General features: G+C 48.2%; 53 protein-coding genes. 13 read left to right on the top strand and 40 right to left on the bottom strand.

Translation table 11 applies throughout. The features are described from left to right. Nucleotides 1–202 precede the first annotated feature (202 nt). Complete coding sequence (locus AC4E8B_RS07490) at nucleotides 203–766, top strand: DUF2777 domain-containing protein (RefSeq protein WP_490219560.1); 564 nt, start codon at nucleotides 203–205, stop codon at nucleotides 764–766. A gap of 957 nt (nucleotides 767–1723) precedes the next feature. On the opposite strand, the gene AC4E8B_RS07485 is transcribed toward AC4E8B_RS07490, so the two are convergent. From AC4E8B_RS07485 to AC4E8B_RS07430, 12 genes are all read right to left on the bottom strand, one after another. After that, nucleotides 1724–2818: an ABC transporter permease gene (locus tag AC4E8B_RS07485; protein WP_490217955.1), complete on the bottom strand. Its 1095-nt coding sequence runs from the start codon at nucleotides 2816–2818 to the stop codon at nucleotides 1724–1726. After that, nucleotides 2815–4065, bottom strand: a complete 1251-nt coding sequence (locus tag AC4E8B_RS07480; protein ID WP_490217954.1) for an ABC transporter permease — start codon at nucleotides 4063–4065, stop codon at nucleotides 2815–2817. The genes AC4E8B_RS07485 and AC4E8B_RS07480 overlap by 4 nt, the downstream gene beginning before the upstream one ends. A gap of 23 nt (nucleotides 4066–4088) precedes the next feature. Further along, a complete protein-coding gene (locus AC4E8B_RS07475) occupies nucleotides 4089–5021 on the bottom strand; it encodes an ABC transporter ATP-binding protein (protein WP_490217953.1) in 933 nt (310 codons plus the stop codon). Nucleotides 5022–5271: 250 nt separating this feature from the next. Beyond that, nucleotides 5272–5904, bottom strand: coding sequence for a response regulator transcription factor (locus AC4E8B_RS07470; RefSeq protein ID WP_490217952.1), 633 nt, complete (start codon nucleotides 5902–5904; stop codon nucleotides 5272–5274). Next, nucleotides 5901–7007, bottom strand: coding sequence for a sensor histidine kinase (locus AC4E8B_RS07465; RefSeq protein WP_490217951.1), 1107 nt, complete (start codon nucleotides 7005–7007; stop codon nucleotides 5901–5903). The genes AC4E8B_RS07470 and AC4E8B_RS07465 overlap by 4 nt, the downstream gene beginning before the upstream one ends. Nucleotides 7008–7083: 76 nt before the next feature. Further along, on the bottom strand, nucleotides 7084–7260 hold the full coding sequence (locus AC4E8B_RS07460; protein WP_490217950.1) for a hypothetical protein: 177 nt from the start codon (nucleotides 7258–7260) through the stop codon (nucleotides 7084–7086). Between the two features lie 37 nt (nucleotides 7261–7297). Then, nucleotides 7298–10222 (bottom strand): bifunctional diguanylate cyclase/phosphodiesterase, encoded by a 2925-nt coding sequence (locus AC4E8B_RS07455; protein WP_490217949.1) that lies wholly within the window; start codon nucleotides 10220–10222, stop codon nucleotides 7298–7300. A gap of 203 nt (nucleotides 10223–10425) precedes the next feature. Continuing rightward, entirely contained in the window at nucleotides 10426–10782 is a 357-nt protein-coding gene (locus AC4E8B_RS07450; protein ID WP_490217948.1) for a YisL family protein, read from the bottom strand. 131 nt (nucleotides 10783–10913) lie between these two features. Then, entirely contained in the window at nucleotides 10914–11822 is a 909-nt protein-coding gene (locus AC4E8B_RS07445) for a fumarylacetoacetate hydrolase family protein (RefSeq protein ID WP_490217947.1), read from the bottom strand. Nucleotides 11823–11934: 112 nt separating this feature from the next. Beyond that, a complete protein-coding gene (locus AC4E8B_RS07440) occupies nucleotides 11935–12444 on the bottom strand; it encodes a DNA topology modulation protein (RefSeq protein WP_490217946.1) in 510 nt (169 codons plus the stop codon). After that, on the bottom strand, nucleotides 12441–13628 hold the full coding sequence (locus AC4E8B_RS07435; protein WP_490217945.1) for a DUF418 domain-containing protein: 1188 nt from the start codon (nucleotides 13626–13628) through the stop codon (nucleotides 12441–12443). The genes AC4E8B_RS07440 and AC4E8B_RS07435 overlap by 4 nt, the downstream gene beginning before the upstream one ends. Before the next feature lie 115 nt (nucleotides 13629–13743). After that, nucleotides 13744–15336, bottom strand: a complete 1593-nt coding sequence (locus tag AC4E8B_RS07430; RefSeq protein WP_490217944.1) for a long-chain-fatty-acid--CoA ligase — start codon at nucleotides 15334–15336, stop codon at nucleotides 13744–13746. Nucleotides 15337–15503: 167 nt separating this feature from the next. On the opposite strand from AC4E8B_RS07430, the gene AC4E8B_RS07425 reads away from it, so the two are divergent. From AC4E8B_RS07425 to AC4E8B_RS07400, 6 genes are read left to right on the top strand one after another with little or no spacing between them, the layout of a single operon-like run. Next, nucleotides 15504–15725, top strand: coding sequence for a spore germination protein (locus AC4E8B_RS07425; RefSeq protein WP_490217943.1), 222 nt, complete (start codon nucleotides 15504–15506; stop codon nucleotides 15723–15725). A 15-nt stretch (nucleotides 15726–15740) separates the two neighbouring features. After that, a complete protein-coding gene (locus tag AC4E8B_RS07420) occupies nucleotides 15741–15974 on the top strand; it encodes a spore germination protein GerPB (RefSeq protein ID WP_490217942.1) in 234 nt (77 codons plus the stop codon). 38 nt (nucleotides 15975–16012) lie between these two features. Next, a complete protein-coding gene (gene gerPC, locus AC4E8B_RS07415; protein WP_490217941.1) occupies nucleotides 16013–16630 on the top strand; it encodes a spore germination protein GerPC in 618 nt (205 codons plus the stop codon). Beyond that, complete coding sequence (locus tag AC4E8B_RS07410) at nucleotides 16627–16803, top strand: hypothetical protein (protein WP_009794019.1); 177 nt, start codon at nucleotides 16627–16629, stop codon at nucleotides 16801–16803. Before gerPC ends, AC4E8B_RS07410 begins: the two co-directional genes overlap by 4 nt. A gap of 4 nt (nucleotides 16804–16807) precedes the next feature. Further along, the gene (locus AC4E8B_RS07405) at nucleotides 16808–17185 is read left to right on the top strand and encodes a spore germination protein GerPE (RefSeq protein WP_490217940.1); all 378 of its coding nucleotides are present in this window, start codon (nucleotides 16808–16810) and stop codon (nucleotides 17183–17185) included. A 45-nt stretch (nucleotides 17186–17230) separates the two neighbouring features. Next, nucleotides 17231–17449, top strand: coding sequence for a spore germination protein (locus tag AC4E8B_RS07400; protein WP_009794017.1), 219 nt, complete (start codon nucleotides 17231–17233; stop codon nucleotides 17447–17449). A gap of 44 nt (nucleotides 17450–17493) precedes the next feature. On the opposite strand, the gene hlpB is transcribed toward AC4E8B_RS07400, so the two are convergent. From hlpB to addB, 3 genes are all read right to left on the bottom strand, one after another. Continuing rightward, nucleotides 17494–17796, bottom strand: a complete 303-nt coding sequence (hlpB, locus tag AC4E8B_RS07395) for an HNH nuclease-like protein HlpB (RefSeq protein WP_490217939.1) — start codon at nucleotides 17794–17796, stop codon at nucleotides 17494–17496. A gap of 80 nt (nucleotides 17797–17876) precedes the next feature. Continuing rightward, the gene (addA, locus tag AC4E8B_RS07390) at nucleotides 17877–21641 is read right to left on the bottom strand and encodes a helicase-exonuclease AddAB subunit AddA (protein ID WP_490217938.1); all 3765 of its coding nucleotides are present in this window, start codon (nucleotides 21639–21641) and stop codon (nucleotides 17877–17879) included. Then, the gene (addB, locus tag AC4E8B_RS07385; protein WP_490217937.1) at nucleotides 21634–25125 is read right to left on the bottom strand and encodes a helicase-exonuclease AddAB subunit AddB; all 3492 of its coding nucleotides are present in this window, start codon (nucleotides 25123–25125) and stop codon (nucleotides 21634–21636) included. The genes addA and addB overlap by 8 nt, the downstream gene beginning before the upstream one ends. Nucleotides 25126–25521: 396 nt before the next feature. Here addB and AC4E8B_RS07380 point away from each other — a divergent pair, with 396 nt between their 5' ends. Continuing rightward, nucleotides 25522–26649: an MFS transporter gene (locus tag AC4E8B_RS07380; protein ID WP_490217936.1), complete on the top strand. Its 1128-nt coding sequence runs from the start codon at nucleotides 25522–25524 to the stop codon at nucleotides 26647–26649. A 113-nt stretch (nucleotides 26650–26762) separates the two neighbouring features. On the opposite strand, the gene AC4E8B_RS07375 is transcribed toward AC4E8B_RS07380, so the two are convergent. Both AC4E8B_RS07375 and AC4E8B_RS07370 read right to left on the bottom strand, forming a co-directional pair. Beyond that, nucleotides 26763–27311 (bottom strand): GNAT family N-acetyltransferase, encoded by a 549-nt coding sequence (locus AC4E8B_RS07375; protein ID WP_490217935.1) that lies wholly within the window; start codon nucleotides 27309–27311, stop codon nucleotides 26763–26765. A gap of 72 nt (nucleotides 27312–27383) precedes the next feature. Then, nucleotides 27384–28892, bottom strand: a complete 1509-nt coding sequence (locus AC4E8B_RS07370; RefSeq protein ID WP_490217934.1) for a class I adenylate-forming enzyme family protein — start codon at nucleotides 28890–28892, stop codon at nucleotides 27384–27386. A 138-nt stretch (nucleotides 28893–29030) separates the two neighbouring features. On the opposite strand from AC4E8B_RS07370, the gene AC4E8B_RS07365 reads away from it, so the two are divergent. After that, nucleotides 29031–29591 (top strand): cysteine hydrolase family protein, encoded by a 561-nt coding sequence (locus AC4E8B_RS07365; protein WP_490219558.1) that lies wholly within the window; start codon nucleotides 29031–29033, stop codon nucleotides 29589–29591. A gap of 629 nt (nucleotides 29592–30220) precedes the next feature. Here the strand turns inward: AC4E8B_RS07365 and AC4E8B_RS07360 are convergent. The 10 genes from AC4E8B_RS07360 to AC4E8B_RS07315 form a co-directional block, all read right to left on the bottom strand. Beyond that, nucleotides 30221–31393 carry a thiolase family protein gene (locus tag AC4E8B_RS07360; RefSeq protein ID WP_490217933.1) on the bottom strand — a complete coding sequence of 391 codons (1173 nt, stop codon included), beginning with the start codon at nucleotides 31391–31393 and terminating at the stop codon, nucleotides 30221–30223. A 26-nt stretch (nucleotides 31394–31419) separates the two neighbouring features. Beyond that, nucleotides 31420–32160, bottom strand: coding sequence for a 3-oxoacyl-ACP reductase FabG (fabG, locus tag AC4E8B_RS07355; RefSeq protein ID WP_490217932.1), 741 nt, complete (start codon nucleotides 32158–32160; stop codon nucleotides 31420–31422). Further along, nucleotides 32157–33092 carry an intracellular short-chain-length polyhydroxyalkanoate depolymerase gene (gene phaZ / locus AC4E8B_RS07350; protein ID WP_490217931.1) on the bottom strand — a complete coding sequence of 312 codons (936 nt, stop codon included), beginning with the start codon at nucleotides 33090–33092 and terminating at the stop codon, nucleotides 32157–32159. The genes fabG and phaZ overlap by 4 nt, the downstream gene beginning before the upstream one ends. Then, a complete protein-coding gene (locus tag AC4E8B_RS07345) occupies nucleotides 33071–34072 on the bottom strand; it encodes a 3-oxoacyl-ACP synthase (RefSeq protein ID WP_490217930.1) in 1002 nt (333 codons plus the stop codon). The genes phaZ and AC4E8B_RS07345 overlap by 22 nt, the downstream gene beginning before the upstream one ends. Before the next feature lie 28 nt (nucleotides 34073–34100). Then, on the bottom strand, nucleotides 34101–34292 hold the full coding sequence (locus tag AC4E8B_RS07340; RefSeq protein WP_490217929.1) for a hypothetical protein: 192 nt from the start codon (nucleotides 34290–34292) through the stop codon (nucleotides 34101–34103). Nucleotides 34293–34302: 10 nt separating this feature from the next. Continuing rightward, nucleotides 34303–35301, bottom strand: a complete 999-nt coding sequence (locus AC4E8B_RS07335; RefSeq protein WP_490217928.1) for a branched-chain amino acid ABC transporter permease — start codon at nucleotides 35299–35301, stop codon at nucleotides 34303–34305. After that, nucleotides 35298–36167, bottom strand: a complete 870-nt coding sequence (locus AC4E8B_RS07330; protein WP_490219556.1) for a branched-chain amino acid ABC transporter permease — start codon at nucleotides 36165–36167, stop codon at nucleotides 35298–35300. Before AC4E8B_RS07330 ends, AC4E8B_RS07335 begins: the two co-directional genes overlap by 4 nt. A gap of 15 nt (nucleotides 36168–36182) precedes the next feature. Next, nucleotides 36183–36890, bottom strand: a complete 708-nt coding sequence (locus tag AC4E8B_RS07325; protein ID WP_490217927.1) for an ABC transporter ATP-binding protein — start codon at nucleotides 36888–36890, stop codon at nucleotides 36183–36185. Then, nucleotides 36874–37641, bottom strand: a complete 768-nt coding sequence (locus AC4E8B_RS07320) for an ABC transporter ATP-binding protein (protein ID WP_490217926.1) — start codon at nucleotides 37639–37641, stop codon at nucleotides 36874–36876. The genes AC4E8B_RS07325 and AC4E8B_RS07320 overlap by 17 nt, the downstream gene beginning before the upstream one ends. Before the next feature lie 146 nt (nucleotides 37642–37787). Next, entirely contained in the window at nucleotides 37788–39005 is a 1218-nt protein-coding gene (locus tag AC4E8B_RS07315) for a substrate-binding domain-containing protein (RefSeq protein ID WP_490217925.1), read from the bottom strand. A gap of 230 nt (nucleotides 39006–39235) precedes the next feature. On the opposite strand from AC4E8B_RS07315, the gene AC4E8B_RS07310 reads away from it, so the two are divergent. Continuing rightward, nucleotides 39236–39553: a hypothetical protein gene (locus AC4E8B_RS07310; RefSeq protein ID WP_490217924.1), complete on the top strand. Its 318-nt coding sequence runs from the start codon at nucleotides 39236–39238 to the stop codon at nucleotides 39551–39553. Between the two features lie 432 nt (nucleotides 39554–39985). On the opposite strand, the gene AC4E8B_RS07305 is transcribed toward AC4E8B_RS07310, so the two are convergent. The 6 genes from AC4E8B_RS07305 to AC4E8B_RS07280 all read right to left on the bottom strand — a co-directional run bounded on the left by AC4E8B_RS07305 (nucleotide 39986) and on the right by AC4E8B_RS07280 (nucleotide 49369). Continuing rightward, complete coding sequence (locus tag AC4E8B_RS07305; protein WP_490217923.1) at nucleotides 39986–41398, bottom strand: phage lytic cycle repressor MrpR family protein; 1413 nt, start codon at nucleotides 41396–41398, stop codon at nucleotides 39986–39988. A 158-nt stretch (nucleotides 41399–41556) separates the two neighbouring features. After that, nucleotides 41557–44790: an AfsR/SARP family transcriptional regulator gene (locus AC4E8B_RS07300; RefSeq protein ID WP_490217922.1), complete on the bottom strand. Its 3234-nt coding sequence runs from the start codon at nucleotides 44788–44790 to the stop codon at nucleotides 41557–41559. An 82-nt stretch (nucleotides 44791–44872) separates the two neighbouring features. Beyond that, complete coding sequence (lepB, locus tag AC4E8B_RS07295; RefSeq protein WP_490217921.1) at nucleotides 44873–45427, bottom strand: signal peptidase I; 555 nt, start codon at nucleotides 45425–45427, stop codon at nucleotides 44873–44875. Nucleotides 45428–45448: 21 nt separating this feature from the next. After that, on the bottom strand, nucleotides 45449–46063 hold the full coding sequence (locus AC4E8B_RS07290) for a TVP38/TMEM64 family protein (protein ID WP_490217920.1): 615 nt from the start codon (nucleotides 46061–46063) through the stop codon (nucleotides 45449–45451). 85 nt (nucleotides 46064–46148) lie between these two features. Beyond that, nucleotides 46149–47090, bottom strand: coding sequence for an LCP family protein (locus tag AC4E8B_RS07285; RefSeq protein WP_490217919.1), 942 nt, complete (start codon nucleotides 47088–47090; stop codon nucleotides 46149–46151). A gap of 287 nt (nucleotides 47091–47377) precedes the next feature. Next, nucleotides 47378–49369 (bottom strand): S9 family peptidase, encoded by a 1992-nt coding sequence (locus AC4E8B_RS07280; RefSeq protein ID WP_490217918.1) that lies wholly within the window; start codon nucleotides 49367–49369, stop codon nucleotides 47378–47380. Nucleotides 49370–49601: 232 nt separating this feature from the next. Here AC4E8B_RS07280 and AC4E8B_RS07275 point away from each other — a divergent pair, with 232 nt between their 5' ends. Further along, a complete protein-coding gene (locus tag AC4E8B_RS07275) occupies nucleotides 49602–50009 on the top strand; it encodes a YhjD family protein (protein WP_490217917.1) in 408 nt (135 codons plus the stop codon). A 23-nt stretch (nucleotides 50010–50032) separates the two neighbouring features. Here the strand turns inward: AC4E8B_RS07275 and AC4E8B_RS07270 are convergent, their stop codons facing one another. Then, on the bottom strand, nucleotides 50033–50599 hold the full coding sequence (locus tag AC4E8B_RS07270) for a competence protein ComK (RefSeq protein WP_490219554.1): 567 nt from the start codon (nucleotides 50597–50599) through the stop codon (nucleotides 50033–50035). A gap of 192 nt (nucleotides 50600–50791) precedes the next feature. Here AC4E8B_RS07270 and AC4E8B_RS07265 point away from each other — a divergent pair, with 192 nt between their 5' ends. Next, nucleotides 50792–51028 (top strand): IDEAL domain-containing protein, encoded by a 237-nt coding sequence (locus AC4E8B_RS07265; RefSeq protein WP_490217916.1) that lies wholly within the window; start codon nucleotides 50792–50794, stop codon nucleotides 51026–51028. Nucleotides 51029–51548: 520 nt separating this feature from the next. Here AC4E8B_RS07265 and AC4E8B_RS07260 read toward each other — a convergent pair. The 4 genes from AC4E8B_RS07260 to AC4E8B_RS07245 form a co-directional block, all read right to left on the bottom strand. Further along, nucleotides 51549–52478, bottom strand: coding sequence for a hypothetical protein (locus AC4E8B_RS07260; RefSeq protein ID WP_490217915.1), 930 nt, complete (start codon nucleotides 52476–52478; stop codon nucleotides 51549–51551). 114 nt (nucleotides 52479–52592) lie between these two features. Beyond that, nucleotides 52593–53876 carry a M48 family metallopeptidase gene (locus tag AC4E8B_RS07255; RefSeq protein ID WP_490217914.1) on the bottom strand — a complete coding sequence of 428 codons (1284 nt, stop codon included), beginning with the start codon at nucleotides 53874–53876 and terminating at the stop codon, nucleotides 52593–52595. 221 nt (nucleotides 53877–54097) lie between these two features. After that, nucleotides 54098–54403, bottom strand: coding sequence for an AzlD domain-containing protein (locus tag AC4E8B_RS07250; protein WP_490217913.1), 306 nt, complete (start codon nucleotides 54401–54403; stop codon nucleotides 54098–54100). Next, nucleotides 54396–55124, bottom strand: coding sequence for an AzlC family ABC transporter permease (locus tag AC4E8B_RS07245; RefSeq protein WP_490217912.1), 729 nt, complete (start codon nucleotides 55122–55124; stop codon nucleotides 54396–54398). Before AC4E8B_RS07245 ends, AC4E8B_RS07250 begins: the two co-directional genes overlap by 8 nt. Before the next feature lie 119 nt (nucleotides 55125–55243). Between AC4E8B_RS07245 and AC4E8B_RS07240 the strand changes: the two genes are divergently transcribed. Further along, nucleotides 55244–55795 (top strand): helix-turn-helix domain-containing protein, encoded by a 552-nt coding sequence (locus AC4E8B_RS07240; RefSeq protein WP_490217911.1) that lies wholly within the window; start codon nucleotides 55244–55246, stop codon nucleotides 55793–55795. Nucleotides 55796–55839: 44 nt separating this feature from the next. Here the strand turns inward: AC4E8B_RS07240 and AC4E8B_RS07235 are convergent, their stop codons facing one another. Together AC4E8B_RS07235 and AC4E8B_RS07230 are read right to left on the bottom strand one after the other, a co-directional pair. Beyond that, complete coding sequence (locus tag AC4E8B_RS07235) at nucleotides 55840–56634, bottom strand: ABC transporter ATP-binding protein (RefSeq protein WP_490217910.1); 795 nt, start codon at nucleotides 56632–56634, stop codon at nucleotides 55840–55842. Continuing rightward, nucleotides 56609–57637, bottom strand: a complete 1029-nt coding sequence (locus tag AC4E8B_RS07230) for an ABC transporter permease (protein WP_490217909.1) — start codon at nucleotides 57635–57637, stop codon at nucleotides 56609–56611. Before AC4E8B_RS07230 ends, AC4E8B_RS07235 begins: the two co-directional genes overlap by 26 nt. Nucleotides 57638–57671 lie beyond the last annotated feature (34 nt).

Genomic DNA, 57671 nt, shown 5'->3' with positions numbered 1-57671 from the left:
GAACATTCTTATTGACCTATTGGAATCAATAAACTATTCAAGTATACCGATTGGCTGTTCTTTCACCCGCGATATTTTCATTCGCCAGAGCCCCTGCCAGTACCAAAGCCAGCGATTTTCATTCTTCGGAAGAGCTTAGCGGTTATAAATTCCTGACTTTATGTCTAAAAAGGAAGTTGAAGGAATCATATGGAGGTACAAGATGAACAGACAGCAGCGAACCAAACTCTATGAGTTCCAAACCCGGGCATTCACGCTTGGCACAGTCGAATGCATCAACGAGCAGTGGGTTTTTTTCGATGAAGAAACAGAAGAAGCCTCAATATTGGATGAATTCCTCCATCAGGAAATTGAAGTATTGCGATATAAGCGGTGGAAAAAAGGTGTCTTATTTGAAAATGGGCGGATCGGGCTTGCAGATGAAGTCATCTCGCTGAAAAATCAGGACAGCATCCGGATGAAAAAACATCTCACCTTCTCTCTGGAAAGATTGCTGGATGAAGTAAATGATGATGCCTTTTATCAATTTGTCACCACCTTGAATTCACTCCAATTCTCCATCTTCGACTGTATTTACTGCTATAACCACTTAAACTTCCTGAATGACAGCGAGCGGAAAAACGGAGTCAACTTCATCGTATTTGATAACCAGGACTGCATCTGCAACGTCCAGCATCATTTCTGCTATTACGAAAAAAAGAGCGACCGGTTCGAATTCACACTCAACACAGGAAAAAGGCTTGTTATTGAAAAGATTACTCCATAGAAAAGCGGAGGGCGCTTGCTCAGCCCCGACAAGCATAAGACGAGCAGAGCGGAAGGTTGTTCTTTAACCTTCTGATCTGATTGGCTTATGACTCGAGGGGCTAGCGACCGGAGCTGGACAAATAGAAAGGCGGAGGCGACTGTTCAGGTGCGACAAGCATAAGGCGCTTTGGAATTGAAGGCGTTCTTGGCCTTCGGTTCCAAAGTGACTTATGACTCGAGCACCTAGGAGCCGGAGCTGGACAAATAGAAAAGCGGAGGGCGCTTGCTCAGCCCCGACAAGCATAAGACGAACAGAGCGAAAGGTTTGTTCTTTAACCTTTTGATCTGTTTGGCTTATGACTCGAGGGGCTAGCGCCCGGAGCTGGACAAATAGAAATGACTCGAGGCTCTAGCCGCTGGAGCTGGACAAATAGAAATGCGGAGGCGACTGTTCAATAGAGGAACGCAGGCTAAGAACGCCACGTCCTGTGGCAACGCCTGCATGACCCGCATCCTGCGGGTCTCAAGCATAAGTCGAGCGGGACGAAAGGTCGTTCTTTGACCTTTTGGCCTGATGGCTTATGACTCGAGCACCTAGGAGCCAAATTTGGAAGTGGCAGGTTGAAAAATAAGCGGAGAAATTCCCCCAATTTTCAAAAAACCTCTAAAAATAGCTTAAATAGACGGAGAAATTCCGACTATCGACTCAAAAAACAATAAAATGGGCAACTTCGCTCCGTTTACCCGGAAATTTTCCGCTTATTTATACCCATCCGTGCCATAATCAGCAGTCTAACCGGAAAATCTCCGCTTATTATAAGGCATACTGGCCACTCCAATAAGGATAATACTTCATTTTTTCAAAACCCTCCTTCACTATCCTGCCGCGTCTTATGACAGCGTCTATCAAAAAAGGACCCAAAAAAGTAAAGGCATGGATTTGAATCATCCATGCCTCTCCTATCTTTTCTTCCTCTCATACATGCCGCTTCTCAATCAGCCGTATCCCAAGCCCCATGAGAATTACGCCCATCAATAGGAGGATCGCTACTGGATAAAGCATATCCATGATTGAGTTGCCGGACACTACGGCTCCCTTCAGCATCTCCATTCCATAAGTAATGGGTATGAAGCGCGAAACGCCAACAAGCAGCTCCGAGCTGACAATTTCGATCGGCCAGTATGCCCCGCCAAGCATCGCAAAGCTGACGCTGATCAAAGGAATGATGCTGTTGAATTGGCTCACAGTCTTCACAAGCCCCGTCAGGAAAATGGAAAGTGCCACTATGGAAAACAAATAAGGAATCACCGCAATCAGCACCGTCCCGAACCTTCCATTAAAATCAATTCCTGCACCGAATTTAAAGACAAGAAATACAAAAACAATTTGAATGTATCCAATCAAAAAGCTCCAAAGCAGATTCGCCAGGTACATTTCTGCTTTAGACGTCGGCGATAAGATGAACCGGTCCCACAGCCCGGACTGCTTATCACGCAAAATCTCGGCAACAGTAAACGCCACGGTATAGATCGAAAAGAATAAAGTGAAGCCGAATAAGGACTGCAGCGGCTGGCTGTATTCAGCAGCATCTTTCTGATTGAACGAGGAGAGCCCCAGCTGGAAGGCGGGTTCTTTTTCAGCCTCCTGAAGGGCCTTTTCAGCCGCGGCCGGGTCTCCCGCAAGCTGGACAATCTGCTGTTTCTGCACAGATTTCATATAATAGCGTCCGATATACTGATTCAGCAGCTGCAGATTTTGCGATGCCCCGGCATGATAGATTGTATAGGAATCCTCCCCAAGCTCAACAGCAGCCTCCACATTCCCTTCTGCCACCTTCTTCTTTGCATCGTCTTCAGTCTGCAGGACGAAAGAGAAAGTATCTCCATTGTTCAGCTCATCTATGATTTCCTCATTGCTTCCATTCGCCGGAGAATACATTGGAATTTCTATTTTTACAAAAGCGGACTGCCCAGTAAGATAGGCAAATGCCATACAGATGATGGTTGAGGCAATCAAAGAGCCCGGATTCCTCAAAGTAAGAAGGATTTTCCCCCAAAGCATCCCAATCATGCCGCCTCCCCCTTTCTAGGCTGCAACAGCAGTGCAGTGATTAATAATATGGCAGAAAATACAGCAAGAGACCAGAGCTGGCCGGCCGTTTCTCCAAGCGGATAGCCTTGAAGGATTTTCAAGTAAGCTGATATTCCCGCACCCCCCGGGGAATAAGATCCAAAACTTTCAAAAATGCCGCCCAGCTGGGAAACAGGAAAAAAGCTGCCGCCCACAAAAGCAAGTACAGGGACAAGAAAATTGCCAAACACGCGGCCAGCCCTCTCTGAGCTGCTTCGATAGTTTACTGCAGAAAGCAGGCTGGCAAAGCTTCCAATCATAATGGAAATGACGCCTGTGATGATCAGGTAGTCCATGATATCAGGATATGAAACATCGAAGATAAGTGCCGACAGGCCAAAAAGTATATTCAGCTGCAAAAAGCAAACGATGGCCGCCGCAGAAAAGATGCCTGAAAAGAAAATAAAGTTTGGAACATTTGCAAGAAGGATCCTGTTATACAAATGCTCTTCCTTCTGGGTATAAGCAAAACTGGCTGCCGTGGTTGCCACATAGAAAACAAACATCATACTCATGCCAATGGCATAATAGCTGACAGAGCTGATTTCGTTCACTTTGCTGACCGATTCAATTGCGCCAAGTTCATCGATGCCAGCCTCCTTGATGTCACCGGCAGAAATTCCAAGCGCCTGCATTCCCTGCCATAAAGAAATCTGTTCTTGAAAACTGGCGAGAAAATCACGTATCACGCCGGCCCTGAGCGCATCTGAATCATTCATCTTCAATTCAAGTTCAGGAGCCTCACCTTTCTTCATTAAGCTGTGCCGGTAATAATCAGTTGTAAAGCCTGATGGAATCGTCAGCACCGCGCTGTATTCCTCCTGGCGCTTTGAATCCAGATTTTCTGAGATATAATCCACTTCGATGCTCCGGCTGAATTCTTCATCGCCGAAAACTTCCTCAATCAATATGGCCGCAGGATTGAACTTATTCACTGCATCAGCGGCTTCTTCCTTAGCTTCATCGGGTATAGGGAAATTCTCTATCATTGCGGCTGCTTCTGCAGCACCAGCTTCATAATCATCCTGCACCCATACAGCAAGCTTGATATCAAGATCCGGCATATCATCGCCGTTCAGCGCCCCAAGCGCATTCCCCAGGATGCAGATCAATACAAAGGGCATCAGGAGAAGGATGACCAGTTCACGCGGCTTGCGCCAAAAAAGCAGGAGATCTTTTTTTATCATTTGAAAGAGCATATCGTTCCCCCTTAATCCCTGAGCTGCCGTCCGGTCAGATGCAGGAATACATCTTCAAGGGTAGGCAGTTCTATATTGACAGCCGTTACAATTGTGCCGGTTTGCTCTGCTGAACGGAATATATCCTTCAGCAGATGGACCTCTTTAGGAACAATGATGGTCGCTGTCTGCTCTTGTACAGACAGCTGCCTGATACCTGCATGCTCCTCCAGCAGGCGGATAAATTCCCCTCTCATCAGGTCAACCTTTATATTGATTGCCTGTTCAGCGGACAGGATGCTTTTGATTTCATCTTTTGTCCCGGAAGCGATGATTTCCCCATGGTCCATGATGTAAATCCTGTCGCAGAGATATTCCACCTCTTCCATATAATGGCTCGTATACAGGACTGTCATATTCTTTTCCCTGTTCAGACGTTTCACAGTATCAAGAATGTAATTCCTGGACTGAGGATCGATGCCTACTGTAGGTTCATCCATGATGACCAATTCCGGTTCATGCAGGAGCGCGGCACCGATATTCAGGCGCCGCTTCATGCCTCCTGAGAATGTTTTCACCAAATCCTTTTCCCGGTCCTCAAGGCCGATCATTTCCAGTACTTCTTCTGTTTTTTGTTTTAGCCGCTGCTTGGGCAATCGGTGGATCCTCCCAAAAAATTCGAGATTCTCCCTTGCCGTCAATTCATTGTAAAGAGCGATTTCCTGCGGGACGACACCAAGGATATTCCTGAGTCCAGACGGCTTCTGAAGGATGCTTTCATTCTTGACCCTTACATCCCCGCTCGTCGGCGCCGTAAGAGATGAAATCATCGATATGGTAGTCGACTTCCCCGCCCCATTAGGGCCAAGTAGTCCTACAGTCTCTCCTTTTTCCAAATATAAATTAACACCATTCACTGCGGTCTTATTTTTAAATTTTTTTATAAGCTCTACAGCCTCCAGCATTCCATCTCCTCCTTATTACCTTAAATATACAGCTTCAAGGGAAAGCCGCACTACTGTCTTCCGTCATTAAAACACGCCCCATGATGTGACCTCCGTCACTTTTCAAGGAGATTTCCGGTAAACAGGCATGGAAAAGGGGCTATCTTTATAGCCCCTGGGTTTTTCACATATTGTAAAAATGTTACAGGCAGACTGGAGACCGCCCCGCCATGCCAGTCCATACCTGCTTCTATAAAATCATCTGCCAATCTTAGAGAATATCATTCTTGACTGCAAAAATCGCAAGCTGTGTCCGGTCCCGCAAATCCAGCTTCTGCAGAATCTGGGTCAAGTGGTTTTTTACTGTTCCCACTGACAGATACAGCTCTTTGGCAATTTCCTTATTTGTTTTTCCATGCCCGATGAGCCTGGCTATATCCCGTTCCCTGGGAGTAAGCGGAACTTCCGCCTCTTCGTGGAATGAATGGTCCAGAAGCTTCGGCATGACTTTTGCGGCAACCTGCTCATGGATGCTGATGCCGCCTTCCAGGCAGCTCCTGATCGATTGCAGCAGGCGGGGACCGTCAGAGGTTTTCAGCAGGAACCCATTAGTCCCCTCCTTCAATGTCTGCAGTGCATATTCTTCATCATTGAAAGTAGTCAAAATCAGTATCTTTACGGCTGGCCACCTTTTTCTGATCATCCTGGTCGCTTCTATGCCATTCATGACAGGCATCTGGATATCCATCAGGATGATATCTGCACCATATGACTCCATCTTTTCAATTGCTTCCTGTCCGTTTTCAGCTTCAGCTGCTACAGAAAAGGCACCATCTTGTTCAATGATCATCCGCAGCCCCTGCCTGACAATCATCTGGTCTTCTACAATCAATACCCTGTTCACTTAATATCCCCCTTTACAGGAATGGACCCCTGGATGATAAATTGGCTTCCATCCGAAAAGATCTGGACAGACCCTCCTGCTTCATGGACCCTTTCCCTGATGCTCTTAAGGCCGAAGCTTTCGCGGATGGGGCCATTGCTGTGAAAGCTATTCCTGATTTCAAAGGATACGCCCCCGACAGAGGAGACTCCAAGGACCACATCGACTTCTCTTGAATGGCTGTATTTAAGGCAGTTCGTCAATGCTTCCTGCATGATCCGGTATAAAGCTATACTATGTATATTAGGCAGAGCCAGGCTCAAGACCCCCTGTTTGGTTGTAAAGCGGATTCTGAGGCTGCTTTCGCTTTCAAGCTTCCTCAACAGCTGGATGATGGCAGGGATTCCTTCAATCGCCTCTGATTTAAGGGCCCGCACTGCCCTCCTTGTTTCCTCCAGGCATTCTTCCACTGTCTGCTTCATTCGGGCAATGCTGCTGTTATGCTCCTTAAGCAGCATGCTCTGCATTTCCATTCCGAGCGCTGTCAGCTTATGGCCGACAGAGTCATGGATATCCCGTGCTATCCTTGTCCTTTCCTCGGCCCTGGCTGCCCCTTCATTCTTAAGAGCCTGCCGCTTGGCCTTCCGGTATTCTTCAAGCACCTGATCATAAAGCTCCCTTAGCTCCTCAAGTCTGCAGCGCGCCGAATTCAGGCCGATGCAGGCGGCATATCCCAGGCTTAGTGCGGCAATTGCCAGCATGACCGCAATGACGGATGGCCTGAGTACAATCATGGTCAAGGCCGCCAATACCGCCGTTCCCCCCAGCAGGCTGTAAAAAGCAGCCGGACGAATTGACTGGGCAGCTTCGTACAAGTAAAAAAGCGCAGCCAGCAGCAGAAAAGGCCATGCCTGACTGTCCGAGTATAAGGCAATCAGAGGGAGATTGAGCACCAGCAGGGAAAAAAGGAATAGCTTCCTTTTAGTGACGGCTAGCAGAAAAAAAGCTGCAAACGATAAGGAACAGCTGAAGAGATAAATAGGACGCACTGTGTTTTCGGTGAAAGCAAACAATCCGGCCCATATGATCGCCATAATCAGGAATCGTGTATAAAAAGGTATCATCCGGTCCTCCTTCAAACTCAGAGCATAAGCCAGGACGGCGGTTCAGATCAGCGGAACCGCCATCCCAAAAAGGATGTCAAAACTTGTCGGAGTTATCCTTCGGAGCTTCCTCGTCTTCTCTCTTTTTTATAGCTTCAAGCACTTCTTGCTGAGTTAAAACCGGATGGCTGCTATGCTTTCCAAATGCCTGGACAGCATAAGAGATCGCAATCAGCACAACAACAAGAATAATCAAGATCCAGGCTCCTGACATATTTCTCCCCCCTAAAAGGTCCAGTTCTTACAATGGCTTATGGCAGATTCAAAGCAGCTTTTTTGCCAAGCTCCTTTTCGAACTGTTCAGCACCAAGCGGCCTGTGTATAAAGTACCCCTGGGCAAAATGGCATTTCAAGTCTTTCAGCAGGCGCATTTGCTCTGCGGTTTCCACTCCTTCGGCCACCACTTTTACATGCAGGCCGAGCCCCATGGTGATGATTGCATTCACAATGGCAATATCAGGGGAACCGGAGCGGAGATTATCTATGAAAGAACGGTCGATCTTCAAGGCGTCTATCGGCAGATGCTTCAAATAGCTCAATGAAGAATAGCCTGTCCCAAAATCGTCAATGGCGACCCTTATGCCTTTCCTCTGCAGCTCCTGTATCACAAGGATGCTGTTCTCCATATTCCGGAGCATCGAGCTCTCTGTCAGCTCCAGCACTAAATACTGCGGTTCGAGCATTGTTTCCTGCAGTACATCGAGGACTTTATCCACAAAACCCGGCTGCTGGAACTGGTGTACAGATACATTAACAGACACCGACAAGCTCCCGAGCCCCTTCACATGCCATTCTTTCGTCTGTCTGCAGGCAGTTTGCAGCACCCAATGTCCTATATCATTGATCAGACCGGTTTCTTCAGCCAGCGGGATGAAATCACCCGGCGATACCAGCCCAAGCTTCGGATGATTCCAGCGGATCAGCGCCTCGCTTCCATAAATTGAGCCGGTTTCAAGATTTGTAAGCGGCTGATAGCAGAGAAAGAATTCTTCCTTCTGCAGGGCTTTTCTCAAATAGCTCTCCAATTCCAGCTTAATCAGCGTCTGCTCATTCATTTCAGTAGAATAGTAAGTAAGCCTGTTTCCGCCTTGATGTTTCGAACGGTTCATGGCAATATCGGCATTTTTCATCAATGTTTCTTTATTCGATCCATCTCCCGGATAGAGGCTCGCACCGATGCTGCCGGTTATAAAGAATTCCTGTTCGCCATAATAGACCGGGGCAGAAATTGCCTGCAGAATATGATTGGACAGCTTAGTAACCCTGGAGGAATCCGCCTCCTTCGCAAGGATCAGCGTGAATTTATCCCCGCTGAATCGGCCGAAAAAGGATCCGGGAGGGAGGATTGCTTCAATCCTTCCTGCGATCTGCTTGAGTATCTGATCGCCCGCATAATGCCCCAGGCTGTCATTGATGACCTTAAAGCGGTCTATATCCATAAAAAGAACAGCAAGCGGGCGCTTTTTCTTTTTCGCCTTCTGCAGTAGGACGTTCAGTTCTTCCATGAATTTCAAGCGGTTGGGCAGCCCTGTATCTTTATCATAATAAGCAAGCTGGGTCATTTCCTCTTCGATTCTCTTTTTTTCGGTGATATTCCTTCCGATGCAGTATATCCCGGCAGGCTCCCCATCTACTGTGATCGGAATATTTTTAAGCTCATAAAAATTCCTGTCTCCATTTTTTGATTGAATTTCGAGATTATAATACTGCTCTTTCCCTTTCACCGTCCGGTAGAAATGCCTCCTGACCCTTGGCACATCCCTGCTGTCGATGAATCTGAGCGCAGGTTTTCCGATCACCTCTTTTTCATTGAAGCCGAAATTCCGCTTAAAGGCTGGATTAATGCTTGTAAAATTGCCCTGCATATCGGTTGAATAAACAAAATCGGCATTATTGTCAAAAAGGGAACGGTAGTATTGCTCAGATACACTTAAACTATTATTCAGCACCTTTATATCATCCTTGGAAGCATGCATTAAATGGGTCATAGCAGAGAGAGTATGGAAATGCTTTGGTTTGGTATAGTCACCAAAACCCTTGCGGATCTTTTTCACCTGCCGGGCTCCTTCTGTGATGGAGAGGTATGTAAAGGCATGTCCAACCATTTTTGGTCCTCCATCCGATTTTGCCGCAATTTCTCCATATGTGAAAAATCCTGATGCAGGAGCGATTTCCTGGAACCATTCCAGCTCCTTATGAGTAAAATCGCGGAGGAACCCTTTCCTTGCAAGGCAGGCATAGACAAAAAAGGCTTCAGCAGGCTTTCTCGCCAGATTTTGCAGATCTTTAACAGATGCCTCGATAATTTCATCAATATTCAGATAAGCAAACGTAAGCTTTTGGCCTTCTTTTACAGGGCGGTTTACCTCAACTGCACCATTTTCCAGCACCTTTGTTATAAAAATGGAGGCCTTTTCTTCATCCCCCTCCAGCAGGAAGGGAAATTCAATCGCTGATGCCGGCAGGCCCCTGACCAGTTCTTCACCAAGATACTGCTTCAGGATCTGCAGCGGCTTCTTATCATCTATGCTGTAAATCTGATTGTGCCTGGCTTTTGTGACTGCAAAGCTTTTGCCGATTTCCTGCCATCTGTAATTGCTGCCTGCTTCAACGATAAGCCCCTCGTTCTGGAGGACAGCCGCGGCGACTCCCCTCCCTGACATTTCTCCGCCGGCAAAAACGGCGGTCTTATCCAAATTCCCGTGATTTCCTGCCGCTCCCCCTGCAACCGCTATATCAGGACGGATATCATGGACACCCTCGAGGACTGCCTGCATATCCAGATCAAATCCCGCCGAAAAGAGAATCAAAGCTTTTGCATCATAAGAGGCAAGCACCGCGGCGATGCTTCTGCCCATTTCAAATGGATTCCGGTAGTCTTCGCTTCTGAATAAACCTGTTTTCACCTGTGTTTCCTTGAATAAGGAAAAAGTGATGACTATCTCTCCTTCAAGCATCTTCCCATTGTAAATCTCTCCCGCGGAAGAGCAGCCAATCACAGCTGCAGAAGGGAGATGATCTTTCAATGCAATCATTATTTCAGGGATATCCCTGCTGTCTTCTGTCCCGGAGAATACCTGTACAAGAACGTTCGGATATTCGCCGATTGCTTTTTCCTGAATATATTGAATCAGCCTGCTTTTATCTATATATCTACAGCTTAAAGTTAATAGCATGATCTCCACCACATTATGTTATTTTATCTCTATGATAAAAATACCATATTTACCTGAAGATAACATGGCAATTGTGGAAATATTATGTTGAATAACTGCTTGTGAGGAATTCTGGAAGAGTCGGGGAGGGGAAATCCGGAAGGAAAACAGCAAATAGACCCAAACAAAAAAACTGCCGGAGCAGTTTTTCGTTTGGTGCTTTCTTATGCAAAAGGATGGAATCCAAGCGGCAGCCTCAATCCGAGGTAGATGACAAGAATTGCCGCTACAACGAACTGGCCCCACAGGATGGACGTTTTCTTTCCTTTTGTTGTGCGGATGATGATCATTTCAATCATGGCGATCACCCATAAGCCAAGAAGGGCCTTCAGCACATACAGCAGGTCAATATTAATGGAAGTCAGCATCCAAATGCCCGTTCCGATGATCAGCAGATAAAAGAGCCTTAAAATCATCTGAACTACCTTTACACCTTTTGCTTTGCCGCTGTTATGCATTCCAAGTGCTGCGAAAAATAAGACAAGTGCTACAACCCAGGTAAAAATATGTGCGTGTGTCATTCACCAGGCCTCCTATTAAAAATTCGTTTAAATCATACCATATCTGCATGGAAAAGCCTAAGATTAAGACAATCCTCCAAAGAGCCGGCGCTGATTTTGTGACAGTTGTGTTAAAAGTTCCGTGTTTCCCTTTACGCCTCAATCCTGTTGCGGAGCGTCCCTATTTTCTCGACGGTGATTTCCATTACATCTCCAGGCTTGAGGAAGCGCGGCGGCTTGAATCCCTTTCCAACCCCTGCAGGTGTGCCAGTCGCAATGATATCTCCCGGCTCAAGGGTCATCCCCTTGGAAAGCTCGGAAATGATGACCTCAATCGGAAAAATGAAGTTCTCCGTATTGGAGCTTTGCCTGACCTCCCCATTGATCTTTGTTTCAATATCGAGCCTGCCGGGATTTTCAATGGCAGATCTATGAACAATCCATGGACCCATGGGACAGGTCGAATCAAGGCTTTTGCCAAGAAAGAATTGTTTATGCCGTGCCTGAAGGTCCCTGGCAGTTACATCATTGATGATTGTATAGCCGAAAACATGGCTGAGTGCTTCTTCCTCCTTTATGCCGCGTCCAGACTTGCCGATCACAACAGCAAGCTCCCCTTCGTAATCGAGCTGCTCAGTCACTTCAGTATGAGAAAGCACCTCCTCTTCGGGGCCAGAAACAGATGTCGGCGCCTTTGTGAAAACCATGATATGTTCAGGTATATCATCCTTGCTTCCCATTTCAATGGCATGCTCGGCATAGTTTTTTCCCACGCAAAATATGTTTTTCAGCGGCTTTGGAATCGGTGCCAGCAGCTTCACTGATTCGAGCGGAAGCAAAAGCTCCTTCCCGGCTTCATTGCCTATGGCCCAGTCCAGGAGCTCCCGTGCATTATGTAAAAATTCTTCCCCCAGGGAGACTGCCTCCAGCAGCGAATCCGGGATCGTCTTATTCCCGCCCCTTCTTGCTTCTGCCTTCGCAAGAGGCAGGATCAGATCAGCCCCGTCTTCCAGGATTCCGATAAAAACCCCGCTTTCATTCTCAGCAGTTGCAAATCTCATAGTCATCACCTCTGTCTTTTTATGTTTCTAGTATAATACAAATTTTCTGAAAGCGCCTTGATGGGAAACTATAACAAAAAGAAACCTTCAGGGCTTTCCTGCAGGCATATTCCTACGGCCGGGTAAGACTGCGGAGGTATTCCTCTGCTTCCTCCGGGTTATGGAAAATATACACATCCTTTTCTTTCGCAGCGGAAAGTTTGGCAAGGATGGCTGGTGCTTTATCCTTCTTATAGCGGGCGATCCACTTCAAAAACTGCCAGTCGAGCTGTTCCGGACACCCCTCTGCCATATCCGGCCTTGTGCGGCCGTGATTCATGACCCTTCTTTTCAGGGCCCCATACAGACAGCGGACTGTAGAATAGTGCAGGAAGAAGATAGAATCAGATGCCTCTATCCTCATTTCAATCGTTCCTCCATAATTTCCGTCCAGGATCCACTGTTCCTTTTGCAGCAAACCTTCCTGGACCCGGATCCATTCCTCCCGTTCCGTTGGTACCCAGCCTTCATGCCAGAACAGGGCATCCAGATGGATTACTTCAAGCCCGGTAATCTTCCCAAGCCTTTTGGCGAAGGTTGATTTCCCTGCCCCCGCCGATCCGACAATGATTGCCTTTTTCATTTGTTTCTCCTGAGCGGCGGAACTGACAGGTATGTAGCGCTTCTCCATAGCCATTCAAACGGCCCGTATTTGAACTGGGCAAGCCATAGCCTGCTTAGAAGGATCTGGAACAGATAGATCCCAACTGCAAGCAGCGTGCCGCCTGCCAAAGAAATATCTCCATAAAAGCCGAGGCCATATCCGTAAAAGATCAGGGTACAGACAATCGATTGAAAAAGATAATTGCTCAATGACATTCTTCCCACCCATGTGAGCGGCATAAGCAGACGGCTGCCCTTTTCCGTCTCAGCCAGCAGCGCAATCATAATCGCATAGGAGACGGCGAGGAGCGGGCCCCCGAATAGATCCTGAAAAAAACCGGATGCCAGGTTGTCAGGACCGATATAAGGCACCAGCTTGATCAGCAGTCCTGCGGCAAAGAATACAGCGAACATGATGGCAGCCCTCTTTTGATAGTTCGCCGGCTTTTCCAGCAGCTTCAGCTTTGCTGCTCCGGCTCCAATAAGGAACAGCGGCATAATGGAAAGGAGCAGAATGATAAATGAAACTTCATTATTTACCATATACCAATCTTGGATCCTCTGTGATGTGACTTCCGCAAATGTCCCGTCCCTGTACACAGCACTCGATGAGACTGCCGATTCCAGGTCATATAAAGAAGCTTCGCTGTCCGGGACAAACAGGACTGCCACCAGCATCAGCAGGCCCATAAGCAGATTTGGCACGATATACAGCAGTGTTCCCATTATTAGAAGGGCCTTTCCGGACAATCGGAAGAATAATAGCGCAATCAGGCCGAAAACCGCATAATTTACCAGTATATCTCCATGCCAGATGAGAAAAGCGTGCAAAAGGCCAGCTGCCAGAAGGACAAGAAATCTCCTTGATCCTACGGCCGCGAAGCTGTAGCCCCTTTCTATGGCCCTTTCTCTCAAAATGATCACCCCATAGCCGAACAATAGGGAAAATAAAGGATAGAAACTGGCTTGTGCAAATATGTCGATGAATGCATATACAGCTTTATCAAGGGAGCTGTCCCACCATCGATGCGGATCAAGATATAAAAGAGGGGAGTGGAACGACATCATGTTCACGAGGAAGATGCCGAGTATGGCAAAGCCCCTCATCATATCCAGTGAAGCAATCCGGTCTTTTTCTTGGATAGGCAATAATTTTTCAGGCATACAATTCTCCTTTTCATAGTCTACCTATTAATAATAGATAGGCAGGAAAAGAAAGTCCACCAGGATTTTCCCATAAAAAAAAGCCGCCCTAGAGCGGCCTCTGCTGCTGAATGAGCTAATTCACAAAACGTCCGCCTTTTCCATTGGCCTGCCAGTATTCCTTGCGGAGCCGGATTTTCTGTATTTTCCCGGATGCGGTCTTCGGAAGCTCGTTCACGAAGGTCACCCCTGTTATCGCTTTGAAATGAGCCAGTCTGTCCCTCGTGAACAGGATGAATTCTTCTGCAGATATCACCGCATCTTCCTTTTTCACAATGAAGGCGTGCGGAGTTTCTCCCCACTTTTCGTGAGGCACCGCAATGACAGCGGCCTCGAGTACTGCCGGATGGTCATAGAGCACCCCTTCCACCTCAATGGAAGAGATATTTTCCCCTCCGGAAATGATGATGTCCTTTTTCCTGTCTACAATATCTATATTGCCGTTAGAATCCACAGTGGCCATATCTCCTGTATAAAGCCAGCCGCCTCGGATCGCTTCCATCGTCGCTTCTTCATTCTTCCAGTAGCCCTTCATGACTCCATTGCTTCTTGTGATCACTTCGCCGATCTGCTTCCCGTCAGCTTTCACATCTTCGCCATCCTCATCAACTACCTTGACCTCACAGCCTATCATGCTGTACCCTGCTTTTGCTTTCATCCGGTATTGTTCTTCCACCGGCAGATGTGAAAGATGGGACCGGATGGAAGAAATCGTGCTGAGCGGGGAAGATTCCGTCATTCCGTACACCTGGATGAATTCCCATCCCAATTCTCTTTCTGCCTTTGCCACAAACGCAGGCGGAGGTGCAGACCCGGCAATGACCACACGGACATCCCTCCCTGCCGGCAGCCTGCTGCTGCCATGATACTGGAGCAGGGAATTGAGAACGGTCGGCGCCATATGCAGGACCGTCCCGCCGTGCTCCTGCAGTGCCTGGAAGATGCTTTCCGGATCTGCCTTCCTGAGGCATACCTGGGAAGCACCGTTTGCAGTGTAATAGAAAGGCGACCCCCAGCCGTTGACATGGAACATAGGAAGCACATGAACAAGGACGTCCCTGTCGGTTACCCCGAGATGATGCATGGTGCTTAAAGCGTGAAGATAGTTATTCCGGTGGGTCAGCATGACCCCCTTCGGATTTCCGGTCGTGCCGCTCGTATACAGCAGGCTGCAGACGTCATTCTCATCCAGCTGCGCCCGGGGAAACCGGCCATCTTCCTGCCCTTTGAGCCAATCATCATACCCCTCTTCTGCCGTTTGCTCATTTTTATAATGGACAATGATTTTTTCGACTGTCTGGAGCTGGTCCTTGACCGGCAGGATGAGGTGATAGAGATCCTGATCGGCAAACAGGACCTTCGCCCCGCTGTGGTTCAGTATGTAAAGATAATCCTCCGGCTTCAATCTGATATTCAGCGGGACCATGATGCCGCCTGTCTGGAAAACACCATAAAACCCTTCCAGCATCTCGACGGAATTCGGGGCAAGGTAGGCAATCCTGTCTCCTTTTTCCACCCCAAGCCCCTTAAGGCCATAAGACAGCTTGTTAACCCGGCTGCCCCATTCGCGGTAGGTAAAGCTTCGTTCATCGGCAAAAATGGCTTCTTTATCAGCATACAGTGAAACGGCGCGGTCTAAGAAATGTGTGAGCAGCAATGGGACTTCCATAAACAGCCTCCTTTGTTAAAAGTCTGAATTTACAGTCATTTTAACATATCTTGCTTTTAATTACACAGCAGGATTGCTTCTGCACCATTATTTTGGGCTTTTTTATCACAATCCCGGCATAGGCACATACGATAGTACAGAAACCAATAGTCAAAGGATGTTTTTATATGCCGGCAATCGTAGGAGTCGCACAGGTAGTATCAATCGGGAGCAGTTCTGTCTTCCATATCGGGGATGTATATAAAATCATGCCTGTTTCCAATGCCAAGACCTTTTCCGGCGCTGGCTCGTTCAATACCGGAGATGGACTCAATGTCTATAACAGACAAAGCACGACCAACACGTTTGATCAGGACGGGATCGATCAGGGCAATTATTTCAATGCTTGACCATAGGGTGATAGTATGAATTTCTATATACAGCAAACCATTCAGATCAACAATATCCGCATAGGAGGATTGACTAATTCCTCTGTTTTCCAGATCGGGAGTGCGGGAATCATCAAGCCTGCTTCCTTTTTGTATAATACCGGAGGCTTTTTGGAGCCTGCACCCCAGGCGTCGGCCCCAGGAGGAACGCCAATCGAAGCGCCGGCAGTCCCTCTTTCTTCGCCGGCCGCTCCGGCTTATACGAGGTAGCCTGCAAGTTTTGAATATACAAGAAAAGGGGTGGCCGCTTGAATCAGGATTTTTACACGTATATGCAGAAGCTTCATCAGTTTGTCCAGTTTCAGGACAGCAGGATCAAAAAGCTGGAGAAATTGGCCGGCGAACTGCAGCAGCAGCTGATCGCACTCAAAGACCGCCCGCCGATCCAGGTAGATACCATTGAATACAAATTCGACCAGCTGAAAGTTGAAACCTTGGAAGGCACATTGAATATCGGATTGAACCCGTCGGAGCTCCAGGGAATAGAAGACTTTGCCGTTAAAGGCAGCAACGTATCTGTCCCCCCGGCCTCACAGGGACAGATGCAAAGAATCGTGGAAATTGAAGAAGAAATCGAGGCTTTCCTGGAAAAAGATCTGCCGCAGGTCTTTGCAGAAGCAGCCGGCAATCTGAATTTGGAGGCGGACTCTTCCTATCTTTCTTTTATAAAAGAAGATGTAAAAAAACAGCTGCCAAGCAGGATTGATTACTATGTGAAGCAGGCACAAAACAATCAGCAGATGGCAAGGAATCCCGAAGGCTGGTGGAAAGAAGCTGCTTCCCTGATAAAAGGGGAAATCCGGAACGGGGTGAAAGCCTTCCTTGGGAATCTGCCTGAAAATATGAAAGGGATGAAGAAAGAATGAACTTCGAGGTTTACAACAGAGACTTGAACGTCGGCAGCATACGCGTACTCGGTGTCTCAAGCTCCTCACTGCTCATGGTCGGGGACACCCAGACCATCCAGCTTGCCTCTACCTTTGATACCCCGGCGGAATCCCTTATAATCGGCCCGTTTGTGCCGCTGACTCCGGAGTGATGAGATGCTTCAGAGAACAGCAATCGTCAATAAACTGAATGTGGATACCGTCTCCTTTTCCTCCATCCTGCAAGTGGGAGATTCTGAGTATATACAGGGGTTTTCAAGGGCGCTTGCCGTACAGCGCCAAGCTGAGGTCTTTTTCGCAAACGAAGGAAGGTACAATGATTATTCAATCTTTACAGAGCCCCTTCCCCTTCCGGCCCTTGAAGATCCCCTTCAAATGTATGTACATCAGGGCAAGCCGGCCATTAAAGTGGATTCTATAGATGTTATCGGTATTTCAGCATCATCACTGGTTCATATCGGCAACAGCGGCCATGTTTCAATGGAGTCGCGCGTCAAGCATATCCGCCAGCTTCTGCCTCTTCAGGAAACCTGACAGAAGGGGCAGGAAAAGCAATGCCAGAAAAAAGGAAGTGGTACAATGCCTGCAATTATCGGACCTGTGCAGATCGTGAATGTTGGAGGAGGAATCGTGCAATTCGGGGATGCCCTGTACATTTCCCCAAAAAATAACTCCAAATCAACGAGCGGCCAGGGCGCCTTCAATACGGGCGGATTCATCATTACAAATAACGGCCTCAATGCCAGCAATGTACTTGACACCAATCTGATCGACCAGCCAAACGTGGGGAATAATTAAGAACTTCCGGCCCTTTCGGCATCTTAAAAAGAAACATGGATTTTCTATTTTTTTCTAGCATTTGACTTTTTAGCCTTCGTCAGCTTTGATGAAGGCTGCTTTTTTATCCATTTCAGAAATTTGGCAATCTGGGGGTCATCCTTCAAGAGCCCGATCGAATTCAGCCTCACTGCCAATTCGGAATTTGGGTATAAGGCATGTATCTGCTTATGGCACGGAATGCAGAGATTGGCCGTCGGGAGGAATGTCCCGCCAAACTCTTTTGGTGTAAGATGATGGACAGTCACCATGACAGGCTCCCGTCCGCAGAGCTCGCATATGCCTTCTGCAGCGCTTCTCTTCACCATTCGGTCAGCCTCCTTCTACAGTTTCATTTCAATGAAGATAAAAAAGCAAAAGAGTCTCCCCTTTTGCTTTCTTATTATCTCTATTCAAGCTTCAGAATATGGCCGCCGTCAAAAAAGAATAGATATCTTTCATCAACAGACTGTTTGGCAATGGCTTCATACGCTTTTGCATACAGTCCTATCTGGATATCATACCTTTTTTCGAGGACCGGCCTTGCCTCCTCAAAACCGCCATTGTAGCGTCCATGGATGCTGTCCGATTTATAGTCAAGCAGGACTGTACCATGCTCATCCTCAAAGATACAGTCGATGATCCCCTGGACAAGGACCGGTTCTTCGGTTCCCTTCCAGCCCGGGTAGGCGGCGCTGGCCGGCAATGCCAGGTTGAACGGGACCTCCCTCTGAATCCTTGCAGCGTTTCTCATCCTCATGCCAAGCGGTGTTTGGAAGAATCCCGCAATGAGGGCCGGGTCAATCACCTGGACCTGTTCTTCCGTGAGCAGCTCCTGATGTTTCATATCCGCCAGCTGTCTTGCAATCGACTCTTCTGTAACAGGATTTGAGAGGTCCGCGTGCTGCATGACCATATGCATCGCCGTGCCCCGCTCTGCAGGTGTCATCGACTTTTCCTGCATGAACCTTGGGCGGTTCAGGATCGGCTTTTTCAGATTCCTGACAAGATCGCTGCCGCTCTCTTCATCCTTCACTTCACTCTGCCGCTTCATTTCCGACACAGATTGCTTCGATTTGTGGGAAGCTGCGGAAGGATAACTGTACTGCCAGGAAAGCGAGTTCTGTATTTCCTCTTTAAAAGGGGACTCAGCCGGCACAGGTTTGCCTTCATACACCCTGTCGATCCACTGCTCCCCGGCTTCATCACTTTTCTCCTCCTGAGCCGCCGAACCGGCTGCCTGCCTGATTTCAATCCTCCATGACGATGGATGCAGAGCGATCTCTTTTTGGCTCCCTATGACAGCATCATCCTGCCCGCTTCGAAGGGGCTCCCCGTCCCGGTGGCGGATAAGGGCAGGGCCGATCCAATCAAGATAGCTGGAAGCCGCCGCCCGTTCATATTCATCCAGCAGCCAACTGTCTTTTTGGGACCCCTGCTGCCAGCCAGCCAGTTTCTTTTCAGCATTTTTCACACTTGCCACAAGGAAAAGATGTTCTTTGGCACGTGTCAGCGCTACATACAGGACACGCATTTCCTCTGCCAGCATTTCCATTTTCTTTTTCCTTTTAAAAGCAAGCTGTGGCAGGGATGGGTAGGAAATACGCTTCTCAGGATTCACATATTTGGCCGCAAATCCATATTCCTTATCAAGCAGATAGGACTTTTTCAAATCCATCGTATTGAACTGCCTTGCCAGTCCTGCCGCGAATACGACAGGGAACTCCAGCCCCTTGCTGCTGTGAATGGTCATCACCCTCACGACATCCTCCTGCTCGCCGAGTGCGCGTGCTGCCCCGAGGTCATCGCCCCGTTCCCGCATCCGTTCAATGAACCGCAGGAAGCGGAAAAGGCCCCGGAAAGAAGTTGCTTCATATTGGCGTGCCCGGTCGTACAGTGCCCGCAGATTGGCCTGCCTTTGCTTGCCCCCAGGCATTCCGCCGGCAAAATCATAGAAATGGGTATCGCGGTAAAGCTGCCAGATCAGCTCGGAAAGCCCGCCTTTCCTTGCCATCGACCTCCATTCGGCAACCTTCAGGAAAAACGGCTTTACTTTATCATACAAATCTCCGCCTTTCCTTGTTTCACAGTAGGCCCTGAGAGCTTCGTAAAAAGAATTCTTTTTATCAGCAATCCGTAGCTGGGCAAGCTCTTCCTCATCAAGGCCGACAATCGGGGACCTTAAAACAGAGGCAAGCGGGATATCCTGATGCGGGTTGTCGATCACTTTCAAAAGGCTCATCATGATGGCAACCTCGGTTGCTTCAAAATAGCCTGAAGACAGATTCGCATAAATCGGGATCCCCTGCTTTTTGAACTCTTCCATGATCTGCGGAGCCCATGTCATCGACCTGAGAAGGATGACCATATCACGGTACATCAATGGACGGTATGTTCCGGATTTAGGCTCGTACACTTTTTTGCCGGATGACAGCATTTCCTTGATCTTTTCAGCCATCAGCCTGGCTTCATGCTGTGACTGTTCCAGGTCCTCAAGGTCGTATCCTGCATCACTTTCGTCCTGCTCCTCATTTTGGGCCTTTTCCTGACCGGCGAGGTCGATCAGATGGAGTTCTACAGGGTACGGCAGGTCTTCCGGATACGAAGCTCCCTTGACAAGCTCGGCAGCCTGGTCATAATCGATTTCCCCCACTTTTTTCCCCATCACCTGTTTGAAAAGGAAGTTGGTGCCGTCGAGCACTTCCCTTCTGCTGCGGAAATTTCTTGCAAGGTCGATTTTTAATCCTGTCTTCTCGCCATCAACCGTAAAGCGGGTATACTTGCCGAGGAATAGATTGGGCTCTGCCAGCCTGAACCGGTAAATGGACTGTTTTACGTCGCCCACCATAAACAGATTGCCGGTCTCTTCCCCATCCTTCGTCACGAGCTGCAATATCGCTTCCTGGACCATGTTGGTGTCCTGGTATTCATCAACCAGCACTTCCTTGAAATGGTCCCGGTATGAAAGGGCTGGCTCGGAAGGCAAAATAACACCCTCCTGCCTGGCCGAAGGGTCAGAAAGAATCTCCAGGCAAAAATGCTCCAGATCGGCAAAATCAACAAGTCCCTTCTCACTTTTAACGGTGTTGAATTTCTCTGAAAAGGATCGGACAAGGCTGACGAGCATATCGATATGCGGCTTCATCTCCCTGATATCCTTTATGAAACTTTCCGGCCTGCGCGAAAAGAACTCCGACTGCAGATCCTGGATCATTTTCTTCGCCTTATCTCTATATTTTTGGGCCTGCTTGACCAGATCGGGATCATATTCATCGCCTTTGCAATTTTTCGCCCGGCCGAAGCTCCAAAGCTGCATGGCTTCGTTCAAGCTTGCCCAGGAATGATTGTTGGCGGCTATCAAGGTATCCACTGCACTGAGATCATCGATATAGTTCTCAGCCCTCGGAGCAGGCCCGCCAGGCGTTTTGGAAAGCTCAAGTGCATTTTCCAGCAGCTGCCTTGCTCCATCAAGCTGCAATCCTATGTCGAACAGGACGCTTGACATGAACGGAAGCTCTTCCAGTTTTGCATCGCTGCCGACTTCATACATCTGCATTATCATCTCGAGATATTGATCAGGCGCCGGGTTGGAGCGCGCAAAGTCATACAGTTCCCTGATGATATCCTGGAGGGCCGCATCACTTCTGTCGCTCGTAAAAGCATCGACCAGGCGATAAAAGTCTTCATTGTTTTCCTTGCCGTATTCTTCTTCAAACAGTTCTTCAAGCACTTCATCCCTGAGGAGCTGCCCTTCTGTCTCATCGGCAATGCGGAAGCCGGGATCGATATCGATCAGATAATAATATTTCCGGATCACCTCAAGACAGAATGAATGAAGTGTGGAAATAGAAGCCCTGCTCAGCAGGCTTAGCTGCTTGCGCAGATGCGCAGACTGCGGATCCCTGTTTATAGACTTCTCAAGCGCTTCCCCGATCCTATGCCTCATCTCTGCAGCAGACGCATTCGTAAACGTCACAACGAGGAGCTCATCCACATTGACCGGCTCTTCCCGGGATACAATCTTATTGATGATCCTTTCAACCAGTACAGCCGTTTTTCCGGAGCCAGCTGCTGCGGCCACAAGAATATCCTGGCCCGAAGCCATGATCGCCTTCCACTGGTCGTCCGTCCAGCTCGCCCCCTCGGGCTTTGGAGGGATAATTGCTTTAGCCAATATCTCCCGCCTCCTTTTTTATCCTATCCATCAGTTCTTCCTTAGACTTAGGGGCCAGCACCCTGTATTCATTCGATTCAACCGATTCGTCAAACTGGCAGACCGATTTGAATGAGCAGAATGTACAAGGCACTTTGTCCTTCAATTTATAAGGAGCAATATCTGCCGCTCCGCTTATGATGCGGTCCCCTGTTTTTGCATAAGTTCCCCGGACGAATTTCCGGAGGCTGTCAAAGTCGTCCCTTGTTGCAACCTTCGACCTCTTCGTGATTGTCCCGTCCTTTTTAAATCCAGCCGAGATAATTGAGGAGTCGCCGGAATCAAGGGTCTGATCCATGAGCCTCAATACATTTTCATCCCCGAGCAGCAGTCCGTTCATTTTGAACTTCTTAAAAATTTCCTCTTCAATTTCGTCGAGTGTGAGAAGTTTCGGTGAGTTCACAATCGGATTATGGACATGGAAGTACATGACCCCTGCCGGATCGGCCTTTTTCCCTGCTATATCCCCTGAATGGGTGATGATGATGTCCAGATACGTGAGCATCTGCAGGGCAAGTCCATAGTAGACCTCGCTGATATTCAGGTCCCTTGCGCTGGATTTATAGTCGATCACACGAAGGTAGACCCCATTTTCATTTTCCGCTTTATCAACCCGGTCAATCCGGCCGACCAGCTCCATGTTCGTTCCATTCCTCAATTTGAAGGACAGAGGGGGCAGCTTGTCTTTCGGACCAAAGCCAAGTTCAAGCCCGACCGGGGAAAACCCGCTTGCCTTTGCATGCTCGCTTAGAATATAGGAAGCCCTGCTTATGATATTCTCGAGCTTGCGTTTTATATAAAAGTGGCGGTTCGAGCTTAGCAGTATTTCATTCTGAAGCTTCGGAGCCAGCATCTCAACTGCCTCTTTGGCAAGCTTCTCACACTCCTGCCTTGTCATGTCAGACCATGACATCCTTTTATCCATGACGGTTTCGGCGATGAACTTCAAGGCTGCATGGAACAGGTCGCCGATATCAGGCGCTTCCAGCCGGAAAATCTTCCTGTCCCTGAGCTTCAGGCCATGCTGGGCAAAATGGGAAAATGGGCAGCTGTGGAAAAGCTCCATCCTTGATACACTTGCCTGGATCGTTTCGCCGTACAGTTCTTTGGCTGCCTCTTCCGAGAGCCTGGCCGTTCTGTTTTCGTAACTCAGGCTGGACAGCACTTTCCTGGCTGTGTCTCCGAGCTGCGGGTGGGATTGATAATAGTTGTAGACATCCCACCAGATCCCGCTGATCTTATAGCCACGTTTATTCATCTGAAGCTGGGATGCCAGATAGGAAAGGCTCGTATCTTCATTCGCAGCGAATAATAATTGCTCTTCCTCGGGAAGTTCGAACGGATCGGCCATCCACATCAGCTGCCGTGCCTCTGGGAACAATTCGTTCGCCCGGCTGATGTAAGGCGACGGCATCAGTGCCTTGCCTTCTTCATTGGCGAGCGGGTAACTGATGTACAAATAGGATGAAGGGGTGGAAAATGCCCGATAAGCAAGAAAATCCTCATCCAGGAGCCTGATCTTGCTTCCATGGGCAATTTTAAGCCCTGACTGCAGAAGCTGCTCCCGGTCAGCGTCAGCAAGCACTCCTTCATCAGTGAACTTTCCGGGCAGGACGCCTTCATTCAGTCCAATCACAAATGCTGCCTTTATATCCGATAAACGCGATTTATCCAGATCTGCAGCCAGCACCTGGTCCATTGCAGGCGGCACAAGTGAGAAGCGGAGCGATTCCATTCCGGAATCCAGGATGCTGGCAAACTGCTTCATGGAGATATTTTCATCCCCGAGCATCTCTACAAACTGGTCGAGAAGCTCCATGACAGCATTCCAGGCCTGGTCATGCTCCCTCGCCTTCACAAGGTTACCTTTTTCTTCTTCCTCCAGCTTCCATCGCTCTAGCTTGGATGGGATATCAAGCTCTTCCAAATAGAGATAAACAGCCTCGCACAGCCTTCTTCCGCTGTCAGCCTTCTTAAGCCTCCTGGAAAGCCGGAGTATCGGAGCGGCAATCAGGTCCCTCATTTCATTAAGCTCTTCTTCCCGCTCTTTTTCCGCATCTGTCTGGACCATTGATTCGAATTCAAGCCCCCTGATGCGGCGATAATTCCAGCGGTCCTTTTTTGTCCATTTTCCACCCTGGACTCCATATGCCAGAACATAGTTTTCAAGCTTGTCCATTTTTTCCCTGACCATATCAAGATTTGCCTGAGATGGAAACAGCAGTTCGGTTTTGACTGCGCGGAAAACAGGCTCATATCTCCAGAAGCCGGTAATCACTTCAAGTGATGAGCGGATCAGCTCAATGAGGGGGTGGTTCATCATCGTCCGCTTTTGATCAATGAAAAACGGAATCTCATAATCATCGAATATCGTTTCAATGATGTCATGGTAAACCGATCCATTCCTCATCAGAAGGGCGATGTCTTTATAACGGTATCCCTCTGATGCCGCCAGCCTTTTAATCTCTCTGGCTGCACCTTCTATTTCGGCACGCCTGTTCACTGCCTGTGCTATTTGGACATTCGCCTTGCCCGCGTACGGTTCGGCAGGCCTGCTGCTGAAAGCTTTTTCCATATGGCGCAGCGATTCATTGTCCCAGCGCTGCTGCCCCTTCAGCAGGACTTCCTGTTCCATCCCGGCCCCGGCCATCCTCGCAATCTCGTAAACCGACTGGTATGATTCAGCAGACATCCTGAAAAGGTGAAGGTCTTCCGGCACTGCTGTTTTGTACGGCCTGTCAAGCGTGAAGGTCACCGTCACCCTTTTGCAGACTGTGATCAGCTGCTGGATGATCATATATTCCTGGGGCGTATAGCTGTAAAAGCCATCAATATAAATTTCAGCATTTTTCAGGTACTCCGACAACTCTGCTTTTTCAGTCAGAAGCCTGAAATAGTCTTCGGAATCTACGTACTTGCCAAGCAGGCCCTCTTCAAACTTCTCATAAATCAGCTGCATATCGTGCAGCTTGTCCTGGAGGCCCCTGCTGCCCCTGCCGGCACCAAGCTCTTCCCTTTTGCCCGCGAGAGCTTCAGGGCCGATGCAGTAGCGTTTAAATTCAGTAAGCATTTGCTCCATTTGGCCGATAAAGCCGTTCTTTCCTGCTGCCCGCTGAAAGATTTTCAGTTCATCCTTTTTATCTTCAATGATCTTCCTGATGAGCATATTGACGCCAGTGCTGTTCAAATGATAGCGGCTGATCCCGCCTGTTTCCTGGAGCACCTTCCAGGCAAGCCTTGTGAAAGACAAAACCTGTGTACGGATCATCCCGCCAAGCCCCGGGGTTGTGATGAGCTTATATTCCGAAAGAAATGTCATCTGCTCTGGCACCAGATAAACAACTGGATGGCCATTTGGCTCCTGCTTCATTTTCTCCCTGATTTCTTCAAGGCAGAGCGAAGTCTTGCCGCTGCCGCTCCGGCCTAATATAAAACGTACAGACATCCATGGTCCTCCCCTATTATCCGTCTGCTGGTTCCCCCTGGCCGAAAATGCCTGATCCGGAACCTCTGTATCTTGCTATTTAAGTGCGAAAAAGGCGCAGCTTATTCTGCGCCTTTGAAAAAACAACTCTATTTTTTACAGCAGGCGCCAATAAAACAGCTGCCCTTATATATCTATTATTATACTCTTTTTTCTGCTTTGTTGCCAATGGATTACACTGGACTGGGAACAACTTTCCAGATGGTCTCCACTGGCATATATTAATTAAATGCGGAGGCGGCCTGCTTCATGATGGAACGCAGGCTAAAGGTGCTGCAACCTGCGGGAGCGCCTGCCTGAACTGCAGCCTGCAGGCCAGGCATAAGAATTTTGTTGAAAGGAGGGAAGCTAACGCAAATGAAAACACGTTTATCCGCCTCAGGCGCCCTGCTTGTGGTTTCCGGGATACTTGTTGCCTCGAACATTTATACCCTCATTCCCATATACGGTGAAATAGCCGCCTCTCTCGATGCAGATGAAGGAGCAATCATCACAGCTGGGAGCCTTTTTTCCATCTTTTATGCAATTGGCCTTTTAACATTCGGCCCCCTGTCAGACAAGGCAGGCAGAAAGAAGGTCATTGTCTTTGGGATGCTCGCTTCTGCACTTGCCACTTTTGCGGTCGGACTTTCCGGCAGTGAAGGCAGCCTTTATTTCCTCCGGTCGCTTCAGGGATTTGTTTTAGGAAGTTTTGCGCCAGTGGCTTTTGCCTATACTTTCGACTTATTTTCCGGCCGCGGCAGAACGCTTCTGCTTGTGCTCATCAATACAGGCTTTCTCCTCGCAGGCATACTCGGCCAGCTGATCAGCTCTGTCCTTACGCTTCATTATGGCTGGCATTCTGTCTTTTTCTTTTTTTCTGGATGCTATCTTGCGCTGTTCATTTTAGCCTGGTTTCTGCTGCCTGCCGCAGGAGAGCCTGCAGTCCAGGAAAGCGCCTTGGCATCCTTTGCGGTCCTGCTGAAAAATAACAGGCTTCTGTTATGCTATGTGATATCGTTCACTCTGCTGTTTTCCTTTGCAGCTTTCTATGACAGCCTTGCACGGCAATTCAGCGGCACCTTCCAGGAACTGTTCCTTCTAAGGGCGGCAGGCATGGCAGGCGCCATTTTATCTCTTTTCACCGGCAGACTGATTGAAAGATCCGGGGTTTACCGCACACTAAGAACCGGCCTTTGGCTTGGGCTCCTGAGCATCTTCCTTCTTCTCACCGGGGCGGAAATCCATGTCATTCTATCAGTCGCTTTCGTCGCCTCGATTTCTCTCTTGATTCCTTCCATTATCACTTTAATTGGATCATTTGGCGGAGAGCGGCGCGCCAAAGCATTATCACTCTATTCTTTCATTCTGTTAACCGGGGCGAGCCTTGCCTCGCCAGCTGCTGCCATCCTGCCTTTTGCCGGGGTGCTCATTCTTCTGTTATGCTGTTTTGCGGTTGATCTGGTGATTGTTCATAGGCTTGAGAAGAAGGAAAGGGATTATTAGGGGGAGGGGCGAAGCAAGCCTTCCTGCTTCTGCCCGGGGCTGACCGAGATAATCCCATGCCGGCCATTCCTGCCAGCCGCTGTTTCTTGTCAGCGCAAAAAGCCCGGAATCTGTCATTCCGGACTTTTCTGCCATTCTCTGCGGAGGAGCCCGTAGAGAAACATATCATATCTTTGCCCGTTTCGTTCCATAAACTCACGGAAGGCTCCTTCTTTTTTAAAGCCGATTCTTTCATACAGCTTGATTGCCCGGCTGTTATAGGAGAACACTGTAAGCTGAAGGCGATGAAGATTCAGTTCATTAAAGGCATAATCAATCAGGCAAAGAAGCGCTTCTCCTCCATAACCTTTCCCCCAGTGCTCTTCGCTGCCGATGCCCAGGCTGACCCAGGCAGTCTTATGCGTCCAAAGAACGCCATTAACCTCAGCAAACCCGATTGCCTTTTCAGTGCTTTTATGGATGACAGCAAACCGGAAGACATCACTGGTGTCCTCCAGCCATTGCTTTTTCAGGTCGTCCTTCGTTCTCGGCTTTACAGGGACGGCATCGAGATGGCGCATAAAAAGCTCCCCTGTATGCCACTCCAATATGTTTTCCAGATCTTTTTCCGCAAAATAGCCTAGTCTGATATTTTTGCCTTCCAGCAGTTTCTCTGTAATCATAACGATCTCCCCAGTTGTTTCCAGAGGCTTTCAGCCGCCGGGAGTACCCTTTTATTCGATGTGGATGCCGAATTATCCTTCTTTAGCAGCTGCCATTTCTGCCGCAGTCATTTTCAGCTGCTTTTTGTCAATCTTCCCAACATGGGTCTTTGGAAGCTTATCAAGAAAATAAATGAATTTAGGGACCTTATAAGCAGCGAGCTTTTGCCTGCAATAACTCTTTATCTCTTCTTTGGTCATGGCAGCTGCTTCCTTCAGCACAATGAATGCCGTTACTGCTTCCCCCCATTTCCGGTCATCTATCCCAATGACAGATACTTCATCCACTTGCGGGCAGGAACCCAGCCACTGCTCCACTTCCAGCGGGTATACATTTTCCCCTCCGGTGATGATCATATCCTTCTTCCGTCCGACTATATAGAAGAACCCTTCCTCATCGACTTTTGCGAGGTCACCGGTATAGAGCCAGCCATCTCTTACAGCATCCTTTGTGGCCTCTTCATTATTCCAGTAGCATGAAAAGACATGACGCCCTTTTATCAAAACCTCCCCAACTTCTCCATTTCCTGCCTCGACACCTGTTTCTGCCATAATTTTCACTGTGTTGAACAGCATCGGCCTTCCGATGGATCCTTTTTTCAGTATAGCTTCCTGCGGGCTGATATAAAAATTATTCGGCCCGGCTTCTGTCATGCCGTAGCCCTCTTTGAAGTGCAGCCCTTTCCTCCTGAATTCTTCATAAATCGAAAGCGGGCACGGAGCACCTCCTGAAAGAAATACCCTCATGGACTCAAACTTGCCTTCCTTAAATTCCTCTGTTTCTATCAGCATATGGTACATCGTAGGCACAAGCAGGATGATGGTGCACTGATATTCCCTGATATAACGGGCTGCATCAGACGGATTGTAATTCCCGGCGAGCACGACTTTGCCTCCGGCCATCAGCAAAGGCAGTGTTAGGGCGTTGATGCCTCCGGTATGGAACATCGGCAGATAAGTAATTGTCGTATCCTGGTTCGTAAGCCCCCAGCTGACTGCCGTATTGACGGCGTTCCAGAAGATCGCCCGGTGGGAAAGCACAGCTCCCTTCGGCTTCCCTGTCGTTCCCCCCGTATAAATCATGGCAAGGGGATCCTCCTCATCGACCTGCCATGGAAGAATGAATGGGCGGCCAGGCATCCTGAAGGGTGTTTCGTCCAGGCAGACAGACTCAAATTGATGCAGCTGCAGGCGTGATGCGAGTTCAATGAATGAATAATGATAGCCTATTATTACGGGTGTGCAGTCTGCCAGTATAGCCTGGATCTCTTCCGCCGCAAGCCTCCAGTTGACCGGCACGAAAATAGCCCCGATTTTTCCGCAGGCAAACAGAAAGTCCAGGCAGCTTATATGATTAGGCGCAAGCAGCGCGATCCTGTCACCTTTGACAGCTCCCTTTTCAAGCAGCCAGCCGGCCAAGGCCTCCGCCCTGATGTTCAGCTCTTTATATGTCCAGGATTTCTCCTGTTCAGCGTCAATAACTGCCACAGTGCCGGGCGACAGCCCTGCTCTATTGGTCAGCCAGTCGATTTCCCTCCACAATGCAATCTCTCCTTCATCTTTGATATGGAAAGTGTAAATAACATCAGTTGCAGAAGAGTTACACTTGGATGATTTTCCATACTCCGGAAATAATAAAGCTGAGTTATTACTTCGAGAAAAGAGGTGCAGCCTTTGAAAATGATGGAATCTCCGCCAGCCCTGCTGGTCCTGGATGTGCAAAAGGGCTTTGACGACCCATATTGGGGGAAAAGAAACAATCCCGGCGCAGAGGAAGTGATCGGGCAGCTGCAGGGGGAATGGAGAAAAAGAGGGTGGGAGATCATTTACTCGCAGCATTTATCGGTTCAGCCTTCGTCTCCTTTATACCGTGAAAACGCAGAGGGTGTGAGCTTTAAAAATGCCAATGCCCCGCTGCCGGATGAGCAGGTTTTCCAGAAGGAAGTGAATTCTGCGTTCATCGGCACGAGCCTTGAGTCATATTTAAGGGGCAAGGATATCCGGAATGTCTGCATAACTGGATTATCGACACAGCATTGCGTCTCGACCACCGTAAGGATGGCGGGCAATCTGGGATTCAGCACCTATCTTGTTTCCGATGCTTGTGCCGCGTTTGAAGCCAAAGGTACTGGGGGCACGGTTTATCCTCCTGAGCAGGTGCATGAGATTGAATTGGCGATGCTGAATAAAGAGTTTGCCCAGGTGGTTACTGCTGGGGAGCTGATGGGGTTACTTGTTTAAAAAAGCTATAGCTTATGAGGACAAGCAAATAAGGGTTAGAGGAGTATATGGGGGCTGTTGATTTGCGTTCCAGGCACTTCGCTTTCCGCGGGGCGGCGCTGAGCCTCCTCGTCGTGCCTCCTGCGGGGTCTCAGCCTTGCCGCTATCTCCCGCAGAAGTCTTCGTGCCTTCCACTCCAATCAACAGGGTTTTAAAATTTTTTTGGATATACATGAGTTTACTAAAGAGCTATAGAGGTTAATAGCATTTTCTATCTCTATAAACTCCTGCAGCACTTTGGAGAAAAAGGGATAAACCATTTAAGTCCATGGTTTTCTCTTGGTATGGGGTGTTGATTTCCGCTCCAGGCACTTCGCTTTCCGCGGGGCAGAGTTGAGCCTCCTCGCGCTGCGCGCTGTGGGGTCTCAACATTTCCGCTATCTCCCGCAGGAGTCTTCGTGCCTTCCACTCCAATCAACAGGGCTTTGAAAATTTTTGGGCAAGTAAATTTCTCCTGAGAAAGACGGGGACACTCCATTTTGATATCTCCGTGTTTAATATTTCTATTCCCAAAACATTTGGAAATAAGAATGCTTTCACCCATCCCTTTTGTGTGCAAATAGAAAGAGAGGCATCCCATGCCTCTCTTGTTATCTTTCTATAAAAATTGAAGCTCCCATGCCTCCGCCGACGCAGAGGGAGGCGATGCCTTTTTTCAGTTCTCTTCTTTTCAGTTCATGCACCAGGCTGACGATGAGCCTTGCTCCTGTGCAGCCGATCGGGTGTCCCAGGCTGATGCCGCTGCCATTGACGTTCACTTTGCTCCTGTCCAGGCCAAGCTCCTTCTCAACAGCGAGATATTGGGCTGCGAATGCTTCATTCACTTCGATCAGGTCTGCATCTTCCAGAGACCAGCCTGTCTGCTGCAGTCCTTTCCTGACTGCCGGGACCGGTCCCCTTCCCATGATTTTAGGGTCGACGCCTGATACTGAAAAGCCTGCAATCCGGGCAAGCGGCGTGAGCCCTTTTGCCATTGCCGTTTCTTCGGACATAAGTACCAGTGCCGCTGCCCCATCATTCAGGCTGGAAGCATTCCCCGCCGTCACGGTTCCATTATCCCGGAAAACAGGCTTTAAGCCGGCAAGCTTTTCTGCTGTCAGATCTAGCCGCGGGTTCTCATCCCGGGATACAACGGTTTCCCCTTTCCTGTGCTTGACTGTTATAGGTACAATTTCTTCTTCAAAATAACCTTTTTCAATGGCGTTCAGGGCGCGCTGGTGGCTTAGGAGGGCAATTTCATCCTGCTCTTCCCTTGTAATCCCATGAAGCTCTGCCAGATTTTCAGCTGTTTCACCCATCATGATATGGTGGATCGGATCTTCAAGGATTTCCCATACAGAATCGGTGATTTTCCCATGCTGCATCCTCGCTCCCCAGCGGTGGTCCTTCAGGAGATACGGACTTGAACTCATAGCCTCCACACCGCCCGCCACTACGATATCCGATATACCGGCCTGGATTTGCAGGGCTGCCGAAATGACCGCCTGCATGCCGGATGCACATTGCCTTTGGACAGTAAATCCCGAGGTCTCATCCGGAAGCCCTGCCAGCAGTGCTGCAGTCCTGGCCGTGTTGGGCTGGTCAGTCCGCTGGATGCAATGGCCGAGGATCACCTCATCGATTTCATGATTTTCCAAACCGCTTCTCTTTACAGTTTCCTTTATGACTGGTACAGCCAGATCGGTTGGCAGGAGATCCTTGAACGCGCCTCCGAAGGTTCCGACCGCCGACCTTGCAGCTGATACGATAACCGCAGTCCTCATTTTTCTTTCCCTCCCGGCAGACTATTTTACATCATAATGCCGCCGTCCACATGCAGGACGGTTCCATTAATATAATCAGATTCATCGGATGCAAGGAATAAATAGGCATTGGCAATATCCTCCGGGCTGCCCAGGCGCCCGAGCGGCACCATCTGTTTCATTTGCCCGATCACTTTCTCAGGAACCTTTGCTGTCATTCCTGTATGGATGAAACCCGGAGCAACCGCATTGACGTTGATGCCTTTTCGGCCCAGCTCCTTAGCCCAGGTTTTTGTCATGCCCACAACCCCTGCCTTCGCGGCAGCATAATTGGTCTGGCCGATATTTCCGTAAACCCCTGATACAGATGAAGTGCTGATGATCTTCCCTTTCCCCTGCTCGATCATGCTCGGGACCACAGCCTGGGTGCAATGAAATACACCGGTCAGGTTTACATCAATCACTTTTTGGAAATCCTCGGCAGCCATCTTTGCCAGCATACTGTCCCGAGTGATCCCCGCATTATTGATCAGGATGTCTATTCTCCCATAGTCTTCAAGCACCTGGCGGACCAGTTCGTCAATGCTCTCCCTTTTTGCTACATCCACCTGGATAAACCTGGCCTGCAGCCCTTCTTCCCTTAATTCCTCTTCCCTTTGCCTGCCGATTTCCGCATCGAAATCGGCCAGGACCACATTGGCCCCTTCACGTGCAAATCTTTCGGCTGCGGCAAGCCCAATTCCGTTGGCCGCACCAGTAATAATGGCTGTTTTCTCTTTTAGTCTCACTTTAATACCTCCAGCTCTTTATCCAAAAATTCCGACATCACATCGAGCAGCTGCCCGATATCATCGACGAGCGGGGAATGGCCGCAATCCTTCAATTCTGCAAAGTGTGCATTGCTTCCGATATCCTCAAGGATTTCCCCGGCCATCCCCGCTGTTATTACCTGATCCCTGTCTCCTCTCAGGACCAGCACCGGCACCTTAATTTTACCCGCGTCCCCTGTTCCGGCTGCTGCACCGTTCGGAACGGAACCTATATTGAAAATATTAAGAGAATGATAAACTTCAGCAAGATTCCGCTGTGTCAGCATATCATCCAGATACTCTTCATATCTTGCAGGCTCCGGCTGATTTTTATCATAAATAAGGGCATCCCACATTGCCCTTAAAAACATCCGGTCCCCTCTGTCATAAGCCGACTGCACAGGAATCGTCTTGCTCTTATCCGCCTTTACTTGTTCCAGGCTTGCCAGGCGTGCTAATGAATCAGGCACAGCATCCCCTGACGTCCCGTAAAACGGGTATCCTCTTGTGGAAGCTGAGGCCAAAAGAATCAGGCGCTTGCACAGGCCGGGATTGTCTGCAGCAAGCTGCATAGCAACCGCGCCTCCAGTCGACCAGCCGGCAACAGAAAAATCGGAGAGTCCAATTGCATCGCAAAACAGCTTTACATCATCCGAAAAGTCTTTGATGGACCGGATTGGCTCGAAATAAGTGGATTGGCCGAACCCTCTAAGATCGACCGCATACAGCTTATATTTAGGATCCAGATGTTCAAACACCAGGTCCCAATGCTTCGAGGAAGTCATATTGCCATGGATGAGCAGCAGCTTGTGCCGGCCGCCTTCCCTTTCCCTCCAGCTGATGGTTTCCCCGTTGCTCAGCGCGGCCTTTTTCAATACTATATTCTTATTCACTTTCCATCCTCCCCCCATCTAATGACAGAAGCACCCCAGGCATAGCCTATGCCTGCACTGACGAGGACCGCTATTTTCCCCGGTGCCAGCCTTCCCTGTTCCTCAGCAAGCTCCAATGACAGTATTTGATCAAATTGGCCGATATGCCCAAAATCCTCAAGGTAAATAGATTGCCCGTGTCCAAGGCCCAGCTCCTGAAGGACAAAATCGTGGGCAGACCTTTTCATATGGAGCATCGCAAGATAATGGATATCATTCTCCGCACAGCCGCTTTTTGCAACCGCTTTCCTTATTACCTTCAGAAAGTTTTCCATGGACTTCTGTTCCAGCCTTTGCTTCATCCCGGCCGGATCCATCACATCCAGCTGATAGAGGCCGTTTTCAAGCGCCTCTGCCGTCATGGGGTTTTTGGTTCCTCCTGCCACGACCGCAACATCCTCTGAAAAAGATCCATCGGTTATAATAGCGCTTTCCAGCAGCCTGTTTGAGGACAGTCCTTTTTTCAAAAGGATCGCACCGCCCCCTGCTCCCAGATTGAACATAAACCGGGTCCTTTCATTTTCGTAATTGATGAAGTCCCCGTTCCTGTAGCCGCCGGCAAGCAGGACTGTCGATATGCCGGGATCTGCTGACATCATATCCTTCGCTGTCTTCAGCCCCATTATAGCGGTCCCGCAGCGGAGGGCCATATCAAATGCATAGGCATTATAGGCGCCGACTTCATGCTGAAGCTTGATGCCTGCTGTCCATAAGGGGTATTCTTTATATTCTTCGCCGATATAGATGACCAGGTCGATTTCCAGCGGATCGATCCCAGCTTTCCCGATGGCCTTGCGGGCTGCCCTGATCCCCATTTCGCAGGTGTGATCTTCTGGTCCTGGAACCGGCTTCTTTTTGATCCCCATTTTATTTTCCACAATGTTAAGCGGGATTCCTGCTTTTTTGGCAATTTCTGCACTCGTTATATATGTTTCCGGCAAATAAATGCCTGTTGCCATAATTCCGATATCCAGTTTTTCCGCCTCCTTATTGCACCGGCCCCAGCACCCCGGCTGCCATTTTCATATAATCATTGGCTTCTTCAAGCGTTTCAAAGAAAGTTTCCCTGTCTTCCTGCACATGCGTCACCTTAATTCTCCAATTCCTTTTGCCTGCTGTCCCTTCCTGGTCACTCAGATATATCCGGATAATGAACGAGGCAACCTGGCCATGAACCATCTTCTCCCCCCTAGCCGGCAATCTTTTCTTCTTTTTTGTCTGCTTTCTTTTCAGTGCGTTTCCATCGCTTCCCTTTGAGCGTCCCGAGAATCCCTTTCGGAAAGAACATAACGGCCAATATATATATGATCCCAAAGAAGATGATCCACCGTTCAAAAATCCAATGGACCTTTGCAAGTTCTGTCAGCCAGTGATGGGCAAATTCAATGATCCCGGCTCCGATGATGGCGCCCGCCAGTGTTCCGACTCCACCTATAATCGTCATCAGCAGGGCATCAAGAGTGATATCCATTGTAAAAACGCTCGTGTTGACGAAACGGAGGGATATGCTGTACAGCATCCCGGCAATTCCTGCTATAACACCGGCGGCAACGCTGGCGGCAATTTTGTACTGAATCACATTATAGCCAAGGGACTCTGTCCGCTGTTCATTTTCACGGATGGCCTGGAGCACCCTTCCGAGCGGGGAATGGGTAAATCGCGACAATATCATAAAAACAAGAATCATAGCCGCCAGGCAGATAAAGTAAAAGTCTGTCCGGTCTTTTAATAGTTCCGGTACCCTGAAGGTAAATCCGTCGTTTCCGTACGTAACTGTTCTCCATTTCTCGGCAAGGACCAGGAAAAGGCCTGCAAAAGCCAGGGTCAGCATGGCATAAAAATGGCTTTTCAGCCTTAATGTCAAAAGTCCGACTGCATAACTGAGGACAGCGGTAAGGACAATTGTCAGCAGCACAGCCAATAGGAGGTTCACCATCGTCGGATCCATCCTTTTCATCATCACGCCTGCTGTATAGGCGCCGATCCCGAAAAACATGGCATGGCCGAAGGAAACGATCCCTGTATATCCAAGCAGGATATCGTAGCTCATAGCAAAGATGGCAAAAATAAAGATCTGTGTAAACAAAATCAGCATTGTCCTGGATTCATACACAAATGGAAGCAGCATCAATGCCGCTGCTATAAATGTGTAAACCATAGCCTTTTTATTATCAATGATATACTTCATACTCCCCGCCCCTTCAATCTGAATAGACCCTGCGGCCTGAAGATAAGCACGGCAGCCATTAGCAGCATGTTAACGGCCAGGGAAAGAGATGGAACATAATAGGACATAAAGGCTCCGGCAAGCCCTACCAGAATGGCAGCAAGAATGGACCCCGAGAAACTGCCCATTCCCCCAATTACAACGACAATGAAAGCAAGGATCGCAAACTCCATCCCCATTTCCGCATGGATGACACCCGAATACGGGCCTAAAAGCACACCGCCCAAGGCGGCCATTCCCGATCCTGCCATGAAAACAACCATAAAGACTCTTTTGATATTGATCCCCAGCGACTGGACCATCTCTTTGTCCATAACCCCGGCCCGTACAACAAGGCCGATTTTCGTGTTGCGGAGAACAAATTGCACCCCGAGAAAAACAAGCAGCCCGACGATGATGATGAACACCCTGTATTTAATGATGATCACTCCGCCTAGCTCCCAGCTGCCGGCCAGGTAGGACGGCGGGGCCGCGGATAGCTGATTGGGACCCCAGACAACTTTGAGAAGCTCGGATAATACAAGCATCAGTCCAAGTGTAATCAATATTTGCTGGACATGATTACCGTACACCGGCTTGATGATCCACCGTTCTGTCAAAAAACCCAGTATGAGCCCGGTCACGACTGCTCCGATGATCCCGGCAGCAAAACTGCCTGTCTGTGCAAATATCCATGTCCCGCTATAGGCCCCCCATGCAAACAGTCCGCCATGGGCAAAATTAAGAACGTCCATCAGTCCGAATATGAGCGTCAGGCCTGCTGCCAGCAAAAAAATCAGCATGCCGGTCGCAAGCCCGTTTATGGCAAGGTTGATTAGCACCTCCATCATTTACTCTCCTTTCTAGGCAATGCCCAAATATTTTTTCCTCATAGATTCATCTTCCTTCAGCACTGACATCGGCCCGCCCCCGACCGTTCCTCCATCATCTATAATGTAATAGCGGTCACCAACCGCGCTTGCCATCATGAAGTTCTGCTCCACAAGGACGATCGTGGTTTTTTCCTTCATTTGCATGATTGAATCCATCACTTTTTCAACCATGATCGGTGCCAGTCCTTTGCTCGGCTCATCAATCAGCATTAAATCATTATCATTGACATAAGCTCTTGCGATGGAAAGCATCTGTTTCTGCCCCCCGCTCAAAAGGCCGCCCGGCTTTTTCCAGAAGCGCTTCAAATCCGGGAAAAGATCCAGCGTCCAATCCAGCTTTTCCAAAGCGGATGGAGTTTCTTTCCGCATGGCCACCTTCATATTTTCCTCAACTGTCAGCCCTGCAAATATGCCCTGGTCCTCCGGCACATAGCCAAGCCCTTTTCTCGCAATTTCAAAAGGAGGCAGGCCGCCGATTTCGGCACCTTTCCACTCAATGCTTCCTCTGCTCAGGACATTGTGCCCCATGATGGTTCTAAGGGTGGAGGTCTTCCCTGCACCGTTGCGGCCCAGAAGTACAGTGACTTCCCCTTTCGCCACTTCCAGCGAGACTCCCTGAAGGATGTGGTACTGGCCTATATACGTTTCTACATCTGTCAGCTTAAGCTGAGCCTGCATGCTCAAAACCTCCCAGATATGCAGATTGCACTGTTTCATTTTCCATGATTTCCCGAGGCGTTCCCTTAGCCAGAAGGGAGCCATTGAACAGCACCATGACACTGTCTGATAAATCAAGGATCATATCCATTTTGTGCTCAATCAGAATGATGGTCCTGCCGCTTTCCTGTTTGATTTTCCTGATGACTTCAAGGATGGCCGGAACCTCTTCCAGCGACATCCCTGCTGTCGGTTCATCCAGCAGAAGAACCTCCGTATTCAACGCGAGGAGCATGGCAATCTCGAGCTTCCTTTTCTCGCCGTGCGCCAGATTGGCGGCTGCTGCATCCTGTTTTTTATCAAGCAATACCAGCTTCAGCCATTCAGAGGCCCTTTCTTCGAGCTCTTTATACCTCTTGAAATGGTGCAGCATCTGGTATCGGATGCCGGCCTGGGACTGAACCGCAAGCCTTACATTCTCCAGCACAGTCAGGCTGGGAAACACATTGGTTATTTGAAAGCTTCTGCCGATCCCCCTTCTCGTCCTTTCAACAGGAGAAAGCTTTGTGATATCTTCCCCGCGCAAATGGATCGATCCCCCTGTAGGGGCGAGCTGGCCGCTCAGCAGGTTGAAAAAAGTCGTTTTGCCTGCCCCATTGGGACCGATGATCGATAAAAATTCATTTTCCGGGACAGAAAGCGAGACAGAATCCACTGCTTTATGGCCTCCGAATGATATTGATAAATCTCTTGTTTCTATGATTGGACCCACATGCCCACCTCCACTTTATATTCAGCTGCCTGCGGCATACTCCAAAAGAATGCCTGGCTCATTCCCCGGATCCACTTTGCAGCAATGGACCCAGGCCTGCTGCCGGAGTCCATTGCCAATGTTATTTTTTATGATCCGGCCTTTACTTACTTATTCAGGACAGGAGGCGCTGTCTCTTCAGGCGACAGTTCCCTCACCAGCACCGGGACTGGGTATGGGATGCCTTCCTTTTTCTCCAGCTTGATTGCGTACAATGCCTGAAGGGCCTGGTGGTCTTCTGCCCTGAATGTCATCTTCCCCTTCGGCGTTTCGAAGCTCATTCCTTCCATTGTCTCAATGAGCGTGTCTGCATCTGTACTGCCCTCGGTTTTCTTCAGTGCTTCCACGATGGAGATCGCGGCGCTCATGCCTCCTGGAGTGAAGAGATCCGGCACATCCCCGTCAAACCGCTTTTTATGTTCATCCACCAGCCAGCTGTTGATTTCGTTATCCGGAAGATCGTGATAGTAGACGGAGAAGCCTTCCATCCCGATCAATGGCTCCATTGTCGCAAGGGCAGCAATATCCGGTGCGCCTGTGGAAATTTTGATGCCTTTATCCTGGACCTTCATATCAGCGATCTGATTCCAAGGCGAATTGGCCCCCGCCCAGATGACAAACAGATAGTCCGGCTTTGAATCTATTACTTTCTGGATGTTTGCAGTAAAGTCGGTTGCGGCAGGATCCGCATACTCTTCATGGACAATTTCTGCGCCGAGCTTCACAGCCGCATCCCGGAATGCCGCCACACCGTCGCGCCCGAAAGAATAATCAGGGGCAAGCGTTGCTATTTTCACACCATCCCCGGCGATGGATGCAGCACCAGCGACTGCATCCTGGGAGGAGTTGCGCGCGGTCCTGAAAATATAAGGGTTGAATTCTGATCCTGTAATACTGTCGGCTACTGCGGGCTCGACGACCATGATTTTTTCATATTCTTCCGCGAGGGGAAGCACAGCCAATGTATCCCCGGAGCTGGAGGATCCGACCAGGAAATCGACTTCATCTTCCTCAAGCAGCTTTGTCGCCTTTTGGACGGCAACTTCCGGCTTTGTTTCAGTGTCCTCTACAATAAACTCAATTTTCCTTCCTGCCACTTCATTCGTACCGTCTGTCGCATATTCCAGGCCCAGCTCAAAGCCGCGCAGGGTCTGTTCTCCATATGACTCAAGCCCGCCTGTCTGCGAAGCCAGCACGCCGATTTTGATCGGCTTGCTCTTCTCGTCCCCGCTGCCTCCCGATTCTTCTGAACTGCAGGCACTCGAAAAGACCACCATCAGCGACATCAGGCAGCCCAATGCCATTTTCCCTGTATTCTTTTTCATCCTTTCTCCCCCTTGAAATTAATTATTTGCTGCATATCTTCCTGCCTTCATCCTAATCAGCTCCAGTTACAAATCGGTTACAGCCTAGATATATTCTTAATTTCTATTGCCGGAGGAAATTGACCTGCACAGTCTGGGAATTTCTGCAAATGGTTTAATACTTAAGAAAAGCGGAAAAGAGATAAGAAATCTATTGATCTTAATTTCCGTCTGAGAGGAGACGAAAGATAATGAAAACTGTTTATGGATTGATGACACAGGATGGAAGCGCAAATGAACTGCTGTGGGATTTAGGCTTCTGGGAAACAGAAGAAGCCGCCCAGGAATATTTAAGGACCAATCTCCCGCTCTCAAAAGGCATCTGGGTAGAAATCATCAACATAAACGACCCTATCCATGAATCTGCAGAAGAGTTTGAAGAAGATAAAATGATTTCCTGCTCATTCTGTGACATCGAATACAATGCCGCAGACATCCTGACTTATGATGTAGATGTACACATCTGTGTATACTGTGAGCCCGCATATAAGGCGCAGGTTGTTAAATAGAAAAGCGGAGGCGACTGTTCAGGTGCGACAAGCATAAGACGCTTTGGAATTGAAGGCGTTCTTTGCCTTCGGTTCCAAAGTGGCTTATGACTCGAGGGGCTAGCGCCCGGAGCTGGACAATTGAAAAGCGGAAGCGGCTTGCCGGCGGAACTTTGACGATAAAAATGCGGAAAACACACCGATTAAATTCTCTAATGCTAAAAAGCGCCGGAGCAAAGGCTCCGGCGCAGGCAGATGCAGGTTAGAACAGCGGCCCGAAGTGGGCCGCCGGCATTATTCATTCTAAAATTAAATCTTTTCTACCCAAATTGGCTGCTATTCTACCTCAAATTACAATGATTCTCCCCAGCTTTTCATTTATTCGCCCTAGAATTGGCGATATTCTTTCCGTTTTACAATTTTTTACATAACTTTAATTAATTTGGTGTTCAGCTAAAGGTGTGCTCTTCGTTTGTATTCGAGTGCTTCTGATGATGGTTGAAATCTCTTGTACTTAGGTAGTGATAGTTTTGAACCATTAAACTTCCGGTAATAATCTGAGTTTACGGTTTCTGAAATTTCAATGGTAAAATCATTATTAATAACCAGTAGACCTTTATCAAATAATTTATGCAAGTCTGTTCTTAACAATATACCGTTTTGATAATGGTCACTTTCAGTGTTAATGTATTCTTGAATGTGGCATGCTTCTAAGACACCTTCAAAAGATTCACCAGTTATTGCACATTTTCCATCATAACTCTCTAGCATCATTTGTTTGAATTTATAACTTGCTTCTCTTTTCTTTCTATTAACAGATTCTCTCTCAGTCAAAGAATCTTGTACTAAGGTGAAGTCACCAAAGATTCTACTCTGGAAATCTCCGTATAATTCAATTATATCGTCATAATCAATACTATATTTTAGATTATGATAAGATGGGTAACCACCATTATCAGCAACTTTATAATTAGATTTTTCGGCTATCTCTTTCCAATGCAAATGCTGATTTAAATCCTCATAATAAACTCCATACTTTAAACAAGTGTGGACAATAGCCTTTATTTGCCCACTTTTCTTTATTGTAGATAGGTTCATATTTGGATAATCAAAGTGGGTCAAAATGTCTTTTATCCTTCTACTTACGGCTGTATCAGTCATCTGTTTACTTTCAGAATTAATCCTAGTTGTTGGTCTGAACACATATTCACTTTCTGCTAGAGAAATTTTCTTTGCACCTCTTTTTACTACTCCGTTACCTAGTAAATATACAGTCTGTTCGGAAGCTTTCACTAAAAGGTCCATTGCTTTTTCAGATAAAGTCAAATTTCGTTCATCGGGTCTTCCTCGATTTAGTAACACAACACTTGTTGTTCGATTAAAGTCAGTTTTCTTTAAGTTTGTAAATTCGCTATTGTTCCTCCCATTCACTCCTTCAAAAACTAATTGTAGAAGTGCGGAATCCTGTGGGTTAATACACTTAGATACTATTTCATCCAGTTCCTTATCGGTTAGTAAAGTCTTACCCTCGGGACTAACAAAGGTTTCTATCCATGATATTCCCAAACCTTCGATTGGATTTTTGACTATATTTCCTTGCCATACATTATATTCAAAATAACCATTTAATTGTGATAATCGGTTACGCTTCGAACTATAAGTTGTAGGATTCATATAAGAAACTACCCGACCGACTTGTTCTTCAGTGAAGAACATTAAGTCTTTATTAAGTTCTTGTTCAAATGGATTAAAGTTTACAAAGAGATTTTTAAAGTTATCTCTGGCGCTTTCAGTCCTTGTAAGTATGAAGTCTAATTTTGTTGTGTAGTTAAATGTTTCTTTATCTAAAGTAAGGTCTGTAGTCATTTAAATCGACTCCACTCCTAATAAGAGTTTATCCCAATAAATTTCTTCAACTCTTTGTATATGCCCCACCTGTATCACCTAAATCACCTCAAATCACTTAGCGAGCTGAAAGTAATTCTCGTTACTTACCCGTTCACGTAAAGATGAACAGCGTTCCGTTACGCATGACCAGCAACATTCCCTGATTCCATAATCATTTGATGCATATGGAGTGTCGGTTCCAGAGGCGCCACGCCCAGCTCTTCTTCAAGGACCCCGCAGCACTTCTGGAACCATCTGATGGCCCGGGGGCGATTGTTTTTGCTGTAGTAGCAGTACATCAGGAGCCTGTAAGCTTCCTCCCATGTCCGGTCTTTTTCTATTATTCTTTCACACCATTCGATCGCCATGTCATAGTCTTCCTTCCGGACGCAAAGCTGCGCGAGTTTTTCAGCCCCCCTCAAAAAGTAAACCTGCAGCCTTTCTTTTTCACTGATGCACCAATCCTCATAGCGCCGCTCTGGCAGATAGTCCCCTGTGTACAGTTTCAGGGCTCTTTCAAGTCTGTGGATGCTTTTGCCATGGTCCTTCTCTTCCAGCCCATCTTTCACCCACTCCTCAAAAAGGATGGAATCCAAATCAATGACAGCTTTTGGATTTATTCCGTAGGAGGTGCCTTCCCTGTTGATGAAAAATGGATTTTTCCTTGGCTTGCGGTTTGGTTCAAGCACGTTATTGAGTGCGTTCAGGGCGACTTTAAAGTCCCTATCAGCACTTGCGGCATCCTGCTCAGGCCAAAGCATATCAAATATGTCTTCTTTCCGGATAAGCTGGTGGAGATGGGTGAGAAAAAGCTGGAGCAGCTCTTTGGCTTTGCCGCGCTGCCATCCTCCTTCGTCGATCTCCTTATCGCCCAGCCATACACGGAACTGCCCGAGGGTTTTCACTTTGAGGGTGAATCCCGGGTGGGAATGAAGATTGCCAAGATTCATTTCTTTTAGCAGCCTGGAAGTATAATCAGGCATGATGCCATTTTTTTCTGCTTCAATAAGAAGGGGGGCAAACATCTGCAAGTCCCTCGGGCCGAATAATGTCCTCCTGAACAGGAAGAATTCATAGTCCCCCCACTGCATCTGACGGAGGAAAGATTTAAAGGAGTTTTGAAAGTCTTCTTGAAGTCCCTGCTGATGCGCCGAATAGGCTTTCCAGAATAAGGCCAGCATACAGCCGTAATCATCCCCGCACTGCTGAAGCATGTTATATGCAAGTTCAAAATGCTTATCTGCTTCACCGAAGCGCCTCCCGTAGACAGAGCTGATGCCCATACTGATGAGGATCAGGGAAGAAAGCCACATATCTTTCACTCTCTCGGTTTCCTGCAGCCCTGCCCTTCCGGCATCCATTGATTTGCTGTAGTCATTCCGCTCTCCGTATAAAATGCACAATCCCATCAAAGGCTCTGCTTTCCCTCTTTCAATTTCAAGCCGGTCCATTATATCCAATGCAGTCCTGTAGCATTTTTCCGCAAGTGCCGAATCATATTCCCCCAGCAGCTGTGCCGCATGCCCAAGCCTGATCCAGCCGCAGGCTTCCACGAACGGCGCCTTTGTGCTGATTCCCTGCTGGATGCCTTCCTGGGACAATTTTTTCGCTTCTGCTCCATTGCCTGTAAATGCCTCGATAAGGGCGAGCAGCAGATCTGTCTCCCTGTGGGATTTTGGGAGCGGTTTGCCTTCGCTCTTTGTTTTCCGGCCGGCCAGCAAGGTTTTCCGGCTGTCTGCCAATTTACCCGTCCTTAAATAGAGCCGTGCCAGAAGGCTTTTGTCCAGCATCTGATGGCCCATGGATTCTGCTCTCTCCATCCATTTTTCTGCCTTCGCAGCCTGCCCGGCATTTATAAGGTTTTCCGCAAGCAAATGATAAAGTCTTGCCGGCTCGTCCTTTTCCCCTCTGATATCCCCTTCCTTCAGCTGTATCGCCTGAGATAAAATGCGCTCTGCTTTATGCGGCTGAATTGTGTCAAGATAGATCCTCGCCTTCCCTTCAAGTGCACGGGCCTTCCAAATCAGGTCCTGTTTAAGGTCGGCCCCTGATGCCGCCCTGTCATACGCAAGCTCTGCTTCCTGATACGAAGATCTGTAGCGCAATACCTCACCCTCAAGAAACCAGACTGGAAAAAACCTGTCCTTTGTCTGCACGGGGATGCCGGCCATCCGTTCTGACAGGCTTCCCAGCTTACCGGTTTCAAGCATCTTCAGTCCCTGGTCGCTCAATATAGACGCCATTTCTTCTGTTGAACCGATCTTTTCAAAATGTTTAAGGGCATCATCCCACTGGAGGCTTCGGACAAAATGGCGTGCACACCTTTCATTCAAAAGCCGGTAGCTTTGCGGCTGTCCGGCTTTCAGCTGCTTCTCCAGGAATTCTTTGAACAAGGCATGGTATCTGTATACTTTTTCTCCTATCTTATGGATAAACAGGTTCTTCTCCGTAAGCTGCTGAAGCATCGCCCCTGCCCCGGCGATCCCCAGGACTTCATTGCAAAGTTCTTCTGTCATGTCATCAAAAATACTTGTTTGTTCAAGGAATTGCTGGATAAGCGGCGGCTGCTTGGCAAATACCTCTGTGACCAGATATTGAAAAAGGTCTGCCAGGGAGCCCGACGATGCCCCGAATAAATTTGAAATGCTTTTTTTGTCTGTCAGCTGCTGTCCAATCATACCGACAGCAATGACCCATCCTTCTGTAGCAAGGCAAATTCTGTCCAAATCGCCCTCTTTAATGGAAATTCCGTACAATTCATTTAAGAGCAGCTCCACTTCATCCCGGGAAAGGACCAGGTCCTCTTTCGTTATTTCTAGGAGCTTGTCTGTGACCCTCATCTTTTTCAGCAGCTTCCATCCCGGCCTGCTCCGGCTTGAGATAATAAGATGAAGGTTCGGCGGAATATGTTCAAGGAGGGTTTCCATCCAGCAGTTGATTGTATAAGAGTGCTCAACCTGATGAAAGTCATCAAGGATCAGCAGGATAGCTTCATCATGCAGAGCAGCTTCATTTATGAATAAAGAGGCGAGTGAACGGATTTCTTCTTCTTTTACATACCGGTCCAGCTGCTCCAGGATGCTTATAATCTCAGTCCCGAAATCAGGATGTGCCAAACGGACCGATGCCAAAAGGCAGGATAGAAAAGGAATGATGTCATCATCCTCGGATGAGATGGAATACCAGCTGCAAGGAAGCTTTTCATCATGGACGAACAGGGCCAGGGCCGTACTTTTTCCATACCCGGCACCTGACTCGACAATGCACAGCGGATATCCAGAAACCGCTTTCATTTTGGCTGAAAGCCTTGCTCTCCGGATATATCCCTCTTTGACTGGCGGCACCATCAGCTTGGTCTTAATGACAGGCATTTTTATCCCTCCTTTCCATTTTATAATTTTTAGATTATTTTAGCATATTTGCATACAAAAAGGACTTGAATTCTCCAAGTCCTTAGAATTTAATATCCATTTCATCGATCGGCCAATAGCGTAGATTCACCTTCCCTACCACCTGATCAGCATCAATGCAGCCGAAATGCCGGCCATCCCAGCTTTCCAGCCTGTTGTCCCCAAGGACGAACAGCTGTCCTTCGGGCACTGTTTCTGTATGGGCCACTTCCTCCAGGGTGAAATCGCCGGTCAGGCGGCTGCCAAGGATTTCTTTTCTGTATTTTTCAAGGAATGGCTCCTCTACAAGATTGCCGTTTATATAAAGATGGTCATCTTTATAGTCGACCCTGTCACCCGGAAGCCCGATGATTCTCTTGACGTAATCCTCTTTTTCATTAGCATGGAAGACTATGACATCAAACCTTTGAAGCTCCCCGACCTGATAGCCGATTTTGTTGACCACCAGTTTGTTTCCATCCTGCAGCGTCGGCATCATGGACCCGCCTTCAACAACATAATTTGAAAAGAAAAACATACGGATAAATACAAAAATGATGATTCCGATCGCGAAGGCCTTTACCCACTCAAGCCCCTCCCGCTTAACTTCTTCTTTCACGCGGTCCCCCACCTCCATGGTTTACTTGCTGCTGTCTTTATCTGCTCCCATATTTATCTTTACTTCAATCCTTTTGCCGACATACCAAAGAATGAAAATAACAGCAAGGACAATCACTGTCCTGATTGGCTGGGTAATCAATGACCTTATATCATAGCCAATGAAGCTCATGGTGAAAATCATGACCATTTTGCCTGTCAGTACGGCAAGCATATACTGGGCAAAGCTTATTTTGGAAAGTCCGGCCACTATATTGACAATGGCAGACGGCGTAAATGGAAAGCAAAGCAGGATGAACAAAGGGCCAAAGCCATGGCGTTCGATCCAGCTCATCAGCTGCTGCACCTTTGCATGTTTCCTCAGAAAGGTTAACAGCCTCTTCTGCCCGTATTTCCGGACCAGGTAAAACACAAGCATGGCACCTAAACATGCACCCGCCCAGGATATCAGGAAGCCTAGCCACAATCCAAAAGCATTGGCATTTGCCATGACGAACAGGAACAGCGGCAGAAAAGGCAGGAAAGCTTCAAGCATTGGCAGCAATATTCCAGGCAGCGGCCCAAAAGAACGGTATCGTTCAATAAGATCCATTATATTTTCCAGTGTCAGCCAATCCTTGAGCAAGTCAAAATCCATTTGAAAATCTCCTTAGTAAAAACAATTCGGTATTTATTCTTACCTCTGCCAAGGAGTCTTTACACCACAATTTCCTCAGCGCCCATTATTTCGACAAAAATCCGCTTATCTCCTGCCGGTTTTGTTCCAGATCTACCCCAAGGACATCCGCCCCTCCTGAAGTTGTTTCATCCCAATAGGAGCCTTCCACAGGGACCCTTAATGTCTCGATTTGCCTGCCTTCCTTAGACAGAAGGCTTTTCCCCATATACAAAATGTCCCCTGTATCCATATTTGTGTTGATATACGGGGTGACGACACCTACGAGCTTAGGAAGCTTCGGCAGTGTCTGGATGCTGGTGAATTGATCAGCTATTTCCTTCATCACCTTCTGCTGCCTTTCCACCCGGCCGAAATCGCCAACAGCATCATGCCGGAAGCGCACATAGCCTAGCAGATGCTCTCCGTCCAGCCTTTGCAGACCTGGCTTCAGCGTTACTCCTATATTATCCGACATCTCCTTTTCAACGTCCACTTCGACACCATTCGGAAATGCTTCATCAATAAGCTGGACAAATCCCTGAAAATCTACGATCGAATAATACTGGATATCAATATCAAAATTCTCTTTGATCGTCTGCCTCAATAATTCTGGGCCGCCGTATGCAAACGCAGCATTGATCCTGTTTTTCCCATGTCCCGGGATGTCTACATACGAATCCCTCATGATGGATATGATTTTATAGGTCCCCTTATCAGGATGGTACTGGCCTACCATGATGGTGTCGGTCCGCGGCGTTTCTTCCCCGCGGGCATCGCTTCCAAGCAGCAATACGTTCGTGCCTCCGTATTTGTCTGTTTCGCCATTGAATTCATATTTCACTTCTTTCATATTTTTTACTTTATCTTCTGACTGGGCTACACCCTGGTTGAACTGGTAATAGGCATACCCAAGTGTGACAGCTATAATTAAAAGCAGGAATAGAACAACAAGCTTCCACTTTCGCTTCTTCTTTTTCTGCTTCTTTTCGTACCGGTCCGATCTCATCGCAACTATCCTTCCCTTTTATAATCAGGCCTGAGGAAAGCGGTTCTTTCCGGGAATACCAGCATGACCGCATAATCAAAGCCATAGTTTTGTAAAAATGCATACCACTTTATAAGACTGTGTTGGTGTATAAAAAGTTTCGCTTGTCCTTGCAGCCTTTAGGATTACTTGTCTGATTTTGCGGCTTTAGGGACTGTCCTTTAATCTTATTGTACACAAAAAACCGCAAAGACTCACAGCTTTGCGGTTGTTTTTCCGGATTATCCTGCTATTTACTGGAAAAAAGATTACAAATGCTTGTCAAACCAGCCTGAGATATAATCAAGGCGGCTGATCCGGAGCGAAGGCTTCCCGCTCCTGGAGAGCTCATGATTGGATTCAGGGAACCGGACAAAGCTCGTTTCTTTTTTGCGGTGCTTCAGGCTGATGAACAGCTGTTCCGCCTGTTCAATAGGACAGCGGAAATCCTTTTCGCCGTGAAGGATCAGCAAAGGCGTATTCATTTGATCAACGTAAGCAAGCGGCGAGTGCTTCCAAAGCTTTTCGATATCATCAAGCCCCGCTTGGATCTGCCAATCTGTGAAATAATAGCCGATGTCGCTTACTCCATAGAAACTGATCCAGTTTGAGATCGATCGCTGAGTTACGGCTGCCTTGAACCTGTCTGTGTGGCCGATGATCCAATTGGTCATGAAGCCGCCGTAGCTTCCTCCCGTCACTCCGAGCCTGTCCTGGTCGATGAACGGATATTCCTTCAGCACATAATCTACTGCATCCATCAAATCCTCGTAATCCCTGCCACCGTAGTCACCGCGGACGGCATCCACAAATTTCTGCCCGTAGCCATGGCTGCCCCTTGGATTGATATAAAGCACAGCATAGCCTTTAGCTGCAAGAACCTGGAACTCATGGAAATAGGAATTGGCATACATCGCATGCGGCCCGCCATGGATTTCAAGGACCAGCGGATATTTCTTCCCTTCTTCAAAACCGGCAGGCTTCATCAGCCAGCCATGGAGATCCCATCCGTCAGCGGAAGTAAATTCAATCGGTTCTGCTGCGGAAAGGCCGGTTTTCTCCAAAAACTCAGAGTTGACAGCCGTCAGCTGCTCCAGTTTGCCTGTAGTGATTTCCAGCAGGAACAGGTCACCCGGATGGTCGGGCTTGCTTACAGCCACTACAGCTCTGTCATCATTCCCTCCGGTTGACAGGCCATAGACATGCTGCCTGTCCAGCAGCGCAGGAAACAGCTCTCCTTCAACCGTCCCGTAGTAAACTGCCGTGCTGCCATTATCAGTGGCCAGGAAATAGAAGCTCCGATTATCATTTGACCAAAGAAGGCCTGGGGATACGGCTCCCTGCTGGAAGTCGCCGATCGCATAATCCCCGATCAGCAGGTCTGTATCTGCTGTCAGGCAGCGCAATTCTCCCTGTTCCCGGTCATAAATCCACGCTTTTGAAAGCGTAGCATTCTCAAACTCCCTTTCATGCCCGATCAAACCAAGATAGCGGCTGTCAGGCGACCAGGTGATATTGCCGAAATAGCCTGTACCATTGGTGATTTGCTCATGCTCTTTCGTTTCAAGATTGATCAGGCAGGCATCACTGCCGTATGAAAAATCCTTGTCTTTGCTCAAGTCTGCTGCGACAGCTATGTACTTCCCGTCCGGCGACCAGCTTTGAAGGCTGTAATCATTCTCTCCCTCTGTCAGCTGCTCGATATCTCCGGATTCAGTGCAGGCAATGGCAATATGGGTGAACTTCCCGTTCCAGAAGCCTTGGGCATCAGATTTATATCTCATCTTATTCACTTCAAGCGGTGCAGGCTTTTCTTCCTTTTCCTCCCCGCCTTCGCGGTCCTTAACCGATTCTCCCTCCCCGAGGGAAACAGTAAAGGCGATTTTGGAGCCGTCGGGCGACCATACCGGATTGCCGGCACCGTTTTTGCAGTATGTAAGCTGGCGGGCCTCTCCGCCGGCTGCGGAAAGGATGTGGATCTGATTTTTCCCGCTGCGGTTTGATACGAAGGCCACTCTGCTGCCGTCCTGCGACCAGCGCGGCGAATGATTGCGCCATGTACCGAATGTCCATTGGACAGGAGCGCTTAGTTCTTCCGTGTTTATGTAATAAAGATTGGAGCTGTATGCATCCTTTTCCTCCAGGATGACGGTTTCCGTATAGACACAATCCTTGCCATTCGGCGCCAGCTGGGGGTCGGCCGCTGATTTTAAATGATGCAGATCTTTTGATGCAATGGTGTTTTTTGCCATGATAATCATCTCCCCTTCATATGTAAAACCATTCTACTTATTTCGACAACAGAAATACTTTTCCTGCCTGACTGGCATTTTTTCAGGAAAAATTATTTTTTTCTGCTCTAAATGAGCTCTATGCCTGAATATGAGGAAGACTGTTAAAAAGAGACGCCAAATTCGACTTGCATAGAGAGCCGGGATTAAGTAAAATATTAACGAACATACGTTCTACTTCTGTTCGGAGGAGCAAGCTGATATGACAAGAATTCCAGAGGATGACCGAAATATTATGGAGCAGGCAATCTATCTTCCTATGGTATTGGTTGTGCTGAACAGGGATATTGCTGTGATTAACAATAGTCCCTTTAAACTCAAAAAGCCTTACCTGAATTTAATTGAGGATACGATGAAATTCATCCAGACGGAGCTGGCAGGCGTTAAGCGCTATATGAAGGATAACCGCCTCCAGGTCCAGGAAATAAAGCGGGATGAAGCATTCACAATGTTCATGTTCCTTTATAAGGGGTACGAAGAGCACCATAACTATTTTAATCCGAGAATCCGCAACAGGGTGCAGGAGCTGATGGAATATTACTTGTTCAAACGATGGGCGATGCAGGAAGAAAGCCGCCTCCATCTAAAGAGCCCAGGGCAGCACCGGTGACTTATCGCCGGAGGCGCATGCCGTCACTCAAGCCGCCTGTTGCGGTAGCTGCCAGCAGGCTCTGAAGCTTTGTTGGGCCTCTGATTATCTGTAAAATAGAACATTTTCCTGCCGTGCCCTTCGATCCGCTGGTGAAGCTTTGTCCTTAGATGGGCTGTCCTGAGGAGCTGATTTTCAAACGAACTGGATGATACAGGGAGGATCAGTGTGTGCCTGTTTCCGAATACGACCTTGGTATGTGAGGGATCTGTGCGATTGTGGGCTGCAATATGCTCATAGGAGATCCAGATGCAATCGGGGTTGTTCGGGGAAGTTGTCGGAAAAAAATATAGCAGGTTTGTCGGGTCGATGACGATTGGGACTTTATGCGTAACGCCAATGATATCTTTTGTCGCATCCTTCCTTCCTTCATATGAGGAACCGAAGTAGCCGCAGCTTTTTTTGACAATATCAAACGGTTTGAACGGGGACAGAAACTCATCTTCCACCTCAAATATCCGCGAATAAACTTTTTTGCCGTATGCCTGCGGCATGATGATCATTGTAGAAGGATTTATTTCGTATTCCTCTACCAATCTTTTTTTATGCATATCCAAGTGATTCATCTCCTTTGCTCTTCGTTTCATTTCATTATACCACTATTATTCCAGATAATTGCAAATTTTTAGTTAATTATTGCCAATCATATACCTCACGAATAAATTTTCTAAAAATTTAAATAATTTAGTTGAATTTTCCCCCGCTCCTCCATATAATATTAAAAAGCAGCAGGGGTGATTTTCATGAAAGAGAAGTCATATGCAGAGTCGATGAAAAAGAACACACTGAACCGCAAACAGCTTAAGGACACGTACGTCTTACACCTCTACATTGATATGCTCTTGTCGGAAGTGCAGCTGATATCAGAAAAAGAAAAACTGGCCAAAAAAATCGATCAAGCCCTCGATGACCGCAACCAGGCCCTGTTCACCCGGCTATCCAAAAAATACAAAGAACTGAACGAAAAATTTGGGAACTAGAAAAGCGGAGGCGACTGTTCAGGTGCGACAAGCATAAGACGCTCCAGGATAAAAGGCGGTCTATGCCTTTAATCCTGGAGTGGCTTATGACTCGAGCACCTAGGAGCCGGAGCTGGACAGATAGAAAAGCGGAGGGCGCTTGCCCAGCCCCGACAAGCATAAGACGCTTTGGAATTGAAGGCGTTCTTTGCCTTCGGTTCCAAAGTGGCTTATGACTCGAGGGGCTAGCGCCCGGAGCTGGACAATTAGAAAAGCGGAGGCGACTGTTCAGGTGCGACAAGCATAAGACGCTTCAGGATAAAAGGCGGTCTATGCCTTTAATCCTGGAGTGGCTTATGACTCGAGCACCTAGGAGCCGGAGCTGGACAATAGAAAAGCGGAGGGCGCTTGCACAATAAAGGAACGCGGTCTAAGAACGCCACGTCCTGTGGCAGCGCCTGTATGACCCGCATACTGCAGTTTCAAGCATAAGAACCCTCCGGCCCCGGCCGGAGGGTCTGCTTTTATAAACATGGACCGTTCACTGCCCCAAATACTCAATCCTCTTCTCTTTTAAGCTTTCAATCTCCTGTTCAGCTGCATCTTTCTCCGTTCTGAGCTCGATTTCGAGGTCCTCAAGCACATTCAGGCATTCCTTCACTTTATCAGCAGAGGCATTGATTTTCTCCTGAACCATCCAATCGGAAAAGATATTATCAAAGAAAAGATCGGCAATGCCCAAAAAGCTTCCCACCTCAAGCTCGGCAGAAATGGAGCGGCCAAGGTCATCAAGCTCCTTCTGCAGCTTTTTCAGGTTGTGCTGCGCGTCATGCAAAGACTCTTTCGCCTTGTCCATATGTGATCTTTTCGCCATGGTCGAGAGGAAGTCCCCACCGGCAAGATCGAGGAAACCCCAATTCTTCGCGCTTGAAAGCTCGCCATCAGCTTTACGCAAGGCTTCCCTAGACTCCGCCAATGCACTTTCAGCTTCATGTATTTCCTGAAGCATCGCTTTCCTTTCCTCCAGCTGGTCTGATAAGTGAAAAAGCATGTCGCTGACAGCCCCGCCTTCCTTGAGGATCAGACGCTCTTTTTCCATCAGCAGCTCTTTGTAGTCTGCCCCAGCCGTTTCCAGCACAGCAGCTCTTTCCCTGTATGTGCTGATGTCAGCTTCAAGATCATTCAGCTTTTTCAGGGACTCATCATACAGCAGCCTTGCTTTGTAGGCTTCCTCTTTTTCTTTTTGCAGTCTTTCTTCCTTTTTTCCGCTGAGCATCAGGAAGAAGCCTGACAACGAAGGGCCTTCGAGCTTATCCGCTTCCTTCAGCTCCTTTTCCCAAGTGGTCTTCAGCCTCTCTGATGAAGCCTTTTCCTGATCTCTTTCAGCCTTCAGTACATCAAGGCGCCTTTTATACTTTTCGTACAGCTGCTCCCGCTGCCTTGCTTCAGCAATGCTCTGATCCAAATTCATATTTAAGGTCCCCTTTTTCAGTTGTATAGTTATCATACGAAATAAGCTGTGAAAAAGATTCATTAAACAAAAGAGGCTCCAGCCGACGCCGGAAGCCCCTCTCCTTCTCCGCTGCTATTTGCTGCCGGATCCGGTTCGTTTATTCATTTCATACTCTTCGAGCGTGGAGATCCGCTCCAGCATGGTCGGATGCCCGTACCGGAAAATTTTCACAAGCAGCGGCGGCTTTACCTGGCTCAGGCCAGCCTTTGTCAACTCCTGGAATGTCCCTATTGCCGCTTCCGGATCATCGGTCATTTCAATGGCATACCGGTCAGCCCTCATTTCCTGATATCTTGAGACAAGGTTGGTAACCGGACTGGCGGCAAACAGCAGTACCGAAAGGAGCGCAAGGAACAGCGGGAGTGAGCGGATGTCGGAAACCTCCTGTACCTTAAATGCTCTCCCCCATCTTGCAATCACCAGATTCATCAGCTTCGATATGAGATACAGTCCGATCAATGAGAGCACTAAATATCCCGCAATCCCTATGTATATATGCTTCTCTACATAGTGTGCCATTTCATGCGCCATAATGAACAGAATCTGGTCATCACTCAGCCGGCTGAGTGTGGTATCCCATAATACGATCCGTGAATTTGCACCTATGCCTGTTACATATGCATTAAGCGAGTTGGTCTTCTCCGCCATATTTACTTCAAACACATGCTCCGCAGGGATATGAGCCTCACTCGCCAATTGAAGGATCTTTTGTTCCAGCTCTTTATTTTTCAGCGGATAAAAATCATTGTAAAGCGGATCGATCACAACAGGCTGGAGGAACATCATGAAAAGCGTGAATGGCACCGATAATAGCCATGCATACAGCCACCACCTTTTAGCGCTTTTTTTCATCAGCCAGTAAAGCACTGCAACCAGGATGAACATCGTTGCGTAATTAACCCAGAAATCAATCAGTTCATCCTTCATCCAGGAACCGAAAGACTGTGTTGAGATATTATAGCTCTTGGAGAGCGAATAGCTGATAAAGCTTAAAGGAAAAGTGGCGGCAAACGCGAAGACTGAAAGCCACAGCAGATAGATGGCCGTCTGCAGGGCCTTCGCCCGGACCGATTTCCCAGCCCAATTCTTTATCGCCGAAGACAAGCCTGTCACTAGGACAAGCACATAAAACACCCATTCAAAGGGTGTTGATAAAAAGAACAGCAGGTTCCTTACTTTAGAATACTCTTCGCTCAGCATAAGCTCGCGCCCGTTCAAAAAAGCTTCCGGGTCGGCCTGTGTGCCCTGATACTCAAAAGGCAGGCTTGCATTCGCAAAATAAAACAGATACCAGTAAAAAAACAGCCCGTAGACAAAATAGCCGATGACTGTATAAAAGCCGATTTTCCGAGCCATTCCAATTCCCCCTTTCTTCTTTCAAAGCTGCCCTCCTTGCCGGATGGCCGGGCAGCCTGGACGGGCTTTCTTTGTACAACCTCTCCCTACAGTGTAGTACCATTTGTTCATTTTAGAACCTTAAAATGGATGAGCCTCTTTTATATAGTCTCCCAATCTGCTTTCAAGAAGCCCATTATCATAGAAAAACCAGGCTCAGCAGCCCGAGCCTGGCAATCATGCTAGAAAAAGTAAGAGTATACCGACAATACAGCGATCGAACCAAGAACAACAACGATGACGTTTGCACCGAGGTAAGCAGCCAGGAAAGCTGCGGCTGCACCGAGCAGGCCATACCAGATGTCTTCCTGGATGAAGAGGACCCCCGGGAAGATAAGCGCTCCCAATGTCGCATAAGGGACATTTCTCAAAACACCCTGCCAGAATGCAGGCAGCTCCTTTCCCCTGAACAGGACGAAGGGAAGCATCCTCGGAATATAGGTGACGGCTGCCATCCCTATGATCATCATAATGATTTGGCTATTCATGCCGCTTATCTCCCTTTCTCTTTTTCAAAGTTTCCACAGCTTCTGTGATCACAGCTGATAAAAGTGTCGCTGTGACAATGGACCATCCTGTCGACAGCAGTTCTGCCATTGTGAAAATGGTATTGAACCCTGCTGCCAGCACAGCAAGGAACACAACCTTTGCGCTCCCCTTCATGGAAGGCACGAGCAGTCCTGCAAACATGGCATATAAAGCGACAGACATGCTTTCCTGAAGAGTCTGCGGAAGACGTGCGCCAATCAGATGGCCGATGCCTGAACTGATCACCCAGCTTGAGTAGGACACAAAGATAAGGCCGAACATATATCCTGAAGCAACTTTCTCTTTTTTCATGGAAGCGACCGAAAAGGTCTCATCTGTAATGCCAAAAGCAAACAGCATTTTATTTGCCGTATGCTCGTCTTCACACTTTTCATTAAGAGATGCTGACATCAGAAAATGCCTGATGTTGACAATAAAAGTGGTAAGGATGATTTCAAATATCCCTGTCCCAAGCGTTAAGAGGCTCAAGGAGATATACTGGGCAGCTCCGGCAAAGACGAGAAGGCTCATCAGTACCGTTTCCCCTGCCGTAAGCCCTGAGGTCTTCGCCAGAAGCCCGAATGTTATGGCAATCGGAAAATAACCAATTGCAATGCTTGCCCCTGCCTGTATCCCTTTGCGGAACTCCCCCGCTGGCCTTTCTGCTGCTAATTCTGCCATATCCTCACCTGCCGTTATGTATATAGGAAATATTTTTGGAAAATATTGTGTCCCCACTATGCTTTTGAGATATATTATACATATGTGCGTTATATTACACAATTCCTTTGGAGGGAAAAATGGAGAATATTCACAAAAACATCGGGGAAAATTTACGGAATATACGGAGAAGCAGGGGGCTCAGCCTGGATATGGCGGCAGAGGCAACCGGCGTGAGCAAGGCAATGCTAGGACAGATCGAACGGGGAGAGTCCAACCCCACGGTCACTACATTATGGAAAATTGCCAGCGGCCTCCAGATCTCTTTTTCATCTCTTATGGCAGAAAAATCATCCGAGGTTTCTTTTGCCGACACCAATCAGATCAGCCCAATCAGCGAAAATGAAGGGAAATATAAAGTGTTTCCGCTGTTCCCCTTTGATCCGCGGAAAAAATTCGAGATGTTCATTGTGGAAATTGCCCCTGGCTGGAAGCAGATCTCTGATAAGCATAATGAAGGGGTGGAAGAATATATCACCATTATGACCGGTGAAATTGAGGTTATCATCGGGGACCGGCCATACAGGATCACAGAAGGATCCGCCCTCCGGTTCACCGCTGACCAGAAACACAGCTACAGGAATACAGGGGACGAACCAGCTAAATGCCAGGTGGTCATGTATTATGAATAGCAAATTAAAGGTGCCCTATGGCAGATCATGGGGCACCCTTTATTTCAGGCAAGGACTGCCCGGTCACTGTTCATTTTTTCGCCGCGGATGCGCTGGAATTCCCCGAGCAGCTTTTCAACTGTCAGAGCCTGCTTCTCCGTTTCTCCTGCTTCAAAAATGATCTGCCCATTGTCCATCATGATCAGCTTGTTTCCAAGGTCGATCGCCTGCTGCATATTATGGGTAACCATCAGTGCTGTCAGCCCGAATGATTCAACAATTTTCCTGGTCAGCTCAGTGATAAGGGCAGCCCGGGCAGGATCCAGCGCTGCAGTGTGCTCATCAAGCAGCAGAATTTTCGGCTCTGTGAAGGTGGCCATCAATAATGACAGTGCCTGCCTTTCCCCTCCGGATAAAAGGCCTGCCTTCGCTTCAAGGCGGTCTTCAAGCCCGAGATGGAGCATTTCGAGCTGCTCCTTGAAAAAGGCCTTCCGTTTTTTGGTCATTCCCATCCGGAGTCCGCGCCCCCCTGTCCGCGAGTAAGCAATCGCTAAATTTTCTTCGATCGTTAAATTGGGAGAAGTCCCTGCCATCGGGTCCTGGAAGACCCTGCCGATCAGGCACGACCTTTTATGCTCTTTCATTTGCGTAACATTTTTTCCGTCAATCAGCACTTCCCCTTCATCAGGATAGAGGCGGCCTGATATGATGTTCATTAGAGTCGACTTGCCTGCCCCATTGCTTCCGATGACAGTGACAAAATCCCCTGGCTGCATGGATAGATTAAGATGCTGAAGAGCCTTTTTCTCATCAGGGGTAGCTTCATTGAACACTTTATAAATCTGTTTTAGCTGCAGCAACCTGCCCACCGCCTTCATCCATCATTTTTGTCCGTTCTTCTTCACCAAAGCGCCTTTTTTTCCTGCGCCTGATCTCCCGCTGCCGTTCAATCATCCTTGGTATGATGAGCGCACAGACAACGATCGCAGCCGTAATGAGCTTCATATCGCCCGTTTCAAGGAAATCGGCCCTGAGCGCAAGTGTCACGATGATCCTATAAAGGATGGCTCCTCCAATAACAGCTAAAGTCGCCCTGAAGATCGTTTTTGCCCCAAAGACCGCCTCGCCGATGATGACGGAGGCAAGGCCGATGATAATCATGCCGATCCCCATCCCGACATCGCTGAAGCCGTTATACTGGGCAATAAGGGCTCCTGAAAATGCAACAAGTCCGTTGGATAACCCCAGTCCCAGGATTTTCAAAGTGTCAGTATCAGCTGAAAAACTCCGCACCATCGTCTCATTATCGCCCACTGCCCTGATGGCAAGCCCGATATCCGTTTTCAGGAAAGCATCGAGCAGCAGCTTAACGGCAATTGATACGGCAAGCATGACCAGCAGGATGCCCCATGTTTTGGGAATCATTCCGCCGAGTCCTATGCCTGTCAAAACCGATGCAATGCCGCTGTCGAACGGCAGGGACTCCCAGAAGCCCGACAGCTTTGTAATCACGGTCTCCTCTGAAAGAAGGGGCACATTCGATTTCCCCATTATCCTCAGGTTGATGGAATAAAGGGCAATCATCATTAATATGCCGGACAAAAGGGGGTTTATTTTTCCTTTTGTGTGCAGCAGGCCTGTCAGGCACCCGGCAGCAAAGCCGCATATCATTGCCATTATGGTAGCAAGGAACGGATCTGCGCCTGCCACAATCATTGAAGCAGCGACAGCCGCACCTGTAACAAAACTCCCATCCACTGTCAGGTCCGGGAAATCAAGCACCCGGAATGACAGGTACACGCCAAGGGCCATCAAAGCATAGACCGCACCAGCCTCCACTGATCCAAATATCGCTGTGAACATATAATCTTCCTTTCTCCGGGAGGGCATTCTATCT

The sequence above is a fragment of the Bacillus sp. SRL543 genome (genome assembly GCF_984799205.1).
Note: the sequence above shows the minus strand (reverse complement) of the source record. Positions and strands in the feature narration are given on the sequence as shown.

Excerpts from the sequence above, each read along its gene's own strand:
- AC4E8B_RS07335 (WP_490217928.1), bottom strand. The coding sequence starts at position 35,301 with ATGAAGTATATCATTGATAATAAAAAGGCTATGGTTTACACATTTATA.
- AC4E8B_RS07410 (WP_009794019.1), top strand. The coding sequence starts at position 16,627 with ATGAACTTCGAGGTTTACAACAGAGACTTGAACGTCGGCAGCATACGC.
- AC4E8B_RS07305 (WP_490217923.1), bottom strand. The coding sequence starts at position 41,398 with ATGACTACAGACCTTACTTTAGATAAAGAAACATTTAACTACACAACA.
- AC4E8B_RS07490 (WP_490219560.1), top strand. The coding sequence starts at position 203 with ATGAACAGACAGCAGCGAACCAAACTCTATGAGTTCCAAACCCGGGCA.
- AC4E8B_RS07345 (WP_490217930.1), bottom strand. The coding sequence starts at position 34,072 with ATGGCAACAGGCATTTATTTGCCGGAAACATATATAACGAGTGCAGAA.
- AC4E8B_RS07245 (WP_490217912.1), bottom strand. The coding sequence starts at position 55,124 with ATGGCAGAATTAGCAGCAGAAAGGCCAGCGGGGGAGTTCCGCAAAGGG.
- AC4E8B_RS07375 (WP_490217935.1), bottom strand. The coding sequence starts at position 27,311 with ATGATTACAGAGAAACTGCTGGAAGGCAAAAATATCAGACTAGGCTAT.
- AC4E8B_RS07290 (WP_490217920.1), bottom strand. The coding sequence starts at position 46,063 with ATGGATTTTGACTTGCTCAAGGATTGGCTGACACTGGAAAATATAATG.
- AC4E8B_RS07280 (WP_490217918.1), bottom strand. The coding sequence starts at position 49,369 with ATGATTATCATGGCAAAAAACACCATTGCATCAAAAGATCTGCATCAT.
- AC4E8B_RS07250 (WP_490217913.1), bottom strand. The coding sequence starts at position 54,403 with ATGAATAGCCAAATCATTATGATGATCATAGGGATGGCAGCCGTCACC.
- AC4E8B_RS07265 (WP_490217916.1), top strand. The coding sequence starts at position 50,792 with ATGAAAGAGAAGTCATATGCAGAGTCGATGAAAAAGAACACACTGAAC.
- AC4E8B_RS07365 (WP_490219558.1), top strand. The coding sequence starts at position 29,031 with ATGATGGAATCTCCGCCAGCCCTGCTGGTCCTGGATGTGCAAAAGGGC.
- AC4E8B_RS07440 (WP_490217946.1), bottom strand. The coding sequence starts at position 12,444 with ATGAAAAAGGCAATCATTGTCGGATCGGCGGGGGCAGGGAAATCAACC.
- AC4E8B_RS07230 (WP_490217909.1), bottom strand. The coding sequence starts at position 57,637 with ATGTTCACAGCGATATTTGGATCAGTGGAGGCTGGTGCGGTCTATGCT.
- AC4E8B_RS07465 (WP_490217951.1), bottom strand. The coding sequence starts at position 7,007 with ATGATACCTTTTTATACACGATTCCTGATTATGGCGATCATATGGGCC.
- AC4E8B_RS07300 (WP_490217922.1), bottom strand. The coding sequence starts at position 44,790 with ATGCCTGTCATTAAGACCAAGCTGATGGTGCCGCCAGTCAAAGAGGGA.
- AC4E8B_RS07275 (WP_490217917.1), top strand. The coding sequence starts at position 49,602 with ATGACAAGAATTCCAGAGGATGACCGAAATATTATGGAGCAGGCAATC.
- AC4E8B_RS07455 (WP_490217949.1), bottom strand. The coding sequence starts at position 10,222 with ATGCTATTAACTTTAAGCTGTAGATATATAGATAAAAGCAGGCTGATT.
- AC4E8B_RS07480 (WP_490217954.1), bottom strand. The coding sequence starts at position 4,065 with ATGATAAAAAAAGATCTCCTGCTTTTTTGGCGCAAGCCGCGTGAACTG.
- AC4E8B_RS07445 (WP_490217947.1), bottom strand. The coding sequence starts at position 11,822 with ATGAGATTTGCAACTGCTGAGAATGAAAGCGGGGTTTTTATCGGAATC.
- AC4E8B_RS07420 (WP_490217942.1), top strand. The coding sequence starts at position 15,741 with ATGAATTTCTATATACAGCAAACCATTCAGATCAACAATATCCGCATA.
- AC4E8B_RS07425 (WP_490217943.1), top strand. The coding sequence starts at position 15,504 with ATGCCGGCAATCGTAGGAGTCGCACAGGTAGTATCAATCGGGAGCAGT.
- AC4E8B_RS07475 (WP_490217953.1), bottom strand. The coding sequence starts at position 5,021 with ATGCTGGAGGCTGTAGAGCTTATAAAAAAATTTAAAAATAAGACCGCA.
- AC4E8B_RS07285 (WP_490217919.1), bottom strand. The coding sequence starts at position 47,090 with ATGAGATCGGACCGGTACGAAAAGAAGCAGAAAAAGAAGAAGCGAAAG.
- AC4E8B_RS07315 (WP_490217925.1), bottom strand. The coding sequence starts at position 39,005 with ATGAAAAAGAATACAGGGAAAATGGCATTGGGCTGCCTGATGTCGCTG.
- AC4E8B_RS07330 (WP_490219556.1), bottom strand. The coding sequence starts at position 36,167 with ATGGAGGTGCTAATCAACCTTGCCATAAACGGGCTTGCGACCGGCATG.
- AC4E8B_RS07380 (WP_490217936.1), top strand. The coding sequence starts at position 25,522 with ATGAAAACACGTTTATCCGCCTCAGGCGCCCTGCTTGTGGTTTCCGGG.
- AC4E8B_RS07360 (WP_490217933.1), bottom strand. The coding sequence starts at position 31,393 with ATGAGGACTGCGGTTATCGTATCAGCTGCAAGGTCGGCGGTCGGAACC.
- AC4E8B_RS07325 (WP_490217927.1), bottom strand. The coding sequence starts at position 36,890 with ATGCAGGCTCAGCTTAAGCTGACAGATGTAGAAACGTATATAGGCCAG.
- AC4E8B_RS07255 (WP_490217914.1), bottom strand. The coding sequence starts at position 53,876 with ATGGCTCGGAAAATCGGCTTTTATACAGTCATCGGCTATTTTGTCTAC.
- AC4E8B_RS07310 (WP_490217924.1), top strand. The coding sequence starts at position 39,236 with ATGAAAACTGTTTATGGATTGATGACACAGGATGGAAGCGCAAATGAA.
- AC4E8B_RS07270 (WP_490219554.1), bottom strand. The coding sequence starts at position 50,599 with ATGCATAAAAAAAGATTGGTAGAGGAATACGAAATAAATCCTTCTACA.
- AC4E8B_RS07430 (WP_490217944.1), bottom strand. The coding sequence starts at position 15,336 with ATGGAAGTCCCATTGCTGCTCACACATTTCTTAGACCGCGCCGTTTCA.
- AC4E8B_RS07260 (WP_490217915.1), bottom strand. The coding sequence starts at position 52,478 with ATGAATTTGGATCAGAGCATTGCTGAAGCAAGGCAGCGGGAGCAGCTG.
- AC4E8B_RS07340 (WP_490217929.1), bottom strand. The coding sequence starts at position 34,292 with ATGGTTCATGGCCAGGTTGCCTCGTTCATTATCCGGATATATCTGAGT.
- AC4E8B_RS07435 (WP_490217945.1), bottom strand. The coding sequence starts at position 13,628 with ATGCCTGAAAAATTATTGCCTATCCAAGAAAAAGACCGGATTGCTTCA.
- AC4E8B_RS07405 (WP_490217940.1), top strand. The coding sequence starts at position 16,808 with ATGCTTCAGAGAACAGCAATCGTCAATAAACTGAATGTGGATACCGTC.
- AC4E8B_RS07450 (WP_490217948.1), bottom strand. The coding sequence starts at position 10,782 with ATGACACACGCACATATTTTTACCTGGGTTGTAGCACTTGTCTTATTT.
- AC4E8B_RS07485 (WP_490217955.1), bottom strand. The coding sequence starts at position 2,818 with ATGATTGGGATGCTTTGGGGGAAAATCCTTCTTACTTTGAGGAATCCG.
- AC4E8B_RS07240 (WP_490217911.1), top strand. The coding sequence starts at position 55,244 with ATGGAGAATATTCACAAAAACATCGGGGAAAATTTACGGAATATACGG.
- hlpB (WP_490217939.1), bottom strand. The coding sequence starts at position 17,796 with ATGGTGAAGAGAAGCGCTGCAGAAGGCATATGCGAGCTCTGCGGACGG.
- addB (WP_490217937.1), bottom strand. The coding sequence starts at position 25,125 with ATGTCTGTACGTTTTATATTAGGCCGGAGCGGCAGCGGCAAGACTTCG.
- AC4E8B_RS07400 (WP_009794017.1), top strand. The coding sequence starts at position 17,231 with ATGCCTGCAATTATCGGACCTGTGCAGATCGTGAATGTTGGAGGAGGA.
- phaZ (WP_490217931.1), bottom strand. The coding sequence starts at position 33,092 with ATGGGGGGAGGATGGAAAGTGAATAAGAATATAGTATTGAAAAAGGCC.
- AC4E8B_RS07460 (WP_490217950.1), bottom strand. The coding sequence starts at position 7,260 with ATGTCAGGAGCCTGGATCTTGATTATTCTTGTTGTTGTGCTGATTGCG.